The sequence below is a fragment of the Candidatus Limnocylindria bacterium genome (genome assembly GCA_036523395.1).
Lineage (GTDB): Bacteria > Chloroflexota > Limnocylindria > P2-11E > P2-11E > CF-39.
In genome coordinates this window covers 1-57,671 of the sequence record DATDEH010000005.1, presented here as the reverse complement: position 1 = coordinate 57,671, position 57,671 = coordinate 1, and the positions used below count along the sequence as shown (strand labels likewise).

Annotated in this window: 60 protein-coding genes (1 of these 60 running past the window's edge); 50 read left to right on the top strand and 10 right to left on the bottom strand. The window is 69.0% G+C overall.

All coding sequences use genetic code 11. The annotated features are described in order from the left end of the window. The 4 genes from VI056_00810 to VI056_00795 form a co-directional block, all read left to right on the top strand. Positions 1–312: the 3' end of a DUF58 domain-containing protein gene (locus tag VI056_00810; GenBank protein ID HEY6201558.1), read on the top strand. It extends 900 nt beyond the left edge of the window; only the last 312 of its 1,212 coding nucleotides appear in the window; its start codon lies beyond the left edge, outside the window; its stop codon occupies positions 310–312. Continuing rightward, a complete protein-coding gene (locus VI056_00805) occupies positions 302–2,614 on the top strand; it encodes a transglutaminaseTgpA domain-containing protein (protein ID HEY6201557.1) in 2,313 nt (770 codons plus the stop codon). The genes VI056_00810 and VI056_00805 overlap by 11 nt, the downstream gene beginning before the upstream one ends. Positions 2,615–2,799: 185 nt before the next feature. After that, positions 2,800–3,279, top strand: a complete 480-nt coding sequence (locus VI056_00800; GenBank protein ID HEY6201556.1) for a YbaK/EbsC family protein — start codon at positions 2,800–2,802, stop codon at positions 3,277–3,279. Then, complete coding sequence (locus VI056_00795; GenBank protein HEY6201555.1) at positions 3,276–4,214, top strand: NAD-dependent epimerase/dehydratase family protein; 939 nt, start codon at positions 3,276–3,278, stop codon at positions 4,212–4,214. Before VI056_00800 ends, VI056_00795 begins: the two co-directional genes overlap by 4 nt. Here the strand turns inward: VI056_00795 and VI056_00790 are convergent. Both VI056_00790 and VI056_00785 read right to left on the bottom strand, forming a co-directional pair. Next, positions 4,211–4,522 carry a hypothetical protein gene (locus VI056_00790; protein ID HEY6201554.1) on the bottom strand — a complete coding sequence of 104 codons (312 nt, stop codon included), beginning with the start codon at positions 4,520–4,522 and terminating at the stop codon, positions 4,211–4,213. The genes VI056_00795 and VI056_00790 overlap by 4 nt on opposite strands. 16 nt (positions 4,523–4,538) lie before the next feature. Continuing rightward, on the bottom strand, positions 4,539–5,387 hold the full coding sequence (locus VI056_00785; GenBank protein ID HEY6201553.1) for a hypothetical protein: 849 nt from the start codon (positions 5,385–5,387) through the stop codon (positions 4,539–4,541). 471 nt (positions 5,388–5,858) lie between these two features. Between VI056_00785 and VI056_00780 the strand changes: the two genes are divergently transcribed. Then, positions 5,859–6,278 (top strand): hypothetical protein, encoded by a 420-nt coding sequence (locus VI056_00780; protein HEY6201552.1) that lies wholly within the window; start codon positions 5,859–5,861, stop codon positions 6,276–6,278. On the opposite strand, the gene VI056_00775 is transcribed toward VI056_00780, so the two are convergent. The 3 genes from VI056_00775 to VI056_00765 form a co-directional block, all read right to left on the bottom strand. Further along, positions 6,275–7,402 (bottom strand): glycosyltransferase family 2 protein, encoded by a 1,128-nt coding sequence (locus VI056_00775; GenBank protein HEY6201551.1) that lies wholly within the window; start codon positions 7,400–7,402, stop codon positions 6,275–6,277. The two genes, VI056_00780 and VI056_00775, sit on opposite strands and share 4 nt — an antisense overlap. Before the next feature lie 43 nt (positions 7,403–7,445). After that, entirely contained in the window at positions 7,446–9,005 is a 1,560-nt protein-coding gene (serA, locus tag VI056_00770; protein HEY6201550.1) for a phosphoglycerate dehydrogenase, read from the bottom strand. A gap of 76 nt (positions 9,006–9,081) precedes the next feature. Next, on the bottom strand, positions 9,082–10,302 hold the full coding sequence (locus tag VI056_00765) for an alanine--glyoxylate aminotransferase family protein (protein HEY6201549.1): 1,221 nt from the start codon (positions 10,300–10,302) through the stop codon (positions 9,082–9,084). A gap of 87 nt (positions 10,303–10,389) precedes the next feature. Here VI056_00765 and rpe point away from each other — a divergent pair, with 87 nt between their 5' ends. Beyond that, on the top strand, positions 10,390–11,049 hold the full coding sequence (gene rpe / locus VI056_00760; protein HEY6201548.1) for a ribulose-phosphate 3-epimerase: 660 nt from the start codon (positions 10,390–10,392) through the stop codon (positions 11,047–11,049). Then, entirely contained in the window at positions 11,046–11,570 is a 525-nt protein-coding gene (locus tag VI056_00755; GenBank protein ID HEY6201547.1) for a hypothetical protein, read from the top strand. The genes rpe and VI056_00755 overlap by 4 nt, the downstream gene beginning before the upstream one ends. Here the strand turns inward: VI056_00755 and VI056_00750 are convergent. The 3 genes from VI056_00750 to VI056_00740 are packed head-to-tail and all read right to left on the bottom strand — an operon-like array spanning position 11,567 to position 13,476. Beyond that, positions 11,567–12,499 (bottom strand): phosphotransferase, encoded by a 933-nt coding sequence (locus VI056_00750; GenBank protein HEY6201546.1) that lies wholly within the window; start codon positions 12,497–12,499, stop codon positions 11,567–11,569. The two genes, VI056_00755 and VI056_00750, sit on opposite strands and share 4 nt — an antisense overlap. After that, complete coding sequence (locus VI056_00745) at positions 12,483–12,851, bottom strand: metallopeptidase family protein (GenBank protein ID HEY6201545.1); 369 nt, start codon at positions 12,849–12,851, stop codon at positions 12,483–12,485. The genes VI056_00750 and VI056_00745 overlap by 17 nt, the downstream gene beginning before the upstream one ends. A gap of 22 nt (positions 12,852–12,873) precedes the next feature. Further along, entirely contained in the window at positions 12,874–13,476 is a 603-nt protein-coding gene (locus VI056_00740; GenBank protein HEY6201544.1) for a sigma-70 family RNA polymerase sigma factor, read from the bottom strand. Positions 13,477–13,535: 59 nt separating this feature from the next. On the opposite strand from VI056_00740, the gene VI056_00735 reads away from it, so the two are divergent. From VI056_00735 to VI056_00645, 19 genes are all read left to right on the top strand, one after another. Next, positions 13,536–14,069 (top strand): HD domain-containing protein, encoded by a 534-nt coding sequence (locus VI056_00735; GenBank protein ID HEY6201543.1) that lies wholly within the window; start codon positions 13,536–13,538, stop codon positions 14,067–14,069. Further along, complete coding sequence (locus VI056_00730) at positions 14,066–15,283, top strand: M20 family metallo-hydrolase (GenBank protein HEY6201542.1); 1,218 nt, start codon at positions 14,066–14,068, stop codon at positions 15,281–15,283. Before VI056_00735 ends, VI056_00730 begins: the two co-directional genes overlap by 4 nt. 70 nt (positions 15,284–15,353) lie before the next feature. Next, positions 15,354–15,749, top strand: coding sequence for a MerR family transcriptional regulator (locus VI056_00725; GenBank protein HEY6201541.1), 396 nt, complete (start codon positions 15,354–15,356; stop codon positions 15,747–15,749). Beyond that, the gene (locus tag VI056_00720) at positions 15,746–16,921 is read left to right on the top strand and encodes an acetyl-CoA C-acyltransferase (protein HEY6201540.1); all 1,176 of its coding nucleotides are present in this window, start codon (positions 15,746–15,748) and stop codon (positions 16,919–16,921) included. Before VI056_00725 ends, VI056_00720 begins: the two co-directional genes overlap by 4 nt. After that, complete coding sequence (locus VI056_00715; protein ID HEY6201539.1) at positions 16,918–17,301, top strand: VOC family protein; 384 nt, start codon at positions 16,918–16,920, stop codon at positions 17,299–17,301. Before VI056_00720 ends, VI056_00715 begins: the two co-directional genes overlap by 4 nt. Then, positions 17,285–18,493, top strand: coding sequence for an acyl-CoA dehydrogenase (locus VI056_00710; protein HEY6201538.1), 1,209 nt, complete (start codon positions 17,285–17,287; stop codon positions 18,491–18,493). Before VI056_00715 ends, VI056_00710 begins: the two co-directional genes overlap by 17 nt. Before the next feature lie 4 nt (positions 18,494–18,497). Further along, on the top strand, positions 18,498–20,480 hold the full coding sequence (locus VI056_00705) for a (Fe-S)-binding protein (protein ID HEY6201537.1): 1,983 nt from the start codon (positions 18,498–18,500) through the stop codon (positions 20,478–20,480). A gap of 120 nt (positions 20,481–20,600) precedes the next feature. Then, positions 20,601–21,374 (top strand): electron transfer flavoprotein subunit beta/FixA family protein, encoded by a 774-nt coding sequence (locus VI056_00700; protein ID HEY6201536.1) that lies wholly within the window; start codon positions 20,601–20,603, stop codon positions 21,372–21,374. After that, a complete protein-coding gene (locus VI056_00695) occupies positions 21,371–22,261 on the top strand; it encodes an electron transfer flavoprotein subunit alpha/FixB family protein (protein HEY6201535.1) in 891 nt (296 codons plus the stop codon). The genes VI056_00700 and VI056_00695 overlap by 4 nt, the downstream gene beginning before the upstream one ends. After that, a complete protein-coding gene (locus VI056_00690; protein ID HEY6201534.1) occupies positions 22,261–23,415 on the top strand; it encodes an acyl-CoA dehydrogenase family protein in 1,155 nt (384 codons plus the stop codon). Before VI056_00695 ends, VI056_00690 begins: the two co-directional genes overlap by 1 nt. A gap of 77 nt (positions 23,416–23,492) precedes the next feature. Beyond that, complete coding sequence (locus tag VI056_00685; GenBank protein ID HEY6201533.1) at positions 23,493–25,112, top strand: methylmalonyl-CoA mutase family protein; 1,620 nt, start codon at positions 23,493–23,495, stop codon at positions 25,110–25,112. Beyond that, positions 25,084–26,820 carry a maleylpyruvate isomerase N-terminal domain-containing protein gene (locus tag VI056_00680; GenBank protein HEY6201532.1) on the top strand — a complete coding sequence of 579 codons (1,737 nt, stop codon included), beginning with the start codon at positions 25,084–25,086 and terminating at the stop codon, positions 26,818–26,820. The genes VI056_00685 and VI056_00680 overlap by 29 nt, the downstream gene beginning before the upstream one ends. Continuing rightward, positions 26,817–27,236, top strand: coding sequence for a cobalamin B12-binding domain-containing protein (locus VI056_00675; GenBank protein ID HEY6201531.1), 420 nt, complete (start codon positions 26,817–26,819; stop codon positions 27,234–27,236). The genes VI056_00680 and VI056_00675 overlap by 4 nt, the downstream gene beginning before the upstream one ends. Positions 27,237–27,249: 13 nt before the next feature. Beyond that, positions 27,250–27,645, top strand: a complete 396-nt coding sequence (locus VI056_00670; GenBank protein ID HEY6201530.1) for a hypothetical protein — start codon at positions 27,250–27,252, stop codon at positions 27,643–27,645. Beyond that, positions 27,645–28,781 carry an acyl-CoA dehydrogenase family protein gene (locus VI056_00665; GenBank protein HEY6201529.1) on the top strand — a complete coding sequence of 379 codons (1,137 nt, stop codon included), beginning with the start codon at positions 27,645–27,647 and terminating at the stop codon, positions 28,779–28,781. Before VI056_00670 ends, VI056_00665 begins: the two co-directional genes overlap by 1 nt. Next, positions 28,778–29,755, top strand: coding sequence for a methylmalonyl Co-A mutase-associated GTPase MeaB (gene meaB, locus VI056_00660; GenBank protein HEY6201528.1), 978 nt, complete (start codon positions 28,778–28,780; stop codon positions 29,753–29,755). Before VI056_00665 ends, meaB begins: the two co-directional genes overlap by 4 nt. Further along, positions 29,752–30,504 carry an N-acyl homoserine lactonase family protein gene (locus VI056_00655; protein ID HEY6201527.1) on the top strand — a complete coding sequence of 251 codons (753 nt, stop codon included), beginning with the start codon at positions 29,752–29,754 and terminating at the stop codon, positions 30,502–30,504. The genes meaB and VI056_00655 overlap by 4 nt, the downstream gene beginning before the upstream one ends. 15 nt (positions 30,505–30,519) lie before the next feature. Next, positions 30,520–31,374, top strand: a complete 855-nt coding sequence (gene fdhD, locus VI056_00650) for a formate dehydrogenase accessory sulfurtransferase FdhD (protein HEY6201526.1) — start codon at positions 30,520–30,522, stop codon at positions 31,372–31,374. A gap of 8 nt (positions 31,375–31,382) precedes the next feature. After that, entirely contained in the window at positions 31,383–32,327 is a 945-nt protein-coding gene (locus tag VI056_00645; protein ID HEY6201525.1) for a hypothetical protein, read from the top strand. Between the two features lie 186 nt (positions 32,328–32,513). On the opposite strand, the gene VI056_00640 is transcribed toward VI056_00645, so the two are convergent. After that, positions 32,514–32,996 carry a hypothetical protein gene (locus VI056_00640; GenBank protein ID HEY6201524.1) on the bottom strand — a complete coding sequence of 161 codons (483 nt, stop codon included), beginning with the start codon at positions 32,994–32,996 and terminating at the stop codon, positions 32,514–32,516. After that, a complete protein-coding gene (locus tag VI056_00635) occupies positions 32,993–33,283 on the bottom strand; it encodes a DUF6457 domain-containing protein (GenBank protein ID HEY6201523.1) in 291 nt (96 codons plus the stop codon). Before VI056_00635 ends, VI056_00640 begins: the two co-directional genes overlap by 4 nt. A gap of 66 nt (positions 33,284–33,349) precedes the next feature. Between VI056_00635 and VI056_00630 the strand changes: the two genes are divergently transcribed. The 24 genes from VI056_00630 to VI056_00515 form a co-directional block, all read left to right on the top strand. After that, a complete protein-coding gene (locus tag VI056_00630; protein HEY6201522.1) occupies positions 33,350–33,946 on the top strand; it encodes a twin-arginine translocation signal domain-containing protein in 597 nt (198 codons plus the stop codon). Between the two features lie 48 nt (positions 33,947–33,994). Further along, positions 33,995–36,520: a molybdopterin-dependent oxidoreductase gene (locus VI056_00625; protein ID HEY6201521.1), complete on the top strand. Its 2,526-nt coding sequence runs from the start codon at positions 33,995–33,997 to the stop codon at positions 36,518–36,520. Next, positions 36,517–37,341, top strand: coding sequence for a formate dehydrogenase accessory protein FdhE (locus VI056_00620; protein ID HEY6201520.1), 825 nt, complete (start codon positions 36,517–36,519; stop codon positions 37,339–37,341). The genes VI056_00625 and VI056_00620 overlap by 4 nt, the downstream gene beginning before the upstream one ends. Continuing rightward, a complete protein-coding gene (locus tag VI056_00615; protein HEY6201519.1) occupies positions 37,341–38,177 on the top strand; it encodes a 4Fe-4S dicluster domain-containing protein in 837 nt (278 codons plus the stop codon). Before VI056_00620 ends, VI056_00615 begins: the two co-directional genes overlap by 1 nt. Continuing rightward, a complete protein-coding gene (gene nrfD / locus VI056_00610) occupies positions 38,164–39,054 on the top strand; it encodes an NrfD/PsrC family molybdoenzyme membrane anchor subunit (protein ID HEY6201518.1) in 891 nt (296 codons plus the stop codon). Before VI056_00615 ends, nrfD begins: the two co-directional genes overlap by 14 nt. Positions 39,055–39,200: 146 nt before the next feature. Further along, positions 39,201–40,502, top strand: coding sequence for an AAA family ATPase (locus VI056_00605; protein ID HEY6201517.1), 1,302 nt, complete (start codon positions 39,201–39,203; stop codon positions 40,500–40,502). A gap of 118 nt (positions 40,503–40,620) precedes the next feature. After that, entirely contained in the window at positions 40,621–40,929 is a 309-nt protein-coding gene (locus VI056_00600) for a hypothetical protein (GenBank protein ID HEY6201516.1), read from the top strand. Positions 40,930–41,044: 115 nt separating this feature from the next. Continuing rightward, entirely contained in the window at positions 41,045–42,586 is a 1,542-nt protein-coding gene (locus VI056_00595) for an acyl-CoA carboxylase subunit beta (protein ID HEY6201515.1), read from the top strand. 15 nt (positions 42,587–42,601) lie between these two features. Beyond that, the gene (locus tag VI056_00590; GenBank protein HEY6201514.1) at positions 42,602–44,089 is read left to right on the top strand and encodes a biotin carboxylase N-terminal domain-containing protein; all 1,488 of its coding nucleotides are present in this window, start codon (positions 42,602–42,604) and stop codon (positions 44,087–44,089) included. After that, positions 44,086–44,583: a biotin/lipoyl-containing protein gene (locus tag VI056_00585; GenBank protein HEY6201513.1), complete on the top strand. Its 498-nt coding sequence runs from the start codon at positions 44,086–44,088 to the stop codon at positions 44,581–44,583. The genes VI056_00590 and VI056_00585 overlap by 4 nt, the downstream gene beginning before the upstream one ends. Further along, positions 44,580–46,955, top strand: a complete 2,376-nt coding sequence (locus VI056_00580; protein ID HEY6201512.1) for a penicillin acylase family protein — start codon at positions 44,580–44,582, stop codon at positions 46,953–46,955. Before VI056_00585 ends, VI056_00580 begins: the two co-directional genes overlap by 4 nt. 19 nt (positions 46,956–46,974) lie before the next feature. After that, positions 46,975–48,144: a hypothetical protein gene (locus VI056_00575; GenBank protein HEY6201511.1), complete on the top strand. Its 1,170-nt coding sequence runs from the start codon at positions 46,975–46,977 to the stop codon at positions 48,142–48,144. Between the two features lie 20 nt (positions 48,145–48,164). Beyond that, positions 48,165–49,772, top strand: coding sequence for a methylmalonyl-CoA mutase family protein (locus VI056_00570; GenBank protein ID HEY6201510.1), 1,608 nt, complete (start codon positions 48,165–48,167; stop codon positions 49,770–49,772). Next, positions 49,769–50,194 (top strand): methylmalonyl-CoA epimerase, encoded by a 426-nt coding sequence (gene mce, locus VI056_00565; GenBank protein HEY6201509.1) that lies wholly within the window; start codon positions 49,769–49,771, stop codon positions 50,192–50,194. Before VI056_00570 ends, mce begins: the two co-directional genes overlap by 4 nt. Before the next feature lie 40 nt (positions 50,195–50,234). Continuing rightward, positions 50,235–50,954, top strand: coding sequence for a gamma-glutamyl-gamma-aminobutyrate hydrolase family protein (locus VI056_00560; protein HEY6201508.1), 720 nt, complete (start codon positions 50,235–50,237; stop codon positions 50,952–50,954). Next, a complete protein-coding gene (locus VI056_00555) occupies positions 50,951–52,369 on the top strand; it encodes a hypothetical protein (GenBank protein HEY6201507.1) in 1,419 nt (472 codons plus the stop codon). The genes VI056_00560 and VI056_00555 overlap by 4 nt, the downstream gene beginning before the upstream one ends. Further along, complete coding sequence (locus VI056_00550; protein ID HEY6201506.1) at positions 52,369–53,403, top strand: hypothetical protein; 1,035 nt, start codon at positions 52,369–52,371, stop codon at positions 53,401–53,403. The genes VI056_00555 and VI056_00550 overlap by 1 nt, the downstream gene beginning before the upstream one ends. Before the next feature lie 29 nt (positions 53,404–53,432). Next, positions 53,433–53,798, top strand: a complete 366-nt coding sequence (locus VI056_00545) for a hypothetical protein (GenBank protein HEY6201505.1) — start codon at positions 53,433–53,435, stop codon at positions 53,796–53,798. A gap of 13 nt (positions 53,799–53,811) precedes the next feature. Further along, entirely contained in the window at positions 53,812–54,279 is a 468-nt protein-coding gene (gene tsaE, locus VI056_00540) for a tRNA (adenosine(37)-N6)-threonylcarbamoyltransferase complex ATPase subunit type 1 TsaE (protein HEY6201504.1), read from the top strand. Beyond that, positions 54,260–54,997, top strand: coding sequence for a tRNA (adenosine(37)-N6)-threonylcarbamoyltransferase complex dimerization subunit type 1 TsaB (gene tsaB / locus VI056_00535; GenBank protein HEY6201503.1), 738 nt, complete (start codon positions 54,260–54,262; stop codon positions 54,995–54,997). The genes tsaE and tsaB overlap by 20 nt, the downstream gene beginning before the upstream one ends. A gap of 4 nt (positions 54,998–55,001) precedes the next feature. Beyond that, complete coding sequence (rimI, locus tag VI056_00530; protein HEY6201502.1) at positions 55,002–55,517, top strand: ribosomal protein S18-alanine N-acetyltransferase; 516 nt, start codon at positions 55,002–55,004, stop codon at positions 55,515–55,517. A gap of 2 nt (positions 55,518–55,519) precedes the next feature. Beyond that, entirely contained in the window at positions 55,520–56,515 is a 996-nt protein-coding gene (gene tsaD, locus VI056_00525; GenBank protein HEY6201501.1) for a tRNA (adenosine(37)-N6)-threonylcarbamoyltransferase complex transferase subunit TsaD, read from the top strand. After that, positions 56,512–56,931, top strand: a complete 420-nt coding sequence (locus VI056_00520) for a hypothetical protein (protein HEY6201500.1) — start codon at positions 56,512–56,514, stop codon at positions 56,929–56,931. Before tsaD ends, VI056_00520 begins: the two co-directional genes overlap by 4 nt. Positions 56,932–56,933: 2 nt before the next feature. After that, on the top strand, positions 56,934–57,671 hold a 738-nt coding region (locus VI056_00515; GenBank protein HEY6201499.1), incomplete at its 3' end, for a cation:proton antiporter.

The following is a 57,671-nucleotide window of genomic DNA, read 5'->3' as shown; positions in this document are numbered from 1 at the left end:
GCCGGCGGCTCGCGCTCGATCGCCGAGACGCTGGTGGAAACGCTGCCGCGCCTTCGTCGCGGCTCGGCGTGCGTTCTCATCACGCCGTCGCTCGACCGCGGCTGGGTCCGCCCCGCCAGCACGCTGCGCGAGGCCGCGATCGCGACGCAGGCCGTGATCGTGGGTCCGTCCGTGCCCACCGACGAGCGCGACCGCGCGCGCCGGCACGCGCTCCTCGGCGAGCTCGCGATCGCCGGCGTGACCGCGACGTATCTCGCGCCGGGCGCATCGATCTCCGACATCTTCCGTGAGGCGGCCGGCAATGCTGCGTAACGCGACGGTGCCGCCGAGCGCGCTCTCGCTGCAACTCGCCGCCGCGGGCCGGTGGCTCCGCAGGTCGGTTCGCTCGCTGTTCCCGCCGATCGCCTGGCGGAAGCTGCGCTTCCGCGGCGGTTGGTTCGCGCTGCCGATCTACCTGCTCATGATGAGCGTCTACCCGCTCTCGCTGCAGCAGGCCGACTGGGTCGTCACGCAGGAGCACTTCACCTGGCTCGTGTTCAGCGGCATCGCGCTCGCGATCATCATCGGCAACGGCACGATGGCGACGCGGCGCGCGATGATCGTTGGCGGGATCGTCGGGACCATCGCGATCGTGCTCTCGACCGCGTTCGCCTCGGACGAAGGAGCGTTCCGCGAACGCGTCGTGCACCTCGCGGTGAGCGTGAACAACTGGATCACCCAGGTGCTTGCGGGCGAGGCGGCGACCGACCCGACGGTATTCGTCCTGTTCCTTGGCTCGACGGTCTGGACCGCGGCGTACGTCGGCACTTTCGCGCTGTCGCGGTCGCTGCGGCCGTGGGACGCGATCCTCTTCATGGGCTTCTGCCTCGTCGTCAACGTCTCGATGGCGCTGACGAACCTCATCGCCGATCTTGTCGTCTTCTCGCTCTCCGCGCTCGTGCTGCTCGTGCGACTGCACATCGTCCTGCTGCAGGAGCGGTGGACGCGCAACAACATCGTGCCGTCCGGCGAGATGGACTGGCGCCTGCTACGCGGTGGGATGACCTGGACGATGGTCCTCGTGATCATGGCGCTCGTCACGCCGCGTGTCGGTGCGGCCGAGGTGCTGAACCGCGCGTACAGCGTGTTCGAAACGCCTTATCGCTCGGTCGAGGCCGAATGGCAGCGTTTCTTCGCCGGTGTATCGGGTCCGAGCCGCCTTCGTGGCGTTTCCTTCACCGATGCGATCCGCCTGGGGCAATCGCCGAACCTCGCGGACCGCGTCGTCATGACCGTCGACGCGCCACAGGGCCGCTTCTGGCGAGCGATCGCATACGACTTCTACACCGGGAACGGTTGGCGCACGACGGAGACGGACAAGGTCGACAAGCTCAGCCCGACCGTGCTCGGACGCGAGAAGTTCGAGGCGACGTTCGAGATGCTCGTGCCGCAGCAGAACCTCCTGTTCGCCGCGAACGAGCCGGTGAGAGTCAACATCCCCTACCAGTTCCAGACCGGTGCGGACAAGTCCTATTCGTCCGCGCTCCGCGCCGTTCGCAGCGGACAGGCCTCCGAGAATTACACGGTCACGTCGTACGTCTCGGTCGCTGACAAGGCCGCGCTGCGCCGCGCCTCGAATATCTACCCCGACTACATCAAACAGAAGTACCTGCAGCTGCCCTCTACGCTGCCGCAGCGCGTGCGCGACCTCGCGCACAAGGTCGCCGGCGAGCAGACGGATCCGTACGACAGGGCCGAGGTCATCGAGTCGTTCCTGCGCACGACGTACCGCTACGCGCCGACGGTCCGCGCACCTCCCGCGGGGCGCGACCCGGTGGACTTCTTCCTGTTCGACCTGAAGGAAGACTTCTGCGAGTACTTCGCGTCATCGATGGTCGTGATGCTGCGCGAGCTCGGCGTACCGGCGCGCGTGGTCGAGGGCTACACCGCCGGCACGCTCGACCCGTCGACCGGCAAGTTCTTCGTGAAAGAGCTCGACGCGCACGCGTGGGTCGAGGTGTACTTCCCGCTCTACGGGTGGGTCGAGTTCGAGCCCACGCCGTCGCAGGCGCCGGTCTTCCGCGTCGACAGCGAGGCGATCGGCGGCGGCTCGGCGGGCGGCGGCGAGGACAACCCCGCTGGAACGAGCGCGATCGACCGCGGCGAGCGCGACCTGCAGGCTGCCGACAACGCCCCGGACGAGGGTCAGGGCTTCGGCAGCGGCGTCGTCCAGGCGGTGCAGAACTTCGACCCGCGTCCGGTCGCCGCGCTCATGGGGGCGCTCCTGCTCCTGCTCCTGCTCGCGTTCGCGCGCTTCGAGCTCCGCTTCCGCGGGCAACCGTCGGTCGACTCCGCCTGGGGCAAGGCGCGTCTCCTGGCCTCCTATGCGGGCTTCGCCGTGGATCCATCGCAGACGACGTACGAGTACGCGGCGATGCTCGGCGAAGCTGTGCCTGACGCGAAGTCGCCGATCCAGGACATCGCCGAGGCGCGCGTGCACGATCGCTACACGACGGCTGGGGCGACGGATGAAGATGTCGAGCGCGCCGTGTCGGGCTGGCGCAGGCTCGCACGCACGCTCGTCGGGCTGCTTCCCGCACGCCTCGTCTCGGGCATCGCTCATATTTGGCGGTAGCCGCTCGCTCGGTACTCGCAGCTGGCGTCCGCTCCTCTCGCTCGCAGCCGGCTACGCCGGCCCGCCATGCAACTCGCGCGCCCCTTCGGGCCGGCTGGGCGCAGATGCTCGCTCGAGGGGAGCGAACGCCAGCCGCCGTACCGACTCGCTCCGCTGACTAATGACTTGGCGCCACACTTGAGCGCGTGACCGTCGCTGAGCATCCAAATGTCGCGCGCGTGCGCGCTTACGCGGCCGAGCGCGGCGTGCCTATCGAGATACGTCGGTTTCCCGCGAGCACGCGCACCGCGCAAGATGCGGCGCGCGAGATCGGGGTCAGCGTCGGGGAGATCGTGAAGTCGCTTGTGTTCGTCGCCGATGGTCGCGCGATCGTCGTGCTCTGTTGCGGTGACCGCCGTGTGAGCGAGGAGCGGCTGCGGGAGGTCCTCGGCGCGAGCGGCGTGCGGCGCACGACTGCGGATGAGGCGAAGCGCTACACCGGCTACGCCATCGGCGGCGTCCCGCCGTTCGCGCACGAGACGCCGTGCGAGACCGTGATCGACGAAGACATGTCCCGCTTCGAGAAGGTCTGGGCCGCGGCGGGATTGCCGGACGCCGTCTTCGAGATCTTCGTTGCAGATCTGCGCCGTCTCGCGGACGCGAAGACCGCGCGCGTCGCCGAGTGAAGGTCTTCGTCACCGGCGCCACGGGCTTCGTCACCGGCACGGTCACGTTGCAGCTGCTCGCTCGCGGCGACGAGGTGCGCGCTCTCGTCCGCGACGCGTCGCGTGCGCAGACGCTCGCGCGCGCCGGCGTTGACCTGTTCACCGGCGATCTCTCCGATGGCGGCGCGCTGCACCGCGGGATGGAGGGCGTCGACGCCGTCGTGCACGGCGCAGCGATGTACGAGGTCGGCATCCCGCCGTCGCGCCGAGCCGCCATGTTCGCCGCGAACGTGACCGGTACCGAGCACGTGCTCGAGGCGGCCCTCGACGCGGGCGTCCGTCGCGTGGCGTACATCTCGACGGTCGCGGTGTTCGGGAACACGCAAGGGCAGGTCGTCGACGAGACGTACGCGCGCACGGGTCCGTACACGTCCTATTACGAGGAGACGAAGGTCCAGGCGCACGAGATCGCGCTGCAGTTCGCCGGGCGCGGCCTCCCGATCTCGATCGCGCAGCCCGGCGGTGTGTACGGTCCCGGCGACACGTCCGGCATGGGCGGTCTGATGCGCGATTTCGTCCGCGGCAGGCTGCCATTCGTGCCGTTCGCCGACACGGGCCTCAACTTCGTGCATGTCGAGGACGTCGCGCGCGGCATCGTGCTCGTCCTTGACCGCGGACAGATCGGACAGAGCTACGTCCTGGGCGGCGAGATCGCCCGGGTCGCGGATGCGTTCGCCGTCCTTGCGCGCATTGGCGGCCGCGACCTCCCGCGCCTGCGCTTGCCCTACGTCCTGCTCCAACTCGGCGCGCTCGTGCGGCCGGGTCTGCGCGAGGTGGTGACAAGCTCGAAAGGGGTGACCTTCTGGGCAAGCGATGCGCGCGCAAAGAGCGAGCTCGGCTACTCGTCGCGTCCGCTCGAAGCCGGACTCCGGGACGCGTACGGGACGGCTGCCTAGGGTTCCTCGTCCTCGTCGTCGTCTGACTCGAACTCGTCCGAATAGAAGCCCAGCTCCTCCGACTTGAACACGGTCACGAGGAAATCCTCGCGCTCCGGGTCGTGCGTCTGCACGAGCTCCTCGTCGAGCTGATCGATGAGCTGCTGTAGCTCGTCGTCGGTGAGATCGACCTCCAGAAGCAGGGTGCCGTGCACCTCGAAGCGGCCGTAATGGATGTCGACACGACCGATGCGGCGCGCGCCGCCGTAGATCGTGAAGATCTCGCTCGACTCCGTGCGGACGTTGCGTTCGAAACGCGCTGCTTCCATTGGGACGACGACTGTACTAGGTCGCCACTTCCCTCAGCTGCTTGAGCACCCACTCGGCGAGTGGGGGCATCGCGAGGTCGGCGGTCGCCACCGTACTGATCGCCCGCGGCCAGGTCCACACGAGTAGCTCACCGCAGCTCATCGCGGCGGACCGCAACGCTCGGCGGTCGAGACCCGCGACAGTGGCCTCGACGTTCTCCGGCATGGGAGCGTCGGGCGCGTCGAGCACCGCCGTGAGTCCGTACTGCGGATCGGCGATGCGCTCGGCCACCGCCCAAAGTCGCCAGAGCTCGGCGCGCGCGGCGTCGAGCTGCGCGTTCGCTTCCCAGAGGGAGCCACGCGTGAGGTGTTTCGCGCACGCGCTGAGATGCACGAGCGCGATGTGCATCCACTGACGGACCTGTTCCTCTGTGGCGGGGTTCGACTTCGCCTCGCCGACGATCCGCCCGTCCGGGTCGTAGAGGACGATCCAGTCCGGCCGCGGAGCCTGTCGCTCCCGCGCGAGCGCGACGACGAGGTCGAGCTGAACACCGCTCGCGTACTGCGCGAAGGTGTGCTGGTAAGGCGGCAGCTCGCGGTTCGCCGGATCGATGATCTGCTGATGCATGTCGATCACGTCCCCGACGCGGCGCACGACGCCCGCGCTGTCACGGAGCGCGTCGTTCCAGGCGGTGTCGACGACCGCGTACATCGCGTCGACGTCGGAGAGCTCGTCGGCCGCGCCGCGGCCGATGCTGCAGCCGACGACGAGAACGCGGATCCCAGGGTCGCGCTCGGCCTCACGCATCAGCCCGAGCAGTACCTCGCGATGCGGGGCGAGCTCCTTTGGCAACGAACGGAGCCAGCGGTCGGCATCGGCGCGCACGCTCGCATCGTAGTCACGCTAGCCTCCGTGTGGTGGCGCATCCACTTCGCATCGGCCTGAAGCTTTCGCAGCAGGTCCACCCCATCGATGCGCAGCGCGAGGCGTGGCGCATCGCGGACCAGGCGGGCTTCGACCACATCTGGCCGTTCGACCACCTCATCGCCCTCGGGAATGACCCGACGAAGCTCATCTTCGACGGGTGGACGATCCTCGGCGCCGTCGCGGAGAACACCAAGCGCACGCGGATCGGTCTCAATGTGACCGGCAATCCCTATCGTCACCCGGGTCTGCTCGCGAAGATCGCCGTGACCATCGACCATCTGTCGGCGGGGCGGCTCGAGATGGGCATCGGCGCCGCATGGAACGAGCCCGAATTCAAGATGTACGGGATGCCGTTCCCGAGCGCGGCGGACCGCATCCGAATGATGGACGAGGCCTGCTCCGTTCTGAAGGCGCTCTGGACCGAGGAGCGTGCGACCTTCCAAGGTCGCTTCTACCAGCTCGACGCCGCGATCGCGGAGCCGAAGCCTATTCAGAAGCCGTATCCCCCGATCTGGATCGGCGGCGTGGGACCGAAGCTCACCCTTTCGCGTCGTCGCGAAGCACGCCGATGTTTGGAACTCGAACGCCCCCACGCCGCAGGACACCGTCGCGCTCACGAAGCTCCTCGACGAGCACTGCGCGAAGGTCGGCCGCGACCCAACGACGATCCGCCGCTCGAGCCAACTCCGCGCGGACAACGAGGATGCCATCCTGACGATCGCCGAGACCACGGTGCGAGCTGGTTTCACCGAGCTGCTGCTCTTTCCGTTCGCGGGCGGCGGGGACCTGCGCTCCGGTGTCGAGCGCGCGGCGCGTCTGCTGCCGCGGTTGCGCGCGCTCGCGCGCTAGCGGCGGCTCAGACCCAGGACCGAGAGGAAGAAGCTCGCGAAGAAGGTCTGCACGCCGAGCGTGATGGCGAGCGAGGACACGATGACGACACGCAGCGTGCGTGGCACGTCGACGATCGGACCGAAGCCCTGCGTCTGCCAGAGTCCGATCGCCGTGACCGCGAGCACCAGGCCGGCGATCACGAGGACGATCCCCGCCACGATCCCCGTCTCGAGCGTCACGTAGCGGTAGAGCCGCGTCAGGCGCGGGTCTTCCGGAAGCAGGCCCTCGCTGATCGCGAACGTCTTCGTGAACAGCGCGAAGATCACGGACTGGTACCCGAGGACGACCGCCGCCGAGGCGTAGACGAGGGTATGGATGTCGAGGCGGACCGACCCGAGAGCGCGCTCGCCGGGCAGCAGCCAGAGGCCCACGATCGCGCCGACGAGCATGAGCGCCGCTCCCGGATACAGGAACAGCCAGCGCGGGCTGTAGAGGAGGAGGAACCGGAGGTGGCGCCACCCGTCGCGCCAGGTGCGCAGGTGCGGCGGCCGGCCGCGTTTGTCCGGGCCGAGCGTGACGGGCACCTCGGTGATCCGCAGGTCCTGAACCGCCGCCTTCACGACCATCTCCGAGGCGAACTCCATCCCCGTCGTGCGCAGGTCGAGCGCGAGGATCGGCGACCGCCGGAAGCCGCGGAGTCCCGAGTGGAAGTCACCGATGTCGCTGTTGAAGAAGAGGCGACCGAGGAATGAGAGCACCGGATTGCCGAGCCAGCGATGCAGGAACGGCATCGCGCCCTCGGCGACGCCACCTTTGAAGCGGTTGCCCATCACGAGGTCGTACCCCTCGCGCAGCTTCGCGAGGAAGGTGTCGACAGCCATGAAGTCGTACGAGCCGTCCGCGTCGCCCATGACGACATACTCGCCCTGGGCCGAGGCGATCCCCGCGAGCAGCGCGCTCCCATAGCCACGGACGGGGACCGGCACCACGCGCGCGCCCGCCGCGGTCGCCAGTTCGCGCGATCCATCGGTGCTGCCGTTGTCGGCGACGACCACCTCGCCGTTGATGCCGTACTTCGCGAGCGCGTCACGCGCCTGCTTCACGCAGTCGGCGACCGTTGCCGCTTCGTTCAGGCACGGCATGACGATCGACAGCTCGAGGCGTTGGTCCAAGCCGCTGGCGATGCTAGCCCGAGACCCCCAGCCGGGCGGTCCGCACGCGATCGACATCGGCGAACGCGCCGATGCGTGCGCGGACCTCGTCGGGCACCGGATCGTCGAGCGTCAGGATCATGAGCGCCTCGCCGCGGGGGTGAAGTCGTCCGACCTGCATCGACGAGATGTTCACGTCGTGCTCGCCGAGCAGCGTCCCGACGCGGCCGACGAGGCCGGGCTTGTCCTGGTGCTTGGTGAGCAGCAGGTAGCCCTCGACCGGCACGTCGACCCAGAACCCGTCGATGAGCACGATGCGCGGCTCGCCCTGCACGAGCGTCCCCGCCACCTCGGTGTTGCCGACGCGAACGGTGAGGAGCGCGCTGTACCGCGCGGCCTCGGTCTCGCGACGCTCCTCGATCACGAGGCCGCGCGACCGCGCGATCGCAAGGGCGTTCACGAGGTTCACGCGCTCGGCGCTGAACGTCTCGAGCAGTCCCTTCACCACTGCGGCGCGCAGCGGCTCGGCGTCGATCTCGAGCAGCTTGCCGGCGTACGCGATCTGCAGTTTCGCCGGGCGCTCGTCAAGCAGCTGTGCCACCAGCGTGCCGACGCGCTCGCCAAGGCGTAGCCACGCGCTGCCGCCCGCTTCATCCGCTGGCGGCCGAGGCGCATTCACCGCGTTGCGCGCGGGACGCCCGTCGAGCACGTCAAGGATCTGCTGCACGACATCCACGGCGACGTTGACCTGCGCCTCGGCCGTGGAGCCGGCGATGTGTGGGGTCAGGACGGTGTTCCGCGAGCCGCGGATGGGGGAGTCGGCCGGCAACGGTTCGTTCGGGAAGACGTCGAGCGCAGCGCCCGCGATCGTGCCCTTGTCGAGCGCGGCCGCGACAGCCGCGAGATCGACGACCTCACCACGGGCGCAGTTCACGATCACCGTCGTCGGCTTCATCTTCGCGAGGGCGTCGGCATTGATCAGGTTGCGCGTCTTCTCTGTGAGCGGCGTGTGCAGCGAGATGACATCTGCGCTGCGGAGGAGCTCGTCAAGCTCGACGAGCTGCGCGCCAGCGGCGCGCGCGATGGCCTCGGTCGCGAACGGATCGTGCGCGATCACGCGCATCTGGAAGCCTGCGGCGCGGCGTGCCACCTCCGAGCCGACGCGTCCGATACCGATAAGGCCCAGCGTCTTGCCACGCAGCTCGCGACCGATGAACTTCGAACGCGTCCATTCGCCGGCGCGCACGCTTCGGTCGGCCTCGGCGACGCGCCGGAGGAGAGTGAGCGCGAGGGCGATCGCGTGCTCCGCCGCGGACACGATGTTCCCGAGCGGCGCGTTGACGACGTAGACGCCATGCGCGGTCGCCGCGGGAACGTCGATGTTGTCTACGCCGACGCCGGCGCGGCCCACCACAGCCAGGCGCGGCGCCGCGTCGAAGATCTTCGCCGTCACTTTCGTCTCGCTGCGGACGATGAGCGCGTCGACGTCCTGGAGGCGCGATGCGAGGTCGGCCTCGGTGAGCCCGGTCGTCGTGCGTACTTCGCACCGTTCGCGGAGCAGCACGAGGCCGTCCTCGGCGAGAGGATCGGCCACATGCACAACGGGTTTCCTGAGGGGGGTCGCAGGGGGTTCTCCCCTTGCGATGGAGAGGTCTAGCGCCCCCACGCGCCTATCGGCGGGTGCCGACGGTGTCCGCGCGCGTGCCGGACCTGGTACCGGGCCGCGTCGTCTGCGGCGCGCTCTCCGCGTAGGCGCGGAGCGCCGCGGCGATCGCCTGACCGGGCTCGACCGGCTGGTTGAAGTCACGTAGCGCGAGCTCCAAGGCGCTGAAGAAGTTGAGGATGTCCTGCAGCGTCACGAAGCCGAGGTGGCCGACGCGGATGAGCTGGCCCTCGAGCTTTCCCTGGCCGCCCGCGACGATCGTGTCGTAGTCGTCGCGCAGCACGCGGATGAGGTTGCGCGCGTCGACGCGCGTCGGCGGGCGGAACGCGGTGACCGCGGGTGACGCGTGCGCCTCGTCGGCGAACAACGTCAGGTTCAGTGCCTGCAGTCCACGACGGGTCGCGCGCGCGAGATTCTGGTGGCGGCGGAGGATCGCCTCGAGGCCCTCCTCGGCCATGAGACGGAGTGCCTCCTGGAGCGCGATGTACACGGTGACCGCCGGCGTCGCCGGGGTCGCGCCCTTCTCGAGCGCGGCCTTCGCCGCGGCGAGGTCGAAGTAGGCCTTCGGCAGATCGGACTTCTCGTAGAACTTCCACGCGCGCTCGCTCATCGTGACGATCGACACGCCGGGCGGCGCGCCCCACGCCTTCTGCGAGCCGGTGACACACACGTCGATGCCCCACTCGTCGATCTCGAGCTCGGCCGCACCGGCGCCGGAGATGCTGTCGACGATGAGGAGCTTGCCCGACTCGCGGACGACCTCGCTGATCTCTTTCAGCGGATTGAGGACACCGGTCGAGGTCTCGTTGTGCTGGAGCATGACGGCCTTCGCGCCGTCCTTGCCCTTTTCCTTCGCGAGCTCTTCGCGAACGAGCTCGGGGTCGATCGCGCGGCCAAGCGTGATGTCGATACGGCGGGCATCGACGCCGTAGGCCTTGCAGATCGAATAGAAGCGCTCGCCGAACGCGCCGTTGATGAAGACGAGCGCCCGGTCGCCGCGCGACAGCGTGTTCGCGACCGCGGCTTCCATCGCGCCGGAGCCCGACGCGGTGAGGGTGAGCACGTCACCCTGCGTGCGCAGGAAGTCCTGAAGCGCTCGCGTGAGGGCGGCCAGCAACGCGGCGAATTCGGGGCCGCGGTGATTGATCATCGGTCGGGCCGACGCGGCGAGCACGCTCTGCGGCACGACGGTCGGTCCTGGGATCCGGAGGTTCTGGGGGCGGTACATGTTCTCTCCCTCTAACCTGAACGGGCGGAGGTGGGACCCCTCGAATGATGCCAGCCCACCGCGCCTGGAACAAGGAGAGAAGCGAGCATTCCTGAACCGAAATTTGCTCCGTCCATCCTGAACGCCGACTTCGGCCGCCTCGCGGAGGCGGTGGGCGCGCTCGAACGAGGCGGGGCCGACTGGGTCCACGTCGACGTGATGGACGGTCACTTCGTCCCGAATCTCACATTTGGGCCGAAGATGGTGGCCGACCTGCACCGTGCGACCCGCCTGCCGCTGGATGTCCACCTCATGATCGAGCAGCCGGATGACCGGGTGGACCGCTACGTCGATGCCGGCGCCGCGTACGTGGTGGTCCACGTGGAGGCGGCGCGCGAGGTGTCGGCGACGCTCTCTCGGATCCGCACCCGCGGCGCGAAGGCCGGGATCACGCTCAACCCCGATACGCCGGTCCAGGCGATCCTGCCGTATCTCAACGAGGTCGATCTCGCATTGGTGATGAGCGTGAACCCTGGATTCGGCGGCCAGAAGTTCATCGAGAGCGCGATCGGGAAGCTCCAGCGCCTGCGCAAGGAGATCGATACGCGACGACTCCCGGTCGAGCTCGAGGTCGACGGCGGTGTGAAGCTCGACAACGTCCGTCGCGTGATCGAGGCCGGCGCTTCAGTTGTCGTTGCTGGCTCCGCCGTCTTCGAATCGCGCGAAGGCGTCGAGGCAGCCCTGAAGAAGTTCCGCGCGCTGCTGTGATCCGCAGACCCGTCGCCGTCGCCGCCTTCGGCATCGCGATCGCGTCGCTCGTCGCGTGGGCTTTCGTCATCCGTCCGGCGCTCGACACGCCGGAGCGTCGGGTCGCCGCGTATCTCGCGGCGACGAGCTCCGGCTACGAAGGGGCCGCGCTCGATGCTTGGGTGCCGTACCCCGCCAATGTCCTGATGAGCACCGAACTTCGTGCGAGGCGTGAGGATCTCACGCGCGAGCTCGCGACGCTCGGCGTCGGGCGCACGTACGCGATCCGGTCCGTCGATTGGTGGCGAACTTGCTGCGAGCCTGGGATCGTGGACGGCCCGGGGAATGCCGGCCTGGCTCGGATGCACGTGATCGCGACGGATCGATCGGGCAACGAGCATCGCCTGGTCTTTGAGGTGTGGGTGAAGCAGCTCACGTGGTGGGGCGATGCCGCTGGCGAGACCGTGAAGGACTGGACCTTGTATGAAGTCCATCGCGAGGGCGAAGGGTGTCATCTGTCGGGTCCGACGTTCGGCTGCTAGCCGCGGGCGATCTCCAGCGCGCGCCGCGCTCGTAGCTCGACCTCATCCCAGCGTTTGCGGAACGCGCTGTAGGCCACACCGTCGAGAGCGATCCGCAGGCAGTAGCAGGAGAGCCGCTCCGCGAACTGGGGCACCGCGAGTCCGATCGCGTCGTAGTGCGCGCGCGCCTCGGCGGCGAAATCGATGTTCCCCCACGCTGGGAACCACGGTCGATAGAAGACGAGGTTCGCGATGTCGTAGAGAAAGTCGCCGTACTTCGAGCTGCCCCAGTCCAGCACGGCGGTGATGCGATCGCCCTCCACCAGAACGTTGCGGTTGATGAGGTCGTCGTGGAAGAGGGCTCGCTCCTCGGGGCAATGCTCGACCATCTGCACCAGTCGTGCGTAGCCCTCTTCGAACGCCGCAAGGACCTTCGGTACGTCGTGGAGAAGCTCCCGCCACCCAGCTGCCCCCCGCGTCGCCGGCTCGTTGAGAAAGCCGAGCAACCATGCGCGCCAAGTCGGATGACTCGTGCGACCGTCCGCGCGCCATCCGCCGCAGCCCGACGACGCGGACAGGTCGACCTCCCGCATCGCATCCATTGCGGCGAACAACGCAGGAAGAACGCGCCTCATCCGCCTCTCGTCGAGACCGTCGATGTGCTCACCGCGCACCCGCGGGGCGATCGCGTAGAAGCCTCCGAGCGCCGGCCCCCAGTCGATGATCGGTGGTATCGGTAGCGCCGCTGACGCGTAGCGCGCCGCGTATGCGTCTTTCTCGAAGTCTTCGTCGTAGGCGCCGAAGCGCGCGACCAGCTCCGCGTCGGCGGTCAGCACCGAATACACGACGGACCACTCACCTGGTCGCATCACCGTGATCCGCGCGGAGGACCCGAAGCGTTCGCGCAGGAAGTCTCGGTGCGCCGGGTCGGCGTCAGTCCTCGTCGCCAAGACCCAGCTCCCCGAGACGCTCGTCGCTGATGCCGAAGTGATGCGCGATCTCGTGCACCACGGTGTCGCGAACGATCTCCGCCTGGCGCCGCGGAGAGGCGCTGATCCGTTCGATCGGGCCGCGGAAGATGCTGATGCGGTCGGGCAGATAGGGCTCCATCGCGCCGCGGTCCGTCAGAGGCACGCCCTCGTACAGACCGAGGAGCTCGCCGTCGCCGCGCAGCTGCTCGGGCGACGGCTCGTTCTCGACGACGATCTCGATGTTGCGCATCCGATCGCGGAACTCCGCGGGCAGCTCGGCGAGTGCCCGCGCGACCAGTCGAGCGAAGCGGGCCTGCCGCAGTCGTGACACGTTCGCGACTCTAGCCGTCGCGCTAGGCGGCCTCCTGGTCCTCCCCAAGCGCGGACCGCAGCCGTCGCAGCGCTCGCGCGCGGACGCGACACACGCCCGACTCCGAGAGCCCCACTGTCACGCCGATCTCGCGCAGCGTCAGGCCGCGCCCGTAGGAGAGCACGATCACGCGACGCTCCAGCTTCGTGAGTCTGCGGAGCTCGCGCGCGACGCCGTCCCAGCGCGCGTCGCGGCGCGTCGCGGCGGCGGCCGCTTCGGGCGTTGGGATCCCGGCGTCCCCAAGCTCCGCAAGCCGGTCGAGCGAGATCTCGACGTACGGCGGCGGGAGATCCTCCGAGATGCGCTGCGCCTCGCGGTATGCCCTGCGGGCGGAGCGCGTGAGCGGGTCGCGCTCGCGCAGCGCGTCGAGCACCTGGCCGCGCACCCGGCGGGCGGCGTACGCGCCGAACGACGCACCGAGGTCACCCCGGTAGCGCTGCGCCGCCTGCACCAGACCGACGACGCCCCACGCGATCAGATCCTCTCGGTCCGCCCCGCGACAGCGCGGATCGAGTGACCGCGCGGCCACCGCTCGCGCGAAGGCAAGGTGCGCGATGATGCGCTCGCCGCTCGCCGGTCCGTCCAACCCGAGTCACGCTCCCCGGCGGCACCGTATTCATCCGACGACGGGGTGTCAATAGCGAGTTGACTAAGATATCCACAGAAGCCGAGCAGTTTTTCGACCGATACGCGTATCCGGCCTGGCTGCGTACGCACAGCCTGCTCGTCGGACGGATCGCGGAGACGATCGTTTCGGCCCGCGCGGACGTGAAGACGCAGGCTCGCGACATCGCGCTGGCCGGGTATCTCCACGACATCGGGCGCAGCCCGCTCGTCGCTGACGACAGGCGGGAGCACAACGAGCTGTCGGCGCTGATCCTCGCCGCCGAAGGGCTGGCGGGCTCGGTCGAGCCGGCTCGCCGGCACGCGATCTACACGGTGCTCGATCCCGCGACGGCGCCCGCCACACTCGCGGACAAGATCGTCTACGTCGCGGACCGCCGCGGAGGGATGAGGGTGGAAACGATCGACGCGCGCGCACGGGACACCGCGCATCGCCACCCACGTTTCGCCGCCGACATCGAACGCGCCATCCCGGCCGCGAAGGCGCTCGAGCGCGAAGTGTTCGGCGGTCTACCGTTTGCGCCGGGAGAGCTGGAGGCGCATCTCATCACATGAGCGACTTCTTCCGGCTACAGAAGCACATCGACGAGCTGTCCGCGATCGGCGCGCGCGACGGCGCGGTCACGCGTCTCGGGCTCAGCGCCGAGGAGCAGGCCGCGCGCGATCTCGTTGGGTCGTGGTGCGCAGCGCGCGGCGCGGTGCTCCGCCGCGATGCGGCGGCGAATCTGTTCGCGCGATTCCCCGGCGAGCGCGACAACGATCCCGTGCTGCTCGTCGGCTCGCACCTTGACTCCGTGCCGGAGGGCGGCCGCTTCGACGGCGCGCTCGGCGTGATCTGCGCGATCGAGGCGGTCGAGTCGCTCCTGGACGTTGGCACTCGCTTCCAACGCCCCATCGAGGTCGTGGCCTGGGCGGACGAAGAGGGCGCGCGTTTCGGGATCGGCCTCTTCGGATCGGCGGCCGCGTTCGGCCGCCTCCCCGCACGTGCGGCCGAGCGGACCGATCGGAACGGGATCAGGGTCGTCGACGCGCTGCGCGCCTTGGGCGAGCAGGGCGACCCCGCGCTCGCCGCGCGGGATCCGCGGGAGATCGCGGCCTACCTCGAGCTCCACATCGAGCAGGGGCCGCGTCTTGCGGAAGCGAATCGTCCGCTTGGCGTCGTGAGCGACATCGTCGGGATCGTGCACGGGCGCGTGACCGTGAAGGGGCGTGCCGATCACGCCGGTGCGACCGTCATGACCGCGCGGTCCGATGCGCTCCTCGGCGCTGCGGAGATGGCTCTCGCGCTGGAGACCGCGGCGCGCTCGCGCGAGAACACCGTCGGCACGGTGGGCGAGATCGCCGTGCGTCCGGGCGCGAAGAATGTCGTGCCGGGCGAGTGCATCTTCTCGATCGACGTGCGGGCACCGGATCAGATGCGCATCGACGCCGTGATGGCGGATCTCCGCGAGGCGGTGAGACGCGTCTCGGAGGCGCGCGGACTCGAGACCTCGATCGACGTGTTCAATGCCGTGCCGCCGACGCCGCTGGACCTCACGATGCGCGACATGTTCGCGAGGGCGGCGTCGAGCGTTGGCGTCGAGGCGCCTCTCCTGTCGAGCGGTGCGGGGCACGACGCGCAGAACCCAGCGCTCGCCGGTGTCCCGACCGGGATGCTGTTCATCCGCTCGACCGGGGGCAGCCACACACCGCGGGAGTCGGCCGCGACCGTCGACGCGGCACTCGCATCGGACGCGCTCGCGTTCGCGCTCCGCCGCATCGCCGGCTGACTGCGACCACCGGAGGTATGCTCTGGCTGCCAGTTGACGTGAACTGGCAAAGTGCTTTCGGGGAGAGCGCGTGGCGACGACGGTCGGCCAATACCGCATCGGGGAGCTTGCCGCGAAGGTCGGACTGACCGAGCGGACCATCCGCTACTACGAGGAGCTCGGCCTTCTCGAATCCGTGAAGCGCCTCGACGGCGGCGTGCGCGTCTACACCGACGACGACGTGCGCCGTCTCAAGTACATCGGCAAGCTGAAGATGCTCGGGCTCACGCTTCAGGAGATGCTCGAGCTCGAGCGGATGTTCCAGCGGCACCGATCGAACCGCAACGTCCTGCCTCGCTTGGTCGAGCTGCTCGACGCGCACCTCGCCACACTGAGTGACCGCATGAGCGAGCTCGCCGCGCTACGCGACGAGATCCGCTCGTACCGGGAGCACGTGACGCAGCGGCTGCTCGAGGAGGACAAATGAGCGAGGTCGTCATCGTCGGGGCGGCGCGCACTCCGATCGGCGCGTTCCTCGGCGGTCTCGCGCCCCTCGCGGCGCCAAAGCTCGGCGCGATCGCGATCCGCGCCGCGATCGAACGCTCCGGGATGGCCGACGACAAGATCGACGAGGTCTACATGGGCAACGTCGTCCAGGCCGGCGTCGGTCAAGCGCCGGCGCGACAGGCCGCGCTTGGAGCGGGCTTGCCGCAGAGCGTTCCATGCACGACGGTCAACAAGGTCTGCGGCTCGGGCCTGAAGAGCGTGATGCTCGCCTCATCGCAGATCCTCGCCGGTGAAGCGCGCTGCATCGTCGCCGGCGGGATGGAGTCGATGTCGAACGCGCCATACCTCGCTCGCGGTCTGCGCACCGGACTGTCGCTCGGCGATCACCACATCGAAGACGCGAATCTGGTGGACGGTCTCGTGGATGCGTACGGCGGCGGGCACATGGGCCTCGGCGGCGAGAAGGCCGCGGAGTGCTGCGCGCTCACGCGCGAGGATCAGGACCGCTTCGCGCTGCACAGCTACGAGAAGGCGCTCCGGGCGCAGAAGGAGGGCGCGTTCGACGCGGAGATCGTCACCGTCGATGTTCCGGGAAGAAAGGGTGCGGTCACGACGATCGCGAAGGACGAGTCGCCGCGCGAGACGAGCCTCGAAGCACTCGCGAAGCTCGCGCCAGCCTTCAAGCCAGGCGGGACCGTTACCGCGGGCAACGCCTCGAAGCTGAACGACGGCGCGGCCGCGCTGGTCGTCGCTTCCGCTGATCGCGCCCGCGAGCTGCACGCCGCACCGATCGCACGCATCATCGCGCAGGCGCAGTACGCGCGCGAGCCCGACCTCTTCCTCCTCGCGCCGAGCGGCGCGATCGCGCGCGTGCTCGAGCGAGCGGGCTGGACCGTCGATGGGGTCGACCTGTTCGAGGTGAACGAGGCGTTCAGCGGCATCGAGGGCGTGCGCCGCGAGCTCGGGATCCCCGATGACAAGTTCAACGTGAACGGCGGCGCCGTCGCGCTCGGGCATCCGATCGGTGCGTCCGGCGCGCGTCTTCTCGTCACGCTCCTTTACGCCCTTCGCGCGCGGGGCAAGCGGCGCGGCATCGTGTCGCTCTGCCTCGGCGGCGGCGAGGCGGTCGCGCTCGCGGTGGAGGCGGCGTGAGCGACGACCACGTGCCCAGCGTCGGTCCGGTCATGGCCTTCACGTCGCGGCGCGAGGAGGTCGTGCGCTTCTACACCGAGATCGCCGGGCTCAAGGCGGAGCTACAGGGCGGCGCGACCTGGCTCGAGACCGAGAACGCGCAGGTCGTGATCCACGACCCCGACGATCGGCAGACCGAGGCCGAGGTGCGCGCGCAGCGCGGCTTCGTCGTCTGGTTCGGCATCGACGACGTCGCGAGCGCGTACGCACGCGCGAAGGAGGCCGGCTGCGCGGTCGGCGCGTTCCAGGGCGACTACTTCTACGCTCGCGACCCCGACGGTCGGTACGTCGGCTTCCACGCGAACGAGGAGCATGGACACGGACATGGCCACGACCACTGAGACGGTGACCGGCTTCGACCTCTCGCTCACAGAAGAGCAGGAGCTCGTCCAGCGGACGGCGCGCGACTTCGCGCGCGAGAAGGTGCTCCCGCGCGCTCGCGAGATCGACGAGAAGGGCAAGATCCCACCGGAGCTGCTCGCCGAGATGGCATCGCTGGGCTTCCTCGGGATCTACGTCCCAGAGGCGTACGGTGGCGCCGGTCTCGATGCGCTGAGCTACGCCCTCGTGACCGAGGAGATCAACCGCGCCTGCGCATCGACGGGCGTCGTCATGTCGTCGCACGTGTCGCTCGTGGTCGACCCGCTCCTGCATCACGGCAGCGACGCCCAGAAGGACCGCTTCCTGCGGCCGCTCGCAAGTGGCGCGAAGCTCGGGTGCTTCGCTTTGTCGGAGCCGGCGTCGGGCAGCGACGCCGCGGCGATGCGAACGTCCGCCCGCCGCGACGGCGATGCATGGGTGCTGAACGGAACGAAGAACTTCATCACGAACGGCGCGAGCGCCGACATCACGCTGGTCTTCGCGCAGACGCAGGTCGGCGATGCGTCCAAGTCGGCCGGCAGCGAGGCTGCGAAGGCCCGACATCGCGGCATCGCGGCGTTCATCGTCGAGAAGGACACGCCGGGCTTCAGTGTCGGCAAGATCGAGCACAAGCTCGGCATCCGCGGGTCGGACACCGCGCAGCTCGTGTTCCAAGACTGCCGCGTGCCGGCGGCGAATCTCCTCGGCGGGGTGGGTGAGGGCTTCAAGATCGCGCTCTCGACGCTCGACGGAGGCCGCATCAGCATCGCGGCGCAGGCGGTCGGCATCGCGCGCGCGTGCCTCGAGGACTCGCTCGCGTACGCGAAGGAGCGCGAGGCATTCGGCAAGAAGATCGTCGAGTTCCAGGCGATCCAGTGGAAGCTCGCGGACATGGCGACCGAGATCGACGCGGCCCGTCTCCTCGTGTGGCGCGCCGCGACGCTCAAGGACCGCGGCGAGGATCACATCCTCGCGGCCGCCCAGGCGAAGCTGTTCGCGAGCGACGTCGCGGTGCGCGCGGCGCGCGAATGCGTGCAGATCTTCGGCGGCTACGGCTACCTCACCGACTTCCCGGCCGAGCGCCACTACCGCGACGCGAAGATCACCGAGATCTACGAGGGGACGAGCGAGATCATGAATCTCGTCATCGCCCAGGAGATCTTGAAAGAGTGATCGCGTGATCGCGCCGACGCAGGGCCTCGTGCTGGTGCTGCTCGCGCTGATCGTGCTCGGGTTCGGCGGATTCTTCTGGCGCGCATCGCTCCTGTACCGGCTGCTGCGTCTGGGGCGCAACGAGGACCGCAGCGACAGCCCGGCGCGCCGGCTGCGTGACGAGATCGTGATCTACCTCGGGCAACGCAAGCTCCTGAAGCGGCCGTACTACGTGCGGGGGATCGGACACGCGCTGATCTTCTGGGGCTTCCTCGTCATCACCTACGGGAGCGCCGATCTGCTCCTCGCGGGTGTGTTCGGTCGGCACCTGCCGCTCACCGACACCGGCCTCTACGCGTGGACGCTCGACATCTTCGCCGTCGCGGTGCTCGCGTCGGTCATCGTCGCCGTCGCGCGCCGCGCGTTCGTGAAGCCTCCGCGGATGCACATCGCGCCCGAGGGCTACGTGATCCTCGGGCTCATCTCCTTCCTGATGCTCACGCTGCTCGTCTTCGAGAGCGCCGGCATCGCCGCCGGCCAGCTGGAGGCCGGTGTGACGCCGCCGCCGCTTGCGGGTCTCGTGAATCTCTTCTCCCGCGAGAGCTCTTCGGCCGTGTTCGCGGGCGCGTGGTGGGCGCACGTCGTGACGATCCTCGCCTTCGCGGTCTACCTCCCGCGCACGAAGCACCTTCACATCGTCACCACGCTGCCGAACGTGTACTTCCGCTCGTCGCGGCCGCGTGGCGCGCTCCAGCTCATCGAGGACATCGAGAACAAGGAGACGTTCGGCGCCGCGAACATCCGCGACTTCTCGTGGAAGCAGCTCCTCGACGGGTACACCTGCACCGAATGCGGGCGCTGCTCCGACAACTGCCCGGCGCTCGCCACCGGCAAGATGCTCGATCCGCAGAAGATCGTCCTCGACATCCGCGACCAGCTGCTGCGCGAAGGACCGAAGCTGCTCGCCGACGCGAAGGCCGAGACGACGGCGCCCGCGCACTGGGTCGAGACGAAGCCCGATGAGCTGTGGGCCTGCACCACCTGCGCGGCGTGTGTCGAAGCGTGCCCGGTGACGATCGAGCACATCGACAAGATCGTCGACATGCGACGCTCGCTCACGCTCATGGAGGGCGCGGCTCCGGCCGAGGCGCAGCGCGCCATGACGAACATCGAGCGCGCCGGGAACCCGTGGGGCGAGCCGCGCGAGACGCGCGGCGACTGGTCCCGGGACCTTGGGATCCCGACCTTCGCGGAGAAGCCCGACGCCGAGTACCTGTACTTCGTCGGGTGCGCGGCGTCGTACGACCGTCGCAACCAGCGCGTCGCTCGCGCCCTCGCGACGATCCTGAGGTCCGCGAACGTCTCGTTCGCGATCCTCGGCGCGGCCGAGACGTGCAACGGTGACCCGGCCCGGCGCATGGGTAACGAGTACCTCTATCAGCTGCAGGCGCAGCAGAACATCGAGACGCTGAACGCGGCCGCGGTAAAGAAGGTGATCACGTCCTGCCCGCACTGCTTCAACACGATCGCGAACGAGTACCCGCAGCTCGGGGGTAACTACGAGGTCACGCACGCGCTGCCGCTGGTGAAGAAGCTGCTCGACGACAGGAAGATCACGATGACCGACACGCATGTCTCCGAGGTCGTCGCCTACCACGACCCGTGCTACCTCGGCCGGCACAACGGCATCTACGACGCGCCGCGCGACGTGCTCGACGCGGTGCCCGGCGTCACGCGAGCGGAGATCGCTCCACACAACCGCGAGCGCGGGTTCTGCTGTGGCGCGGGGGGCGGCCGGATGTGGATGGAAGAGAAGATGGGACAGCGCGTGAATCACCGCCGCGTCGATCAGCTGCTCGCGACGAAGTCGGGCGCGACCAAGGTGGCGAGCGGTTGCCCGTACTGCCTGATCATGCTCGAGGAGGGCGTCGGGGCCAAAGGCGTGCAAGAGTCCATCAAGCCGGTCGATGTGCTCGAGCTCGTCGCCGCGCGCTTGGAGACGAACTGATGGACCTCACTGACGGCGGGACGATCGCGTGGATCGTCGGGGCGCTCTTCGCGATCGTGGTCGCGGTGTTCGCGATCTGGGTCGGCCTGCGCTACGCGAACGACGAGGAGATCGTCTGAGATGAAGTTCCTCGTGTGCCTGAAACAGGTGCCTGACTCGACCGTGCGCGTGAAGGTCGCAGCCGATGGCAGGTCGGTCGCGACCGAGGGCATCACCTGGTCGATCTCGCCGTACGACGAGTACGCGATCGAGCTGGCGCTCGAGCACAAGGACGGTGATCCCTCGACGACGGTGAGCGTCGTCACGGTCGGCCCGGCGCGATCGCGCGATGCCCTGCGGCAGGCGCTCGCGATGGGCTGCGACGACGCCACGCTGGTGACCGCGGACGACAAGGTCGGCGGGCTCGATGTCGCGAAGGCGCTCGCCGCTATCGTGAAGGACGCGAAGCCGGACGTGGTCCTGTGCGGGAAGCAGGCGTCGGACGACGACCAGGGTCTCGTCGGACCCGCGCTCGCCGAGGCGCTCGGCTGGCCACACGTCGGGATGCTCACGAAGATCGCCGCGGGCGCCGACGGCGTCGAGCTATGGCGAGAGATCGAGGGCGGCCACGAGGTGTGGACCACGCCGCTGCCGGTCGTGGGGCTGGTGCATAAGAGCGCGAAGGAGCCGCGCTACCCGAGCCTGCCCGGGATCATGAAGGCGAAGAAGAAGGAGATCCCGGAGAAGGATCTCGCCGCGCTCGGCGTGACGCCGGGCGCGCCGCGGGCCGAGGTCGTGGCGATGGAGCCGCCGCAGCAGCGCGGTGGCGGAAAGATCCTCAAGGCCGACGGCGACGTGAAGGCGCTCGCTGTGGAGCTCGCGCGCCTGCTGCACGAAGAGGCGAAGGTCCTGTGAAGATCCTGATCGTCGCGGAACGGAACGACGGCAAGCTCCGCCGCGTGAGCGCGGAGATCGCGGCGAAGGCGAAGTCGTTCGGCGACACCGAGGTCGTCGAGGTCAGCGGGACCGACCGCTATCACCCCGTCGCGCACGCGAACGCCGTCGCGGCGCACGCGAAGTCGGGCGGCGCCGACGTGGTGCTGACCGGCGCGACGCTCAACGGACGCGATCTCGCCGCGCGCGTCGCCGCGAAGCTCGGGTGGGCATACGCCGCGGACTGCACCGACGCGTCGGCGAAGGACGGAGCGTTCGAAGCGAAGCGGCCCATGTACGCCGGGAAGGTGCGCGCGACCTTGCGCGTTCCGACGCCGGCGGTGCTGTCGATCCGTCCCGGCGCGTGGACGCTGCCGGCCGGCGCGGGCGACGTCGCGGTGACGGCGCTCACGGCGGACGCCAGCGCAGGGGGGAGGCTGAAGTTCGTGCGGTTCGAGCCGACGGCGACGTCGAGCAAGCGCGTCTCGCTCAGCGAGGCACGCGTGATCGTCTCCGGCGGACGCGGCCTGAAAGGGCCCGAGAACTGGAAGATGCTGGAGGACCTGGCCGACGCGCTCGGCGCCGCGACCGGCGCATCGCGCGCGGTGACCGACGCAGGGTGGCGGCCGAACGAGGAGCAGGTCGGGCAGACGGGGAAGACCGTCACGCCAGACCTGTACATCGCGCTCGGTATCTCAGGCGCGATCCAGCACCTCGCAGGTATGACGTCGAGCAAGGTCATCGTCGCGGTGAACAAGGATCCCGACGCGGATATCTTCAAGATCGCGGACTACGGTGTCGTGGGCGACCTGTTCGAGTTCCTGCCCGCCTTCACGGAGGCCGTGAAGAAGACGAAAGCCGCGGCTTGATGCGGCCCGAGACGGGACAGACGGAGCGCGAGTTGGCAGCCGCGGTGCGTGACTGGGCATCGAGCGCGCTTCTCGCGCCGCGGATCGCCGGGGCGGAGCAAGACGGCGCGCTGCCCGCCGACGTCATCAGCGACCTGGGCGAGCTCGGCGTGCTCGGCATGGGCGTGCCTGAACAGAATGGCGGCCTCGGTGCATCCACGGTCGTGTTCGCGCTGGTCCTCGAGGAGCTCGCGGCGGCGTGGCCGTCGCTCGCGGTCGGTGTGTCGGTCAACAGCGGCATCGTCGCGGGCTCGATCGTCCGGTACGGCACGCCCGATCAGCGCGCGCGCTGGCTGCCCCGACTCATCGACGGATCTGGTCTGGGCGCGTTCGCGCTCACGGAGGCCACGAGCGGGAGCGACGCGGCTTCGCTGCGCGCGACCGCACGCCGCGATGGCGACGGTTGGGTCCTGAATGGCAGCAAGCAGTTCATCACCAACGCGAAGTACGCGCCGCTGGTCATCACCTTCGCGCGCGTTGGGGAGGCCGAGGAAGGACGACCTCACTCCGGCATCACCGCCTTCATCGTTCCGACCGATGGGCCCGGCGTGAGCCTTGGTCCATCCGAGCTCAAGATGGGGCTGCTCGCCTCCGACACCAGTGCGCTCGTACTCGAAGACGCTCGCGTGGGCAGCGACGCGGTGCTCGGCGAGATCGGCCGAGGCTTCGGTATCGCCCTCGCGGGACTCGATGGCGGGCGCATCGGGATCGCCGCGCAGTCGATCGGGATCGCGCGTGCGGTGATCGACCGCGCGATCGCCTATGGCCGCGAGCGGCGGCAGTTCGGCACGCCGCTCGTCGAATTCGAAGCGATCCGCTTCTCGCTCGCGCGCGCTCGCACCGACCTCGATGCGGCCCGGATGCTCGCGCTCCGCGCGGCGTGGCTGCGCGACCGTGGGTGCGCGTTCACCCGGGAAGCGTCCATGGCCAAGCTCTACGCCAGCGAAGCGGCGCAGCGGATCACGTACCAGGCGCTGCAGGTCTTCGGGGGCTACGGCTACATGCGCGAGTACGAGGTCGAGCGCTACGCACGTGATGCGCGCGCGACGACGATCTACGAAGGAACGAGCGAAGTACAGCGCATGGTCATCGCCCGATCGCTGGTGGCCGCGTGACGCTGCAGAAGTCGCGCGGCGAGGCCAAGGGCCGAGCCGACACGAACAAGACGGCCAAGCAGCGGTGGCTCGACGAGGTGTACGGCCCGGCGGTGAAGAAGCGCGCGGAGCGCAAGGACCACTTCACGACGCTCTCCGAGGTCCCGATCGAGCCCCTCTACACGCCGGACGACCTCGAGGGATTCGATGCGGCGACGCAGCTTGCTGCGCCGGGCGAGTTCCCGTACACGCGCGGCATCCACCCGACGATGTACCGCTCGCGCCTGTGGACAATGCGGCAGTTCGCGGGCTTCGGCTCGGCCGAGGACACCAACGAGCGCTTCCACTACCTGCTCGCGCACGGCGTGACCGGACTCTCCACCGCGTTCGACATGCCGACGCTGATGGGTCGCGATTCCGACGATCCGCTTTCGCGCGGCGAGGTCGGACGTGAGGGCGTCGCGGTCGACACGATCCGTGACGTGGAGATCCTGTTCGACAAGATCCCGGTCGACCAGGTCACGACGTCGATGACGATCAACGGCCCCGCCTCGATCGTGTGGGCGATGTATCTCGCGGCCGCGGAGAAGCGTGGCTATCCGCTCACCGCTCTGGGCGGCACGATCCAGAACGATTGCCTCAAGGAATACATCGCGCAGCGCGAGTGGATCGTGCCCGAGCGACCGGCGATGGACCTCGTCATCGACACATTCCGCTTCGGCTCGCGCGACGTGCCGAAATGGAACACCATCTCGGTGTCCGGCTACCACATCCGCGAGGCCGGCTCGACGGCGATACAGGAGCTCGCGTTCACGCTCATCGACGGCCTCGAGTACGTGAAGTGGGGCGTCGCCGCCGGGCTCGACGTGAACGACTTCGTGCCGCGGATGTCCTTCTTCCTGGACGTGCACAACGACTTCTTCGAGGAGATCGCGAAGTTCCGCGCGGCGCGGCGCATCTGGGCCCGCGAGATCGAGCGCCGTTACCACCCGACGAACCCGCGGGCGCTGCAGCTGCGGACGCACGCGCAGACCGCGGGCGTGTCGCTGACCGCGCAGCAGCCGTACAACAACGTCGTCCGCGTCGCGCTGCAGGCGCTCGCGGCGGTCCTTGGCGGCACGCAGTCGCTCCACACGAACTCGCTCGACGAGACGTACGCGCTCCCGACGAAGGAGGCGGTGACGCTCGCGCTGCGAACGCAGCAGGTCATCGCGCACGAGTCGGGTGTCGCCGACACCGCCGACCCGCTCGCCGGTTCTTACTACCTGGAGCACCTCACGAACGTCATGGAAGAGGGTTTCGACAAATACCTCGCCGAGATCGAGAAGATGGGCGGCATGGTCGAGGCGGTCGAGCGCGGCTACCCGCAGCGCGAGATCACCGAGGCGTCGTTCCGCTTCCAGGAAGAGGTCGACAAGGGCGAGCGGACGATCGTCGGCATCAACAAGTACGCGACCGGGGCCGAGCCTTCGATCCCCACGCTCGAGCTCGATCCCGACGTCGAGCGGAAGCAGGTCGAGCGTCTGCTGGACACGCGCAAGAAGCGCGACGCCGGCCGGTGGCGCGAGGCGATGGACCGGCTGCGCGCCGCGGCCAAGGCCCGCGAGGAGCTCATGCCCGCGTTCCTCGAATGCGCTCGCGCGAACGCCAGCGTTGGCGAGCAGGTACAGGTGCTCAAGGAGGTATTTGGTGTCTATCACGACCCCGGTTACTTCTAAGAGGGACCTGCTCGCGCAGATCGACCATGGCTACGTCGCCTCGCGGGCGGTGATCGACGCGTTGCCGCCGGAGCGATTCGATGAGCGGCTGCCATCCGGCTGGACGCTTAAAGAGGTCGTCGCCCACAACGCGGCATGGGAGGGGACGGTCCCGTCGCGGATCGAGCGCGTGCTCGACGGTGACGGCGTCGACCCGAAGTGGGAAGGCAGTGTCGATGATTTCAACCGCCGGGCTGCCGCCGACGTGAAGGACATGAGCGTGGCGGATGTGCTCGCACGCTGGACGGCCGCTCACGCGAAGGTCGTGGAGATCGTTCACTCCTTCGACGGTCGCGACGTCCCGAAGCTCGCGACCGACATCGTCGAGTGGAACACCCTCGGCCACTACCCCGATCACTTCGCCGACCTCGGAGCCGCGATCAAGACCGCGAAAGACCTGGCGATGGCGGTGAACATGGGCTGGGTCAACTTCCGGCTGGCGCTCATGTCGCTCGGTGCCGGCGGCCTCGACGCGCCCACATCGACCGGGTGGACGTACAAAGCACTGGCGCAGCACGTCGCCGGTTGGGAGGAGCTCACGGTCAAGCGCCTGGCGGGCCTTCGCGAGACCGGTGAGCGCCAGTCGAGCGGCGTCGAGACAGACGAGTTCAATGCCGAGATGGCCGAGCGTGCCGGCGAACGATCGGTAGCCGACGTGCTCGCGGATCTCGATGCCGCGCACACGAAACTGGTCGCTGAGATCGAGAAGCTCACGCCCGAGCAGATCCACGCGAATGACGATTGGGCCATCGCGGTCATCGCCGGCAACAGCTACGGGCACTACGCGGAGCATCACACCGAGCTCTTTGCCGCGGTGCCGACGCGTCCGGCCCAGCTGCTCGAGCGGATGCGCGAGGGCTGGCGTCCCTTCCGCCGCGCGCTGTCGCGCGTCGGCCTACGCCCGCTGAGCGACAAGACAAAGGCTGGGTGGACAGGCAAGGCGCTCATGTCGCATCTCGCGTTCTGGCTCGAGACGCTCGAGGAGGTACTGCCCGAGCGACTCGCTGGTCGTCGCGGGCCGATCCGGAACGTACAGGCGGAGAACGATCGCGAGGCGGCGGCGGCCGACACGCGCTCCGCCCACGAGGTCGTGAAGCGCTTCGACGACGCCTATAAGAAGGTCGTCGACATCGTGTCCGCGCTCCCGCCTGACGAGGATGTCCATTTCATGGCCGTCCGCCTCATCGCCGGCGAGAGCTACGGCCACTTCTCGGAGCACCTGCCCGAGATCGAAGGCTGGGTCCCCGCGTCGCAAGACTTGACGCTTCTCCGCCTCGACGAGGGCTGGGCCGCGTTCCGTACGGCAGTCCGCGATCGTGGTCGCGCGGGTCTCATGGCTGCGACGCCGTCCGGCTGGTCGTTCCGCGACATGTGCGCCCATGTCGCGAACTGGATGCAGGTGGCGACGAACGAGGTCGAGGCTGGCACGTTCGGCAGGTGGAGCGCGCAAACGATCCAGGCGGAGAACGAGCGCGCGGTGGAGGCGCATCGGCTGGTCGGTCCCGAGGCGATGCTCGACGAGCTCGACACTTCACTCCGCCGGCTGCGTGAGGCCGTCGTGGCCAGCGCCGATCGCTCACCAGATCTCAAGGTCGCCGATGTCATCGGCTTCTACACGTACCTCCATTGGGAAGAGCATCTCAGCGAGGATCTCGGAGTCACGATCTGAAGCGCCCGATCCGCGTCGTCGTCGCAAAGGCCGGGCTCGACGGCCATGACCGCGGCGCGAAGGTCGTGGCACGCGCCCTGCGCGACGCTGGGATGGAGGTGATCTACACGGGGGTGCATCAGACGCCCGAGCAGGTCGTCGAGACCGCGCTCCAGGAGGACGCCGACGTCATCGGGCTATCGCTCCTCTCCGGCGCGCACAACTATCTCTTCCCGCGCATCGCGGAGCTCATGCGCGAGAAGGGCATGGACGATGTGCTGCTCTTCGGCGGCGGGATCATCCCCGAGGACGACGTGCCCGGTCTGCAGAAGCACGGGGTGGGACGCATCTTCCCGCCGGGCGCGTCGCTCGACGAGATCGCGAAGTACGTCCGAGAAACGGTAAGCGCGAAACACAACAGCGTGAGAAGTCTTTAGAAGGAGTCCAGAGATGGCAGGTCTATTCGGCAGCAAGAAGGACACGCGGCCCATCGACGTCGGTCTGGCCTCGCTCGTCGGTAGCGACGAGAACACGGCGATCGAGTTCTGGAAGAAGCGTTTCGAGATGACCGCGGCGGTCCCGAACGACATCGCGCGCGTGGGCGCGCTGACGCCGCAGATGCGCGAGCTCACGCGCATCGACAATCTCGACGAACGCAGGCGCCTGACCCGCGCGCGGCTCATCGCGTTCACCAAGCTTCCGCAGGAGCAACGGCAGCTGATCACGGCCGCCCGCCGCAAGGCGTTCGAGGTGGACCGAACGGTGATGGAGGCGGACCAGAAGCTCGTTGACGAGATCCTGCCGACCCTTGACGCCTCCGTGCGCTCGGCCTACCCGCAGGCCTAGTGCGGTTCGACTACCGCGACGATCAGATCGCGGTCCGGGGCGCCGTGCGCGACTTCGCGCGCGAACGCATCGTGCCGAACGCCGAGAAGTGGAGCGAGTCCGGCGAGTTCCCGCTCGAGCTGCTGCCCGAGCTCGCGCGGCTCGGTCTCACAGGGCTCGCCGTCCCCGCGGACCTCGGTGGCGCCGGGCTCGACACGGTCACGATCGCGATGGTCATGGAGGAGATGGGCGCGGCGGATGGATCCATCGCGCTGACCCTCGCCGCGCACAACAGCCTCTGCATCGGACATCTTCTCGTCGGTGCGAGCGAGGAGCAGAAGCGCCGCTGGCTTCCGCCGCTCGCGCGCGGTGAGTATCTCGGCGCGTGGGCGCTCACCGAGCCATCGTCCGGCTCCGATGCGATCGCGGTGCAGAGCCGCGTCGTTCGGAAGGGTGACGGCTATGTCATCAATGGGACGAAGCAGTTCATCACGAACGGTGGGGTCGCCGGCTTCGCGGTCGTGATCGCCGGCGCGGGCGAGCGCAAGCTGTCGGCGTTCGGTGTCATGCGCGGGACGCCCGGCTTCCGCGCCGGCAAGCGTGAGAAGAAGATGGGCCTTCACGCCTCGGACACCTCGCAGCTCGTGCTCGTGGACTGCCGCGTCCCGGAGGGCGATCGCATCGGCGCCGACGGTCTGGCGTTCGAGGACGTGAAGAAGGTGCTCGACAAGGGTCGCATCGGCATCGGAGCGCTCGCGCTCGGGCTCGGGCGCGCCGCGCTCGAGACCGCGATCGCCTACGCGAAGGAGCGCAAGCAGTTCGGCCGGCCGATCGCCGAATTCGAGATGACGCAGTGGAAGATCGTGCGCGCGCGGACGCAGCTCGACGCCGGGCGTCTCCTGGTCCACCGCGCCGCGGCGCTCGCCGACTGCGGCAAGCCGTTCACCGTCGCTGCGTCGAAGGCGAAGCTCTACGCGACCGAAGCAGCGAGCCGCGCCGCAAATGACGCCCTCCAGATCCTGGGCGGCTACGGCTACCTGCGCGACTATCCGGTCGAGCGCATCGTGCGCGACGCGCGCCTCATGGAGATCGGCGAGGGGACCAGCGAGGTACAGCGCATCGTCATCGCGAAGGACCTGGCGCGACAGGCCTCGTGACCAACCGCCGGGGGGCCTCGCCCCCCGAAGACCCCCCGCGCGCCGCGTCCGACCTGCTGGAGCGCGCTCGGGCCGGCGACAAACGTTCGACGGCGCGTCTGCTCTCCGTCGTCGAGAACGACGAGCCGGGTGCCGCGGAGGCGCTGCGCACGCTCTATCCATTGACCGGTCACGCGGAGATCGTCGGCATCACCGGCCCGCCCGGCGGTGGCAAGAGCACGCTCGTCAACCGGCTCGCGGGCGCGTACCGCGCGACGACCGACCGCGTCGCGGTCGTCGCCGTCGATCCGTCGTCGCCGTTCACCGGTGGAGCGATCCTCGGCGACCGCATCCGCATGCGCGAGCGATTCCTCGACGAGGGCCTGTTCATCCGCAGCATGGCGAGCCGCGGCCACTCCGGCGGTCTCGCGCGCGCCACCTCGCGCATCGTCAACGTGCTCGATGCGCTCGGGTACGGCGTGGTGCTGGTCGAGACGGTCGGCGTCGGGCAGGAAGAGGTCGAGGTCGTTCGCGTCGCCGACACGGTCTGCCTCGTCACCGTGCCGGGGCTCGGGGATGACATCCAGGCCATCAAAGCCGGCGTGCTTGAGATCGCCGACGTGCTCGTGGTGAACAAGGCCGATCGTCCCGGCGCCGACGAGACCGTGCGCGATCTCGCGCAGATGCTGACGCTGGGCGCGCCGCGCACGGCGTGGAAGGCGCCGATCGTCCGCACGGTCGCCGCGACGGGCGAGGGCACCGATCAGCTCGTCGCCGCGATCGCGAAACATCGAGCGTGGGTCGCCGAGAGCGGCGAGCGCGACGAGCGGCGGCGGGCATCGGCACGCGCGGAGGTCGAGGAGCTGCTGCGTGATTCGCTGGTGCGGCGCCTCCGTGACCGTCTCGGTGAGGACCGCGTAGAGAACGCCATCGCGCGCGTGGCCAAGCGTGCGATCGATCCCTACGCCGCGGTGGACGAGCTGCTGCGCGAATGATCGAGCTCATGCTCTTCCGCACCGGCGCGGTCGAGATCGCGCGCTCGGCGTTCCAGCCGTGGACCCTGGGTGCCGCGCGTGATGAGCGCGTCGTCGCGCCGGTATGGTCGGCCCTGCTGCGGACGAACGAGGGCAACGTCGTGTTCGACACCGGCCTTCATCCCGTTCACGTCGAACGTCCCGACGCCACGTTCGGTCCGCAGAGCGGGCTCAAGGTGATGATGGCGTCGGAGGACGCGATCGTCGCTCGTCTGGCGGCGCTCGGCGTGACGCCGGACGACGTCGCGATCGTCGTGAACAGCCATCTCCATTTCGACCACGCCGGCAACAACGGCGCGTTCCCGCACGCGACGTTCGTCGTGCAGGCCGAGCACCTCGCCTTCGCCAAGGGGAAGCCGAACTTCCCCGGCGTGTACTGGGACATCGCGGAGCTGCGCTACCTCCCGGTGACCGGTCGCACGCGCGTCGCGACCGGTGTCGAGGTCGTGCCGACTCCCGGTCATGCACCCGGGCACCAATCATTGGTCGTCGATCTCGCGCAGACCGGACGCGTCGTCCTCACCGGCGATGCCGCGTTCACGCGTGAGAACATCGAGCGCGGCGAGATTCCCGCCATAGATCAGGTCGCCGCGAAGGAGTCTCTCGCGCTGATCCGCTCGCTCGCCGGCGACGACCTCACGCGCGTGTTCACCAGCCACGACGCGGACAACTGGGCGACGTGGCGTCACGCGCCCGCCGTCTACCGCTGACGGTACGATCGGCGCATGGCGCGTCCCCAGGCGCCCCGCATTCCGATCTCACGCTGGCGCGGCCGAGCGTGGGAGCACGTCGACGACGCGGTCGCGGCGGAGGAGCCGCTGCAGCTTCTTCTGAACGGCGTGCCTCTCAGCATCGTGATGCGCACGCCGGGGCACGACATCGAGCTCGCGCTCGGTCTCCTCTCGGCCGAGCACGTCATCGGCTCGCTCGCGGACGTGACCGGTGTGCGCATCAGCGCGGAATCCGGCGAGCGCGAGGTCCGCGTTCCGCTCACCGACGACATCGTCGAGTCGAACCAGATCGACATCCGCGTTCGTGAGGGCACGGGACGGCGGCCCGAGCGCTCGTTCCTCGCGACCTCAGCGTGCGGCGTCTGTGGCGCCACGACGGTCGAGTCGCTCGCGCACGATCACGCGCCGCTCGCTCAGGGTCCGCGCGTCGAAGCCGCGACGCTGCCGCCGCTGGCGCAACAGCTGCGGGGCGGGCAGCGCGTTTTCGATGCGACCGGCGGCCTTCACGCCGCCGGGCTCTTCACGGCCGCCGGCGAGCTCGTGACGCTGCGTGAGGACATCGGCCGGCACAATGCGGTGGACAAGGTCGCGGGACGCGCGCTGCTCGACGGCCGGTTGCCTCTCGCGATGTCGGTCCTCGCGGTGAGCGGCCGCGCGGGTTACGAGGTCGTGCAGAAGGCGGTCGCCGCGGGGATCCCGATCCTCGTCGCCGTCGGCGCGCCGTCCAGCCTCGCAGTCGCGACCGCGCTGCGCTTCGGGCTCACGCTCGTCGGGTTCCTGCGCGACGACCGCTTCAACGTCTATTCGGGGCAGGAGCGCCTCGTCGGTCTTCAAGCGCCTGTGGCATAACGGCGGGCGTGCTCAGCTCACCGCTTGGTCACGTCAAATGGTTCACCGATCCGTCTCAGCACCCGACCGACTACTCGCTGCTCCTGACGTTCCCGGTCATCGCCGCGTTCACCATCGCGGCGTTCGCGATCGCCGCGGCGGCGTTCATACAGCGGACGGCGCGCGAGCCGCGCATCTTCCGCTCGCTGGAGCGGTTCGCGTGGCTCGGACCGCTCGTGCTCGGCGTGCACGTGGGCCTCGCCCTCATCGCCGCAGCCGTTCTCGGGATGCTGTTCGTGCCATCGCTCCACGTCGGGGGGGACGCATTCGGATTCGCGCTGCTCATCACAGAAGGCGTGTGTGGCGTCCTGTTCCTCGTCGGATTTGCGACGCGTCCGGCGGCGATCGCGCTCGCGCTGCTCGGCGTCGTCGCGATGGCGCCGTTCAATTTCGAGTCGATCCTCGAGCAGGTCCACATCCTCGGGATCGCGATCTTCCTGTTCATCACCGGACGCGGCGCGATCTCGATCGACCGCGTGTTCCGGCAACAGAAGGCGCTGCCGGTACCCGAGGCGCCGGCCATCGCGCTGACGCTGCTGCGTGTATGCATGGGCGTTGGTATCGCGTTCGGCGCGCTCACCGAGAAGCTGCTCGATCCGGGACTGGCCGGTGCGCTGCTCGCCGATCGTCCGTATCTCAACTTCGTCGCGGGCCTCGGCGTGTCAGACGGACAATTCGCCTACGTCGCGGGCCTGACCGAGCTCGTGATCGGCCTGGTCATCGTCTCCGGCCGGCTCACGAGGCCGGTCATGGCCGTCGGCGCCGTGCTCTTCACCGCGACGCTGCCGATCTTCGGCTGGCTCGAGCTGCTCGGCCACCTGCCCTACTACGGGATCATGCTGACGCTGTTCGTAGCGCCGAGCGCGGACCCGCGTGGGGTGCGTGAACAGCTGCGCGAAGGAAAGGCCGCATGAGGCGCCATATCGAGGGCACGACGACTGCAGGCAGGAGCGGTATGAGAACGCACACGCGGCGGTGGCGCGCACTCGTGCTTGCCCTGGTCATGGCGCTCGGCGTTGCCGGAATACCGACGTCGTGCGGTGGTCCATCCGATGGGCCAAAGCCCTCCGGCGGAGTGCCGAGCTACTGAGCCGCCGCGGCTACCCGAACGACAGCTTCAGGTCGTCGCGGGCTTCGATGATGTCGGGGTTGCGCAGCAGATCGATCAGCCGCGGGTCGTTCGGGAGCACGACGCCGGTCAGGCCCGCCACGCTGCTCGCGTTACGAAGCTCATCCCATGCCGCGCGGCTTGCCGGGAACGCCGACTCCGTCCAGCGCTCCTCCGATTCCTCCGCCACGACGAGACGCCCGCGCGCGAGATTCGCGCAGGTCTCGCGCGCCGCGAGATCTGTCGGTGCGCCTCGCGCAAAGAGCCGCACACGCCACGTCACGGCGGCAAGCGCAGCGAGCGCGACGTAGGGATCGCCGTCGGCGGCGTCGATCCACAGCGAGTCCGCTCCGGCGGCCTCGACGGCCCTGGCGTCGGCGAACAGCTCACCGGCAGCGCCGGTCGCGGACAGCCGGACTCCGATGAGGAGGGCGGCTCGCGTTGGCTCGGTCGCGTCCGGTGTCGCCTCGGTCATGGTGATGGGGCCTCGCGCTCCAGCGCCTCTCGCACCTCGCGGATGTACGAGGCCGCGGCGCCCGGGTCGAGCGCGCCTTTCGAAGCGCGCAAACGTTCCGCCGCAACGCCGGCGGTGAACGTCGCGAGCGGAGCGAAGCGGCGCTCCTTCGTGTGCGAGACCACGCGCGCGAGCTCGAGGATCTCCTCGGCGACGCCGGCGTCGAGCATGGGCTCGTCGATGGTCGCGCCGCGGCTGTGCGCCGCGTCGCTCCAGCGCTTGGCGAGGGCAGAGAAGAAGTCGTTCATCCGGCCGACGATAGCGCGCGTACGACTTGACGCAGACCGATGCCAGGAATAGAACGCGGGTAGGCAGTGAGCGACCTCACCCGTCGTCAGCTCCTTAAGCTCGGCGCCGCTGGCGCCGGTGCGACCGCACTCACCCCCCTTGCCAACCCGCTCGGCTTCGACCTGCGCCTGGCGAAAAAGCGGCAGCTGGAGTTCCGCATAGCGGGCGCGAAGGAAGTCCACTCGCTGTGTCCGTACTGCGCCGTCGGCTGCGCACTGATCGCGTACACGAAGCAGGGAGCCGACGGCAAGACGCAACTCCTACAGATCGAGGGCGATCCCGATAGCCCGGTCAACGAGGGCCGCCTGTGCCCGAAGGGCGCGACCGCCATGCAGCTCGCGACGAGCTCGCGGCGCGTCGAGAAGCCGCTCTATCGCGCGCCGGGCAGCGCGAAATGGGAAGAGAAGTCCTGGGACTTCATGCTCGACAAGCTCGCGCAGAACATCAAGGCATCGCGGGACAACACGTTCGTCGCGCAGGACGCGAACGGCAACATCGTGAATCGCACCGAGGGAGTCGCCTTCGCCGGCGGCGCCGCATTCAGCAGCGAAGAGGGTTACTTCGCCGCGAAGATGATGCGGACGCTCGGCGTCGTGCACATAGAACAACAGGCTCGGGTCTGACACGGCCCAACGGTGGTCAGTTTGGCCGCCACATTCGGACGAGGAGCGATGACGAACCACTGGCGTGACATCAAGCACGCCGACGTCATCCTCATCAACGGCGCGAACCCCGCTGAGGCGCACCCCGTTGGGTTCCAGTGGTTCGTGAAGGCGAAGCTCGATACGACGAAGGGACCCGGCCAGGGCGGCGGCGCGAAGATCATCCATGCCGACCCGCGCTACACGCGCACGTCGGCACTCGCAGACAGGTATCTGCGCATCCGGACGGGGACCGACGTCGCCTACTTCGGCGGGCTCATCAACTACGTGCTGCAGAACAAGCTCTATCACGAGGAATACGTCAAGAACTACACGAACGCCTCGTTCGTCGTGAAAGATGCCTTCGATTTCAAGGACGGGCTGTTCACCGGCTACAACCCGCAGACGCGCTCGTACGACACCTCGTCATGGGCCTACGAGCAGACGGCGCCACCCGCCGCAACGCCGGGCAGCGGTCCGACGCAGCCGGGCGCGGCCGCGGTCGAGGGTCCGCCAACGACGAGCACCGGTTTCGCGAAACGCGACATGACGCTGCAGGACCCCAAGAGCGTGTTCCAGCTCATGAAGAAGCACTACTCGCGCTACACGCCGGAGATGGTCTCGAGCATCACCGGCATCCCCGCAGACCAATTCCTCGAGGTCGCGAAGATCGTCGGCGAGATGGGACGGCCGGACAAGGTCATGACCATCGTGTATGCCGTCGGCCTCACGCATCACACCACCGGTGGCCAGCTCATCCGCTCGGGCGCGCTGCTGCAATTGCTCCTTGGCAACATGGGCCGACCGGGCGGCGGCATGAACGCGGAGCGTGGCCACGCGAACATCCAGGGCAACACGGACCACGCGATCTCGTGGGAGATCCTCCCTGGCTACCTGCGCATACCCGCGCCCGGCCAGAGGAACCTCGACCAGTACGTCGATCAAAGTGCCGCGAAGAAGAGCGACCCGAACTCGTGGAACTTCTTCGGCACGAACTACCGCAACTTCATGGTCAGCTTGCTCAAAGGCTGGTACGGAGCGGCGGCGACGAAGGACAACGAGTTCGCGTTCAACTTCCTCCCCAAGCCGGCCACGAACTCGTCATGGATGTCGATCTACGACCAGGCCCTCAAGGGCAAGATGGAGGGGGTCATCCTCTCCGGCATGACGGCCACGTCCATCGGGCCCGATTCGAACCAGGTGATGAAGGCGCTTGCGAACCTCAAGTGGCTCGTCGTGATGGATCCACTGCCGACGACGAGCTCCGAGTTCTGGAAGGCGCCCGGCGCGGATCCGGCCTCGATCAAGACCGAGGTCTTCATGCTACCGACGACGCACTGGATCGAGAAGGACGGCTCGTTCGTCAACAGCGGCCGCTGGATGCAGTGGAAGGAGCAGGTCCTCCCGCCAGAAGGGGAGGCGCGCCACGATCACTGGATCATGGCCGAGCTTTTCGACCGCGTGAAGACGCTCTATCGCCAGAACGGCGGGAAGTTCCCCGACGCGATCAACGCCATGACGCTGGACTGGTACAAGGATCCGAAGAAGCCGGAGCTCGGCGAGATCGCCAAGGAGATCAACGGAAAAGATCTCGCGACCGGCAAGCAGATGGCGAGCTTCGCGCTGCTGAAAGCGGACGGGACGACCACCGCGGGCGACTGGATCTACACCGGCAGCTACACCGAAGACGGCAACCTGTCGAAGCGGCGCAACGGCGTACAGGACATCGCGAAGAACGACCCGACGGGTATGGGCTTCTTCCCGACGTGGGCCTGGAGCTGGCCCCTGAATCGCCGCGTCATGTACAACCGCGCGTCCGCGGACCTCGATGGCAAGCCGTGGGATCCCAAGCGTCCGGGGATCCAGTGGAACGGATCGGCGTGGACGGGGGACGTGCCGGACTACCCGGCGACCATGAACCCGAAGGATCCGGCCGCGTGGCTGCCATTCATCATGAACGGCGAAGGCGTCGGCCGCCTGTTCTCGAACTCGATGCTCGACGGTCCGTTCCCCGAGCACTACGAGCCGATGGAAGCGCCGATCCCCAACCCTCTGCATCCCAACCAGTCCGAGGACCCGGTGGCCTTCCTCTACGACCAGGCCGCCGGCAGGCCGAACCGTTTCGGGAAGGTCGACAAGTACCCGTACGTTGCGACGAGCTACCGGCTCACGGAGCACGAGCACTACGTGACGCAACACGTGCCGCTGCTCGTCGGTCTGCAGCCACAGGCGTTCGTCGAGGTGCCCGAGGAGCTCGCGAAGGAGAAGGGCATCGCGAACGGCGACCGCGTTCGCGTGTGGAGCGAGCGCGGCAAGATCGAGGTCGCGGCGGCCGTGACGAAGCGCCTCGGCCCGATCAAGCTGGCCGGGAGCGACAAGCCCGTGTACCACATCGGCATCCCGATCCACTGGGGATTCGTCGGGGTCTCGGCCGACCAGAACCCCGATAAGAGCAAGTTCTGGCTCGCGAACGCTCTGACGCCGTTCGTCGGCGATGTAGGGGCGAGGACCCCCGAGTTCAAGGCGTTCCTCGTCAACATCGAGAAGATCGATTGAGCGCCGTCGCTGAGCGCGTCACCAGCTACTCGGAGCGCCGACGCCGCGCGGCAGAGCTTGCCGAGCGCTTCGATTTCGCGCGCGAGCCGCTCGCCCTCTACGGCGCGGTCGCGGAAGCGCAGGAGCGCGCGTTCGATCGCGCGGCCGCGGATCATCCCAGCCTCGATGACCTCCCGGCATACGTCGTGCGCGCGGCGCTACCTGACGTGATGAGCGCGGTCATGACCGCCGGAACGGAAACGCTGCGCGAAGCGGTGCTCCTGCGCTTCCACGAGGGTGATCTCGAGCGCATGGTCACGTCCTGGCTGCGCGGCGAAGCGCAGGATGGGACCGACGTTTTCCTGGCGCGCGCGGCGACCGGCCCGGTGTTGGAAGCTCTTCCCGATGTTGCGAGCGCGCTGCCGAGGGCCCATTCATCGCAGGGGGAGAACCCCCTGCAATCCCCCCAAGCGCGATTCTGTCCGACGTGCGGCGGATCGCCGCAGGTGAGCGTGTTCGCCGACAGCGGCGAGGCGCTCGTCACGGGTCAGCGGCGCCTCGTATGCGCGCGTTGCGCGAACGAATGGGTCTACCCGCGCATGACATGCGTGGCCTGCGGCGAGACGGAGTCGAGCAGGCTCGTCGTGCTGGCGGACCCGCAGCAGCTCCCGTACCTGCGCGTCGACGCCTGCGAGCGCTGCAAGCGGTACATCGTCAGCGTGGACGCGCGCCTAGAAGGACACGCGGTGCCGGTCGTTGATGAGATCGCCGCGATACCGCTCGACATCGCGGCCGCGGAGCGTGGCTTCACGAAGCTCACGCCGAACCTGATGGGGTTCTGATGGCCGCCTTCCAGGAGCGCCCGATGGGGTTCTTCACCGACACGTCGATCTGCATCGGCTGCAAGGCCTGCGAGGTCGCGTGCAAGGAGTGGAATCAGCTCGAGGGGAACAAGCCCGAGCTCCTCCTCGACAGCTTCGACAACACGGGGCAGCTCGACGCACAGAACTGGCGTCATGTCGAGTTCATCGAGCAGATCCCAGACAACAACGGCGTCGTCATGACACCGACACCGATCGCCGGCGGCCAGGCCTGGCTGATGATGAGCGACGTCTGCAAGCACTGCCAGAACGCGAGCTGTCTCGAGGTCTGCCCCACGAACGCGATCGTGCGCACCGAATACGACTCGGTGCTCATCCAGCAGGACGTGTGCAACGGTTGCCGCGACTGCATCTCGGCCTGCCCGTACGGCGTCATCGGCTTCAACGAAAAGACCGGCACCGCGCACAAGTGCACGCTCTGCTACGACCGTCTGCAGAACGGGATGCAGCCTGCGTGCGCGAAGGCGTGCCCGACCGAGTCGATCAAGTTCGGCTACCTCGATGACCTTCAGGCGGCCGCCGACAAGCGGCTCACCGCGCTGCAGACGGCCGGGTACAAGAAGGCGCAGCTCTACGGACGCGACGCGACGGTCTACGGCGGACTCAACGCCTTCTTCCTGCTCATGGACAAGCCCGAGGTGTACAAGCTGCCGAACGCGCAGAACGCGACGCTGCCGAGCCGCAATAACTTCGCCGGGTATGCCGGCGGCTTCGTCACCGCGGTCGTCGGTCTCGTCGCCGGCGTGCTCGCCTTCCGCTCGAACCGCATGAACGAGAAGTCCGATGCCGCCCGCTGAACACTTCGCGGCGCCGCCCTACTGGGAGTGGTGGATCCTCGGCTATTTCTTCTTCGGCGGCCTATCCGGCGGCTCGTACGCGATCGGAACTCTGATCCGTCTCGTCGGCACCGCCGCGGATCAACGTGCGGCGCGCATCGCGTTCATCGTCAGCTTCCTCGCGCTGCTTCCATGCCCGATCTTCCTCATCGCCGACCTGGGCCAGCCTCTTCGCTTCATCAACATGCTGTTCGATGCGTCGAACGGCGGGCTCGCGTTCAAGCCGTGGTCGCCGATGTCGCTCGGCTCGTGGGCGCTGCTGGGCTTCGGTCTGTTCTCGTTCGTGTCGTTCCTCGGCGCGGTGGCCGACAGCGGATGGCATGCGGCCGACCCGATCGCGCGCATCCTCCGCGGAACGGTCGGCGCGGTATGGAACGTCATCGGCACCGGGCTGGGGTTCTTTGTCAGCGGCTACACCGGCGTGCTCCTCTCGGTCTCCAACCAGCCCATATGGAGCGATGGATGGCCGCTGGGTGGCGTCTTCCTCGCGTCCTCGCTGACCGGCGCGGTCGCGCTGCTGCTCCTGCTGGCGAACTCGCGCCGCGACATCGACGCCGGCACAACGGTGCGCCTCGCGCTCGCGGACCGGAACTTTGCGCTGCTCGAGATCGTCCTCATCGCGGTCTTTATCGCTACGGTCGCCCTGGCCGGGACGATCGGGAAGATGGCGGGCGTGTGGCTGCTGCTGTGGCTGGTCGTGATCGTCGGTCTGGCGGCGCCGTTCACCATCTCGCGTCTGGGCGCCGCCCGTCGTTGGGCGCCGGTCACCGCGCCGATCCTCGCGCTGCTGGGTGTCCTAGCCCTGCGCGCCCTCGTGATCTTCTCCGCCCAAATTTGAGCTGAGCGGGACAGCCGGGGACGCGGTTTCGCCCGTGGAGAGGGTTTCGGTGCCGCGTCGCCGTGTGTTGCAACCCGGTTCCCTCTCTAAGGGGAGTCCAGCACCCCTAAACTCGCAGCACTCGCGTTCCGGAGGATAGGGAGCACATGGCAAGCGCAGCACCATCGGCGACATCGCACGCGCCCGCTTCTGCGGCCCCACGGCCGGCCGAAGCATCGGCGCCGCTCGCACCGGCGACGATCGAGGAGACCGGCCTCACGTCGGCATTCGTTGCCGACCTCACGCTGAAGCTCCTCTACCAGCGCGCGACGACGGCCGCCGAGCTGACGCAGATCCTCTGCCTGCCCCTCAAGATCCTCCAGCCCGTCCTCGACTTCTGTAAGACCGAGCACCTCGTTGAGGTGAAGGGCGGCGCCGGCGTGACCGCGTCGACGTACGTCTACATGATCACGGAGAAGGGCTCGATCCGCGCGAAAGAAGCGATGGCGCGCAACGGCTACGTCGGCGCCGCGCCGGTTCCGCTCGCGGCGTACGTCACACGGGTGCGCGCGCAGTCGGTCGGCGCGGTGCAGGTCACCTGGGATGGACTGAAGAAGGCGCTCGCGCATCTCGTGCTGCCGGAGCTGACGCTCCGTCAGCTCGGGCCGGCGATCAACAGCGCGCAGTCGATCTTCCTCTTCGGCCCACCCGGCACCGGCAAGTCGACGATCTCGAAGGCGCTCGCGACGATGCTCCAAGGCAGCATCGTCGTGCCGTACGCGATCCTCGTCGGCCAGCAGGTCATCCGCGTGTACGACCCATCGCGTCACCGCCCGCTCGTCGAGCTCGACGCGCGATTCGACCGCCGCTGGGTCCCGGTCTCACGCCCGTTCGTTGAGGTCGGTGGTGAGCTGACGCTCGAGGACCTCGATCTCGTCTACGACCAGAACTCGAAGGTCCACGAAGCGCCGTTCCAGATGAAGGCGAGCGGCGGCGTTCTCCTCATCGACGACTTCGGCCGCCAGCGTGCCTCGCCCGACCAGCTCCTCAACCGCTGGATCGTCCCGCTCGACCGTGACGTCGACTTCCTGACGACGGCCGACGGTCGCAAGATCGAAGTGCCGTTCGACGTCCTGCTCGTCTTCGCGACGAACCGCACGCCCTCATCGCTGGTCGATGAAGCGTTCCTGCGGCGCATCCAGTACAAGATCGAGATCAAGCCGCCGACGCCTGAGGAATTCTCCGAGATCCTTCGTCGGGTCTGCGAGAACCAGAAGATCACCTTCTATCCGAAGGCGGCGGAGTGGATCGCGAAGTATTGCCTCGAGCGGAACATCTCGCTGCGCTCATGCCACCCGCGTGACCTCATGCAGCACCTCGGTGCCGCGGCGCGCTTCCTCGGGAAACCGGCGGAGCTCACGCCGGAGCTGGTGCAACTCGCCTGCGAGACGTACTTCGTAGCGATCTAGCGACTCTTCCCGGCACGAATGGGCAGTCAGGTCTCACGACGCCGCTGATGGCGCTTGCGGATGCGCTCCGCGAATAGATTCCTACCGCGCCTCACAGCGCATAGGAGTGACGTCATGAATGGGCTTCGTCAGATCAAGTGCGTCCCGCCACTTCACGGCCCAGCAGGTCGGCAGTCCTGATTTCGCCAAGACGATGATCGACGGGCTACTCGCTGGCTACGTAGCCGCTCGCATGGCGGGGAGTGCTCCGCTACTTCACGGGACGCTGTCGTCGGCCGCGTGCCTGGCCACTCACGCCGTGCCGCTCCCCGTGCTGGTGACGTATCCACTCTGGATCGCCGCCGCCGGGATCATCGTGGCCCCGCTGGCTGGTTTCGCCGGCGGGTGGCTAGCCTCAGAGCCGCAGCGCCGTCTCCTGCCTGCCTGATCCCTATCGCGCGCGCGTCGCTGCGCGTGCTGTTTTCTCGGGCGCGCCGTCAAGAGCCCGGCATCGGAACTTGTCGGCGCAGTGCCACGAACTGACCGCGCCCTATCCTCACGGCGTGGGTCCGAGCGAACGACTGAGCGGTCTGCGGCAGCGCGCCGCCGTCGGTGGTGGTGAAGCGCGCACCCAGCAACAGCACGCAAAGGGCAAGCTGACGGCGCGCGAGCGCGTGGACCTCCTCGTCGACGACGGATCCTTCACCGAGCTCGATGCGTTCGTGATGGCGCGCCCCACGGAGCTCATACCGGACGACGAGCGCGTGATGGGTGACGGTGTCGTGACGGGCTTCGGCCATGTCGACGGTCGACTCGTCTACGTCTTCTCGCAGGACTTCACGGTGTTCGGCGGTTCTCTCGCGGAGGCGCACGCCGCGAAGATCTGCAAGGTCATGGATCTGGCCGTGCGCAACGGCGCGCCGGTCATCGGGCTCAACGACTCGGGCGGCGCGCGCATCCAGGAGGGCGTCGTGTCGCTCGGCGGCTATGCCGACATCTTCCTGCGCAACGTGCTCGCGTCCGGCGTGGTCCCGCAGCTGTCGGCGATCCTCGGACCTTGCGCGGGCGGTGCCGTGTACTCGCCGGCGATCACCGACTTCATCGCGATGGTGCGCGACACCTCGTACATGTTCGTGACCGGGCCGAACGTGGTGAAGACCGTGACGCACGAGGACGTCACGCTCGACGAGCTCGGCGGCGCGGACGTCCACGCGCGGCGCTCGGGCGTCGCGCACTTCGAGTGCGACGACGAGGTCTCCTGCCTGCAGCTGCTCCGCCGTCTCGTCGGCTACCTGCCGTCGAACAATCTCGATCCCGCGCCGGTCGTTCCGACGGACGATCCGATCGATCGCCAGGACCGCGAGCTCGACGCGCTCGTGCCCGACGCCGCGAGCAAGCCGTACGACATGAAAGAACTGGTCCGGCGCGTCTGCGACGACGGAGAGTTCCTCGAGGTGCACGAGGGCTGGGCACGCAACATCATCTGCGCCTTCGCGCGTCTCGACGGCCGCAGCGTCGGTGTCGTCGCGCAGCAGCCGACGGTCCTCGCCGGCGTGCTCGACATCGACGCGTCGATCAAGGCCGCGCGTTTCGTCCGCTTCTGCGACGCCTTCAACATCCCGCTCGTGACCTTCGTCGACGTGCCGGGCTTCCTACCGGGCACCGCGCAGGAGCATGGCGGCATCATCCGGAGCGGCGCGAAGCTTCTCTACGCATACGCCGAGGCGACGGTCCCGAAGCTCACCGTCATCACGCGCAAGGCCTACGGCGGCGCGTACGACGTCATGTCGAGCAAGCACATCCGTGGGGACTACAACGTCGCGTGGCCGAGCGCGGAGATCGCGGTCATGGGACCCGAGGGCGCGGTGAACATCGTCTACCGCGAGGAGATCGAGCGCGCGAAGGATCAGGACGCGAAGCGGAAGGAGCTCGTCGCGAGCTACGTCGAGCGCTTCGCGAACCCGTACGTCGCGGCCGAACGCGGTTACCTCGACGACGTCATCGAGCCGCGCGAGACCCGACCGCGGCTCATCGCGGCGCTCCGTTCCCTCGCGGGCAAACGGGACACGAACCCCAAGCGCAAGCACGGGAACATCCCGCTGTGACGCCCTAGGACGGCGGTGCTCAAGCGGGTCCTCGTCGCCAACCGCGGCGAGATCGCCGTGCGCGTGATCCGCGCCTGCCACGAGCTCGGGATCCGCGCCGTAGCCATATACAGCGACGTCGATCGGGACGCCCTTCACGTCCGTCTCGCGGATGAGGCGTATCCGATCGGACCGGCGTCGCCGAGCGAGAGCTACCTCGTGGCCTCAAAGCTCATAGGGGTCGCGCGCCGCGCGAAGTGCGACGCGGTCCATCCCGGCTACGGGTTCCTGTCGGAGAACGAGGAGTTTGCCGACGCAGTGCGCAGTGCCGGTCTCGTGTTCGTCGGTCCACCCGGCGACGTGCAGCGGAAGCTCGGCGAGAAGACGCAGGCCCGCCGGCTTGCGCGCGACGCGGGCGTCCCCGTCGCGGAGGGCACGCTCGAACCGCTGCGCGACCTGGATCACGCGCGTCGAGAAGGGGAGCGCATCGGGTACCCGGTGATGCTCAAGGCAGCCGGCGGCGGTGGCGGGAAGGGCATGCGCGCGGTCGCGTCGGCCGGGGAGCTCGATGCCGCGTGGCGTCTCGCGTCAGGGGAAGCCGCCGGCGCGTTCGGCTCGTCGGCGCTGTTCGTGGAGAAGCTCATCGAGAACGCGCGGCACATCGAGATGCAGATCCTCGCGGACGCTCACGGCGGCATCGTCTGGCTCGGCGAGCGCGACTGCTCGGTCCAGCGCCGTCATCAGAAGCTCATCGAGGAGTCCCCCGCGCCATCGGTGGGCGATGCGCTCCGCGAGCGCCTCGGCGACGCCGCGGTGCGGATCGCGCGCGCGGCGGGCTATCAGAACGCCGGCACCGTCGAATTCCTCGTCGATGCGCGCGGCGCCTTCTCATTTCTCGAGGTGAACACTCGCCTGCAGGTCGAGCACCCGGTGACCGAGGTCGTGACCGGGCTCGATCTCGTCGCGCTTCAGCTGCGCATCGCGTCCGGCGAGCCGCTGCCCTTCGCGCAGAAAGACGTGCGCGGCCGCGGCGCGGCGATCGAGTGCCGCATCACCGCCGAGGACGTGCGGCGCGGCTTCATACCCGCGACCGGCCGCGTCGCGTTGCTGCGCGAGCCCGCCGGCCCGGGCGTCCGGGTCGACTCAGGTCTCTTCGAAGGTCTCACGGTCACGAGCGACTATGACCCTCTGCTCATGAAGCTCATCGCCCATGGCGCCGATCGCGCCGAGGCCCTCGCGCGAGCGCGCGGCGCGCTGCGCGAGACGATCGTTGCGGGGCTCCCGACGAGCCTCGCGTTCCACTCCTACGTCCTCGACGAGCCCGACTTCGTCGGCGGACGCTACGACACGGGGTATGTCGCAACCCACTGGCCGCCTCGCACCCCGACCGTGCTCGACGAGAGCGCGGTCACCGCGGCCGCGCTCGTCGCGGTGCTCGCCACGCGCGGCCGCGCGGCACGCCGACCGGTCGCGTCTCCGAATGGCACCTGGGCGCGCGCGGGGCGCGAGGAGGCGCTGCGGTGATCTACGAGGTCAGCGTCGGCGATCGGCATCTGCGCGTCGACCTCACCGCGGACGGCCGCTTCCTCATCGACGCCGCGGTGGTAGCGGCGGAGACGGCGGAGATCGTGCGCGGCCGGCAGTGGTCGGTACGCATCGCGGGTCGCAGTCACGAGGTCACGCTGCTGACGACCGGTCCGATGCGGCTCCTCGTCGACGGACACGAAACGGAAGTGAGCGCGCTCGACGAGCGCGCGGCGGCCGCGGCGCGCGGCGCGACCGCTGCGCGCGGCGGGCGCCACGAGGTACGAGCACCGATGCCCGGGCTGCTCAAGAAGGTGCACGTCGCGGAGGGCGACCTCGTCGAGCGTGACGCCCCGCTCATGACACTCGAGGCGATGAAGATGGAGAACGAGCTGCTCGCGCCGGCGCGCGGCCGCGTCGTACGCCTCGCCGTCGGACCCGGGACGAAGGTCGAGGGCGGCGCGATGCTGGCCGTGCTCGAGGAGGCGGAGTGAGGAAGCTGGTCGTCGTCGCGGTCGTGCTGCTCGTCGTGCTCGGCGCGATCTCGACGACGTTTGGCCTGCTCGTCCTACGACCGCTGCCGACGCTCGATGCCGACGAGCGTCTCCTCGGTTTGCACCAGCGCGTCGAGGTCCTGCGCGACGCGTACGGCGTGCCGCACGTCTTCGCCGGCGATCTGCACGACGCCTTGTTCGCGCAGGGGTACGTGACCGCGCAGGACCGTCTCTGGCAGATGGACATCTACCGGCGCGCCGCGGAGGGCATGCTCGCCGAAGTGCTCGGCGAGCCCGGCGTCGAGTCCGACCGCTTCACGCGCACACTCGGCCTCGGACGCGCTGCGCAGCTCGACCGGTCGGTGATCTCGGACGAGGCCCGCGGCTTCGTCGAGGCGTACACGGAGGGTGTGAACAAGTTCATCCAGCAGCACGGCGAGAGCCTGCCGATCGAGTTCACGATCCTCGGCTATCGGCCAGAGCCATGGACGGTGCTCGACACGCTCGCGATCGCGAAGCTGCAGCTCTACGACGCCGCGGGGAACTACACGCAGGAGCTGCTGCGCGCGAGCATCGCTGCGCGCCTTGGCCCCGAGGCGCTGGCGACGCTTCTCCCCGACGCGTCGACGAACGCCGTCGCCCACGACACGCGCGCCTGGGCACTCGTGGCACCGGAGATCTCACCCGGATCCGCGGGCCACGGACCAGCTGCGCTCGCCACCGTTCTCGGCGGCGCGGGCCAGGGCCTCGGCTCGAACTGCTGGGCGCTGAGCGGCTCGCGCACCGCGTCAGGAAAGCCGCTGCTCGCGGGCGATCCGCATCTGCCGGTGCGCAATCCGAGCATCTGGTACGAGGTCGCGCTCGACGCGGACGATCTGCACCTCATCGGGTTCTCGATCCCGGGCGTGCCGGGCGTCGTCATCGGGCACAACGACCGCGTCGCATGGAGCTTCACCTACGCGTACGCAGACACCCAGGACCTCTTCGTCGAGCGCCAGGATCCCGCGGACCTGCGCCGCTACGAGTACGAGGGGCGCATGGAGAACGCGACCTTCACTCGCGAGGTGATCAAGGTGAAGGGCCGCGCCGATCCCGTCGTGATCGACGTCGCGGTCACGCGGCACGGGCCGATCCTCACGCCGGTCCTCAAAGAGCAGAACGCGCAGCTCGCGCTGCGCTGGAGCGCGCTCGACGGATCGCGAACCGTCGAGGCGGTCTTCGGGATGGGACGCGCGCGCAACTTCAGCGAGTTCCGCGCAGCGGCCGCGCTCTTCGTTGGCGCGACGCTGTCCGCGTGCTATGCGGACGTTGACGGGCACATCGGCTACCAGCTCGTAGGTCGCCTGCCGGATCGCAAGGCAGGGGACGGCCGGCTGCCGGTGCCGGGCTGGAGCGGCGACTACGAGTGGCGCGGCCTTCGCCTCGCGGACGACAACCCGTTCCTCTTCGACCCGCCCGGTGGCCTCGTCGTCAACGCGAACAACCGACCTGTGGACCGCGCGACCGAGACGGGCTGGGAGGGGGAGTGGGATCCTGGATTCCGCTACGCATTCCTGCGTGGGGCGCTCACGAACACCACCGGCGCGGACGTCGCGCGCTTCCGGTCGCTGCAGAACGACGTGACGTCGCTGCCAGTGCAGCGCTTCCGCGCCACGATCCTCGCGGCGCGCGCGGCGAGCCCGCTCGCGGTCGAGGCGCAGAGTCTCGTGCGGAGCTGGGACGGCGCCCTCAGCGTTGACTCGGCGGCCGCCGCTGTCTATGAAGCGTGGCTCGTTCACATGTGCGAGCGCACGTTCCGTGACAAGCTCGGCCCGACGCTCTACGAGCAATACCTCACCGACGGCCGTCCGACGTTCGCTCTCTACGACCTCATCGAATCGCCGTCGAGCACATGGTTCGCCGATCTCGCGAGCGGTGAAGGGGGCGACCGCGACGCGATCGCGTCACAAGCGCTTGAGGATGCGGTACGCGACCTCACCACGCGTCTCGGCGCGACGCCCGCATCGTGGCGCTGGGGCGATCTGCACAAGGTGTCGTTCGAGCATCCGCTCTCCGCTGCGACGCCGCTCGATCTCATCCTGACCATCGGACCGGTGAGCCGCGCAGGCGACGGGTACTCGCCGAATAACGGCGCGTATTCGTTGATGAGACCGTTCGCGCTACGGAGCCACTCCTCGGAGCGGCAGATCGTCGATCTCGGGGACATCGATGCGTCGATCTCGATCATCCCCACCGGCCAGAGCGGGCAGCCGCTCTCGCCGCACTGGGGCGATCAAACAAACATGTGGGCCAACGGCCAATACAAACCGATGGCGCTCTCGCGGGAGCGGATCGGGAAGATCGAAGGAAGGCTCGTCCTTCGAGCGCGCTGACGTGGATTAGGGTTTCCTCGTGCAGGGCCGCGTCCTTGTGCTCGTATCCGTGATGCTCGCGACCGCGTGCGCGACGCAACCGCAGAGCAGCGCGTCTCCCACTCCGGCCGAGAGCGCAACAGTTCCGGCGGCGTCGATCGCCGCGTCGCCGACGCTCGCGGCATCGACCCCCACGCAGACTCCGACAGCGGCGCCCACCGCGACCGTCGCGCGCACGATCAGCGGCAAGGCGACGATGAGCGCGACAGGCGCCGGCGTCGCGGGTGTACGCGTTCGCGCGATGCCGTCCCCATTGAACGACGGACGCATATCCGGCCCCGACTTGACCGCCGTGACGGACGATCGCGGCGCGTACACCGTTAGCGTCGTCCTCTGGACAGCGGCAGCCTTGGGAGGATCGAGCAGCGTCCAGCTGATGGTCCAGGTGACGCCGCCACCGGGTCTGCTCGTGCTCGCCGTCTCATCGGCGATCGGTGGACCGCCTGGTAGCGCCTCCGGGAATCTCACCAGCCCCCTGATGGTCGGGGACCTGAACGCGCCCATCGACATCACGCTGGGGTCAGGCCACATCGTCGAGGGGCGGATCACCGACGGCAACACTGGGACTCCGCAAGCCGACACCCGCGTGGTGGCCCTCGGGATGAATTCGATGCTCATCTACGGCGGTCAGGGTGATGCGTTCGAGATCGTGGCGACGGCCACGACTGATGCGGCCGGTCGGTACAAGCTCACCGTTCCGCCCGGGACGTACGTGGTGCAGACGACCGGGCACACCATTAGCGGTGTGCGGTTCTGGAGCGACGACCCGGCGGTCTTCCAGGCAACGCCGCTCAAGGTCGAGCGAGACGTGACCGGCATCGACATCGCGGTCGTCGTGGTGACCCAGCTATCGGGCCAGGTCCGTACCGGCCCATCGTTCGGTGACGGATTGCAGGGAGCTCGCGTCGCGGCATACCTCGCGGGCGGTGCGGCCTGCTGCCGGCTCGTCGGTGTGGCCATGACCAGCGTCGCCGGCATGTTCCTTATGCACGTGCCTCCTGGGAGCTATCGACTCGTCATCGATCCGCCTGCGGGATCGCCATACGCGGCCCAGTGGTGGCGCGCGGCGAGCGGGTTCGCAAGCGCGACCGACGTGAACGCGTTCGCGGGCCCGATGGACCTCGAGGTCGAGCTGACTCGGCGCCCGTAGCTCGCGGATACCATCGCGATATGGCCGAGACGCGCCGCGTTCCTGAGCGGGCACGCTTCGAGACGACGTATGGCGGTCCGCTGCCGGCTTCGTTCACCGACGACGACGGGTACCGCGAAGCCGCCCTGCGACTCGGTGTTCCCGGCGAGCCTCCGTACACGCGCGGCGTGCAGCCGACGATGTATCGCGGCCGCCTCTGGACGATGCGGCAGTACGCGGGCTTCGGCGCGGCCGAGGAAACGAATGCGCGCTTCCGCTATCTCCTCGAACACGGACAGACGGGGCTCTCGGTCGCCTTCGACCTCCCAACGCAGATGGGGTACGACGCGGACGATCCGCAGGTCGCGGGCGAGGTGGGGAAGGTCGGCGTCTCGATCTCGAGCCTCGACGATCTCGAGCACCTGTTCGCCGGGATCCCACTCGACAAGGTCACGACATCGATGACGATCAACGCGACCGCCGCGATCCTGCTCGCGATGTACGCGGCGGTCGCGAAGAAGCAGGGCGTTCCGCTCGCGCGCGTCGGCGGCACGACGCAGAACGACATCCTCAAGGAGTACATCGCTCGCGGCACGTACATCTTCCCGCCGCGACCGTCGCTCCGCCTCGTGACCGATCTCATCGCGTACTGCGCCACGGAGCTTCCGCGCTGGAACCCGATCTCGATCAGCGGGTACCACATCCGCGAGGCGGGCTCGGACTCGGTCCAGGAGCTCGCGTTCACGTTCGCCGACGCCATCGAGTACGTAGCCGGCGCGGTGAAGGCCGGCCTCAGCGTCGACGCATTCGCGCCGCAGCTGTCGTTCTTCTTCGCAGCCCACTCGACGCTGCTCGAGGAGGTCGCGAAGTTCCGCGCGGCGAGACGCGTGTGGACCGACGTCATGCGTGACCGCTTCGGCGCGAAGACGGCGGACGCGCTCGCGCTCCGCTTCCACACGCAAACGATGGGCTCGACCCTCACGGCGCAGCAGCCGCTCAACAACATCGTGCGGACCGCCATCGAGGCCCTCGCAGCCGTGCTCGGTGGGACACAGTCGCTGCACACGAACGCGTACGACGAAGCGCTCGCACTTCCCAGCGAGGACTCGGCGCGCCTCGCGCTCCGGACGCAACAGATCATCGCGGAGGAGACGGGCGTCGCCGACACGATCGATCCATTGGGCGGCGCGTACGCGATCGAGTCGCTCACCGCGGACATCGAGCGCCGCGTCCACGCCGAGCTGGACAAGATCACGGGTATGGGCGGCGCGCTCGCGGCGATCGAGAAGGGCTACCAGATGCGCGCGATCGAGGACTCCGCGTACGCGCAACAGAAGGCGGTCGAGAGCGGCGAGAAGGTGACCGTCGGCGTCAATGCCTACCGCTCCGAGGGCGACGACGCTGTGCCGCCGCTGCAGCGCGTCGATGACGCGGTCGTCCGCGGCCGCGCCGAGCGTCTGCGGTCGCTGCGGGCGAAGCGGGACGCTGCCGCGGTGGAGCGCGCACGCGCGGACCTCCTGACCGCTGCGCGCGGGTCCGCGAATCTCGTGCCGCCGATCGTGGCCGCGGTCGAGGCGAGCGTGACGCTCGGCGAGATCTGCGCCGACCTGCGCACCGTGTTCGGCGTCTACCACCCGCCGCGCGCATGAAGGGCATCGCCGCCGGAGAGCTCCATCACGTCGCCGTCGCGGTGCCCTCGCTATCCGAGACGATCCCCTTCTATCGCGACGTGCTGGGCTACCGGGTCGATGAGCCGCGCGTCATCGCCGACCAGCGCGTGCGCGTCGCAATCGCCACGCGCGACGGGTCGCGCGTCGAGCTGCTCGAGCCGACCGACACCGAGTCCGGCGTCGCGCGCTTCGTCGCCGAGCGCGGACGGCCCACGCTGCATCACCTCTGCTTCGTCGTCGACGACCTGGCGAGCACGCTCGTTCGCCTGGCGAGCGAAGGTGTCGAGCTCGTGGATCACACGCCGCGTCGCGGCGTCGAGGGTCTCGTTGCGTTCCTTCATCCACGCGCAGCGAACGGTGTGCTCGTGGAGCTGATCGATCGCGAGAGCGTGCGCGGCTAGACCACCGCACGACGCACTAAACCGAATACCATGGACGTGGATGGGACCCCGCATCGCAGTCACCCTGTGCGGCCACGACGCGCCCCGCTGCGTCGTCGCGCGCGACCAGTATCTCGAGGCGATCCGGCGCGCCGGCGCCGAGCCGATCGCGGTCCGCCCGACCGATGCCATGCCCGATGAGTTCGATGGGCTGTGCCTCACCGGCGGCGGCGACATCGACCCGCAGCGCTACGGCGCCGACAACATCGCCTCGACCGATATCGACGAAGCCCGCGACGCCATCGAGCTCGCGCTCCTCGGGCGTGCCCTCGAGCGGGACATCCCCGTCCTCGGCGTGTGCCGCGGCTTCCAGCTGATCAACGTCCGCTTCGGCGGGTCGCTGGAGCAGCACCACCTCGGCCATTCGCCGAAGTACCCACCCCTCGGCGCGCCCGTCGCGGATGATCCGGCCGGCGCGGAGACGGTGCGCCACGTCGTCACCGCGGAGCCCGGATCCAAGCTGGCCGCGGCCTGCGGAGGCGAGCCCTTCATCGTCAACTCGAGTCACCATCAGGTCGTGACGTCCGACCGCCTCGCGTCGGACCTCGTGGCCACCGCGCACGTCGGCGAGCTCATCGAGGCGCTCGAAGCGCCCGCGCACCGCTGGGTCGTCGCGGTGCAGTGGCATCCCGAGCGCACCGCGCAGGTAGCCGCCGCCGCCATCAGGATCTTCGACGCCTTCATCGCCGCGGTGAAACGCACACCGGTCACCGCAGCGTGACCACCTCGACCGAGCTCGTCGCTTCGGTCGAGATCGCGCACGAGGCGCGGACAGAGCGCATCCCTCCCGGCGCCGCTGACGGTACGGTCCTTCGCGTGATCCCGGGCGACGCCGTGCGCGTCGCGGCGCTCCTGGGCCGCGATCCGCAGCTCGCGCGCGCCATGGCATTCGGCGCGCTCGCCGGCAATGCGTCGCTCGTCGCGCTCGTAGGAACGCACGACGGACGCACCTTCGTCGAACGCGGCGAGTTCCTCCGCGACGCGCACCCCGACCTCGTCGTCGCTCTCGCGACCGACCGCCGCGACGCCGACGGCCTGGTGGAGCTTGCCGAAGCATTGCGCTTCGGTTGCGCGCAGCAGCGCCCGGTGCCGCACATGCTCGTCTCGGCCGACGAACGGATCCGGGAGCGGATCGCCGCGTCGTGTCCGGCGAACACGATCGAGTCGCTGCCCGACGTGCGCACGCCCGCGGGACGCGAGGCCTTGGTGGCGCGCCTCCGCGCGCTGCGTCGCCGCGCGCAGGGCGATGTCGTGCTGCGCGACGAGGCGCTCGAAGCCGCGGCGCGCGCGATGGCCGTCGAGGCCAAGGCCGACGTCGTTCTCCTCGACGTGACCGGCGGCGCGACCTCGGTCATCCACGCGCGACCGGACGGTGCGGTCGTCGGCATTCACGAGCGCCTCGGCGTCGGCGCCGCCGCGGACCGCGTCGTCGCGCGCGCCGGTCTCGATCGCGTGCGCCGGTGGATCCCGCGCGCGGTCGAGGCACCCGCGCTCCTCGAGCGCGTGTTCAACCGTGCGCGCTGGCCCGACGCGATACCCGCGTCGGTACTGGCGCTCTCGCTCGAGATGGCGCTCGCACGCGAAGCCATCGCACACGTGCTTGCGGATGCCGAGCACGCTGGCTTGTCGCTCGAGGCGGCGTGGGCCGCGCCGCTGGTCGTGCTGACCGGTCGCCTCGCGCAGCTCCCGCGCGCTGCGCAGTCGCTCATGGTCGCGATGGACGTTTTCGGCGCGACCGGACCGATGCTCGTGTCGCGCGCGCCGGGCGACGCGCTCGTCGCCGCGGGCGCTCTCGCCGCGCGCGGCAGGGTCGCAACGCTCCCGACGATCGATCCCATCGCGATCGTTGCCGAGATGTGGCCGCGGCGCTCCGCCGTCGTGCGCATCACGGATTCGAATGGCGTCGTCGAGGAGCGCGTCGCGCGCGGCTCGTTCATCCTCGTTCCGACCAAGGGCGTAGTGGAGATCGTCATGCCGGGCACGACCGTGCGTCCGCGCGCGGAGCATTTGGAGCTGGGCGTGGTCATCGACGCGCGCGGCCGCCCGCTCTCGCTCCCGCCGCGCGATGCGGAACGGATCCCGACCCTCGCGCGCTGGAACTCGGCGCTCGATGTCCTTCCGGCCGAGGCGCGCTGATGCCGTGGAAGTACTGGCGCTGGTCCGCTGACCATCCGCTGCCGCTCGGCGCGAGCGAGCGCGCAGCCGAGGGGCAGGAGGTGCGCGCCGGCGACATCCTCGCCGCGGGTACGACCTACGGAACACCGGTGCGCGTTTCCGGTGCGCGCCGTCTCGGCGTCACGCCCGAAGATCTGACGCGCGTCATGCGCGTGCCTGTGGGCGGTGATGTGGAGCGGCACACGGTCATCGCGCGCACCGGCCGCCGCTTCGCGCGCGCGGTCTCGTCCCCGATCGCGGGCCGCCTGATCCATCAGCGCGCCGACGGGGATCTCCACATCGCGCCGGTCGTCGGGCGCTGGGTCGTGCGGTCCACGCTCGACGGAGCGATCGCGCGCTCGGACGACGGCTGCGTCACCGTCGAGGGCTCGGCGTGGGCGCTGCAGGGCGTCGCTGGGTACGGCCCCGATGCGGTCGGCGAGATCGCGCTCGCGGTCGATGGGCCCGCCGCCGAGCTGCACCCGTCGCGGATCGACGTCCGGATGCAGGGCCGCATCCTCATCGGCGGCGCTCGCGCGACGGCGGAGTCGATCACGCGCGCGCATGCCTGCGGCGTCGCGGCGGTCGTGGCCGGCGCGGCGCCCGCCGGTGGCCTGCGCGTCGTGTACGGCGAGGAGGCGACGGCGTCGGGCGCTACTACCGGTCCCGAGGCGCCGACGGTGCTCTGCCTCATCGGCTTCGGCGTCGCTCCGCTCCCGCGCGAGGTCTTCGCACCGCTCGTCGCGCTCGTCGGTGCCCGCGCCGCCGTGCACACGGCGTCCGCGCGGCTCTTCGTGTTCGCGCCCGAGAACGCGGGCGACTTCGCGCAGGGCGCGCCCTCGCTCGCGCTCTCCGACGACTGGCTCGGCGCGCGGCCGATGGACGAGCATCTTGTGATGGCCGGCGTGACCCGCTTCGCGAGCGAGATCGAGGCCGACGCCGTGAGCACGGACGGGGGTCCGGTGCCGGTCGCCAACGTGCTCGCGTTCGACGCACCCCGCACGCCCCAGACCTAGTGCAGCAGGCGGGACACTAGTCTTCCGCGGTGGGGAGAAAGCGCCGGCGCGAACGCCGCGCCGATCGTGGCGCGCATACACCTGTTCGGACCGAGACGGCGGCAGTGCCGAAGCGCGTCGTCAAAGAGGAAGAGCGTCGACGCACGAAGTACGCCGAGGATCGGAGGCGGCTCGAACGGCGGCGCACGATCGCCGGACTTCTCGCCGCGATCCCGCTCGCGGCGTGGGCATTGCAGCTGCCGTTCGGTCCGCTCGACTTCCTCGGCATCCCGCCGCGAGATGGCTGGCTGCTCGTGTGGGCGGCGCTCTTTGGATCGTTCCTCGGGCTTACCATTCGCCTCGTTCTTGAGCGCCGTAAATTCGAGCGCGGAGCGACCGACGGGCGTCCCGCGTAGCGATGCTCCGGCAGTGGAGCTCGTGAGCCACTCATCTCTTCACACCGAGCGCGTCGGCGAGCGACTCGCGCGCCTCGCGCGTCCGGGCGATGTCGTCGCGCTGTGGGGCGAGCTCGGGGCGGGTAAGACCGTCCTCGCGAAGGGGATCGCGACCGGGCTCGGGCTGGACGCGTCCGAGGTCTCGAGTCCGACGTTCGTGATCCTGCACGAACACTTCGGCGGCCGACTTCCACTCTTCCATCTCGATCTGTACCGGCTCGAGGGCAAGGATCTCGGGACGACCGGCTGGGAGGAGACGCTCGACGCCGGTGGCATGACCGTCATCGAGTGGCCGGACCGCGCGGGCGAAGCGCTTCCGCTCGATCGTCTCGACGTCCATCTCGGGCACATCGCCGATACGAAGCGGTCGGTCGCGCTGCGTGCCACCGGTCCGCGGTCGGCCGAGCTCCTGGAGGGCTTCCGTGACTCTCTTGGCGCTTGATACGTCGACCGAGTGGGCCTCGGTCGCACTCTATGACGGCCGCGACGTCCTGGCCGAGGAGACCTGGCACGCACAGCGCCGGCATGCGGACGAGCTCTTTCCGACCATCGAGCGCCTGCTCGCACGCACGCGCATCACGCTCGCGTCGATCGACAAGGTCGCCGTCGCGACGGGACCGGGCTCGTTCACCGGACTGCGCATCGCGATCGCGGCGGCGCAGGGCATCGCCCGTGGCGCGGGCGCGGCGATGGTCGGCATCTCGACCCTCGACGTGCTGGCGTACCCGCATGCCGCGTCGAAGCAGCGCACCTGCCCGCTCCTGCCTGCCGGACGCGGCGAGTTCTACGCCGCGTTCTATCAGGAGCGGAATCGCAAGTGGCAGCGCCGGTCGCCGTTCATCGCCGCCGCGCTGCCCGAGCTGTGCCGCCAGATCGGCACCCATACGCTCTTCGTCGGGGAGATCGACGGCGAGGCCGAGCAGACGCTGCGCGACCTGCTCGGCCCGAAGGCGTTGTTCGCGTCGCCGGCGTCGCGGATGCGCCGCGCCGGTTACCTGGCCGAGCTTGGTTGGCTCGCCCTCGAAACGACGGGGCAGGCGAAGCTCGGCGAGATCGAGCCGATCTACGTGAAGCAGCCGTCGATCCGCACCTCGTTCGACCAGCCGTTCGCGCCGCCGCCGACCGACGATGTCGCTCTCGGCCTTCCCAAGCGACACTAGAGAGATGGTCGCCACCTTCCCGATCGTCATCGAGGACATGACCGCCGACGACATCCCGGCGGTGCAGCTGGTCGAGAACGCGTCGTTCCCGGTCCCGTGGCCGGCGAACGCGTTCAAGCACGAGCTCACGCAGAACAAGAACGCGCACTACATCGTCGCGCGTGAGGGCGATCGCATCATCGCCTACGCCGGTCTCTGGCTCGCGCTCGACGAGGCGCACATCACGACCTTCGCCGTGATCCCCGAGCGACGTCGGCGCAAGATCGGCGAGCGGATGCTCGTACGTCTCTTCGAGATGGCCACCGACCTGAAGGCCGAGTGGCTGACGCTCGAGGTGCGCGCATCGAACTTCCCGGCGCAGCGCCTTTACGAGAAGTACGGTTTCCATGCCGCCGGGATCCGCCGTCGCTACTACAGCGACAACAACGAGGACGCGATCATCATGTGGACCGAGCGACTGCGCGACCGCTCGGTGCGCGATCGCCTCGCGAAGCTGCGCTCCGAACTAGAAGAGAAGTAGTCATGCGCATCCTCGCGATCGAGACGTCGTGCGACGAGACCGGCGTCGCGGTCGTCGACGACGGCCGGCACATCATCTCGAACATCGTCGCGTCGCAGCTCGCCCACCAGGACACCGGCGGCATCGTCCCCGAGGTCGCGGCGCGCGAGCATCTGCGCGCGCTCGACGGCATCACGCAGCAGGCGCTGAACGAGGCGGGCATCGAGCTCCGCGCGGTCGATGCGGTGGCGGCGACGGTGGGGCCGGGACTCGTCGGCTGCCTGCTTGTCGGCGCGAACTACGGGCGCGGTCTTGCGCTCGCGGCGGGCCTGCCGTTCATCGGCGTGAATCATCTCGAGGGCCACGTCTACGCGAACTGGCTGTACGAGGGTGACTCGCCGACGCCGGAGCCGGAGATCCCGGCGGTCGTGCTCATCGTGAGCGGCGCGCACAGCGACCTCGTGCTGATGGAAGGACACCGCCGCTTCCGGCCGCTGGGCCGAACGATCGACGACGCCGCTGGCGAGGCGTTCGACAAGGTCGCGCGCCTCCTCGGTCTCGGCTTCCCCGGTGGACCCCTGGTCGAGCGCGCAGCGCGTGAGGGCGACCCGAACGCGTTCCCGCTGCCGCGCGCCGCGCTCTCCGGCTACGACTTCTCGTTCTCCGGGCTCAAGACCGCGGTGCTCCGGCTGGTGCGCTCGCTCGAAGCGAAGGGCGCCCTGCCGGTCGCCGACGTGGCGGCATCCTTCCAGAAGGCGATCACCGAGATCCTGGCCGAGAAGACAGCGCGCGCCGCCGCGGAGCACGCGGTCGAAACGGTGCTCCTGGGCGGTGGCGTCGCGGCGAACCTCGCGCTGCGCGCCGAGATCCAGAAGCGCATCGGTCATCCGCTGCGCGTGCCGCCGCCGCGGCTCTGCACCGACAACGGCGCCATGATCGGCGCCGCCGCGTTCTTTGTTCTTCGCGATCGCGGCACGGAGGTCCCGGTGAGCGTGCGCAGCGACATGAAGCTCGCGTGACGAAGCTCGAGGAGGCGATCCAGGCGGCGCGCGTCGCGTCGACGTCGCCGCCGAACCCGCTCAACGTGCGCGACGCGGTGCTCGCGATCCTCGCCGCGGCCGCCGAGGACGAGCGTGTCATCGCGAACCTCAAGGACGTGCGCGCCGGCCGCGCGCTGCTGCGCTTCACCGACACGCAGGAGGCGATCGAGTTCCAGGCGGGCGACGGACGTCTGCACGCGGAGGCGGCCGACATCAAGGGCAAGGGTCCGAAGGTCGACGCGACGAGCGCGACATGGCTCGGCCTCGTCGCCGGAACCCTGAAGCCGTGGCTGGCGTTCACGCGTGGCATGGTCGTCGCGCGGGCCGGCCTCACGGAGCTCCGCTGGCTGCAGCAGGTCGCTGAGCGACTGCAGAAGGCGTACGAGCACCAGTAGCGATGCGCGACATCGAGCTCGTCCTCCTGCTGCTCGTCCTCGTCACCGCGCTCACGGTCGTCGCGCGCCGACTCACGGTCCCGTATCCGATCGTGATGGTCCTCGGCGGGCTCGTGCTGAGCGCCATCCCGAGTCTCCCTGGCTTCGAGCTGCCGCCGGATCTTGTCTTCTTCGTCTTCCTACCGCCGCTGTTGTTCGCCGGTGGGTACTTCACGTCGATCCGCGAGTTCAAGGCGAATCTCCGGCCGATCTTGACCCTCGCGTTCGGTCTGGTCATCTTCACCGCGGCGGTCGTCGCGGTGGTCGCGCACTGGCTGGTCCCGTCGCTCGGCTGGGCGGGCGCGTTCGCGCTCGGCGCGATCGTCTCGCCACCGGACGCCGTAGCCGCGACCGCGATCTTCCAACGCGTCGGCGTGCCGCGGCGCATCGTGACGATCCTCGAGGGCGAGAGCCTGGTGAATGACGCGACCGCGCTGGTCATCTACCGATTCGCGGTCGTGGCCGTCGCCGCCGGGACGTTCTCACTTCTCGACGCCGGTCTGTCATTCGTCGTGGTCCTCATCGGTGGCATCGCAGTTGGCCTCGTCGTTGGATTCGCAGGCGAGTGGCTGCTCGCCAACATCCGCGACACCGCGATCGCGGTCACGATCACGCTGCTCGCGCCATACGCGGCCTACCTTGGGGCGGAGAGCATCGGCGTGTCGGGCGTGCTCGCAACGGTCGTCGCTGGTCTTCTCGCG

What these genes read in the sequence shown, in the direction of transcription:
- VI056_00700 (HEY6201536.1), top strand. Translation starts at nt 20,601, where the DNA reads ATGAAGTTCCTCGTGTGCCTGAAACAGGTGCCTGACTCGACCGTGCGC.
- VI056_00790 (HEY6201554.1), bottom strand. Translation starts at nt 4,522, where the DNA reads ATGGAAGCAGCGCGTTTCGAACGCAACGTCCGCACGGAGTCGAGCGAG.
- VI056_00710 (HEY6201538.1), top strand. Translation starts at nt 17,285, where the DNA reads ATGGCCACGACCACTGAGACGGTGACCGGCTTCGACCTCTCGCTCACA.
- mce (HEY6201509.1), top strand. Translation starts at nt 49,769, where the DNA reads ATGAAGGGCATCGCCGCCGGAGAGCTCCATCACGTCGCCGTCGCGGTG.
- VI056_00625 (HEY6201521.1), top strand. Translation starts at nt 33,995, where the DNA reads ATGACGAACCACTGGCGTGACATCAAGCACGCCGACGTCATCCTCATC.
- VI056_00720 (HEY6201540.1), top strand. Translation starts at nt 15,746, where the DNA reads ATGAGCGAGGTCGTCATCGTCGGGGCGGCGCGCACTCCGATCGGCGCG.
- VI056_00615 (HEY6201519.1), top strand. Translation starts at nt 37,341, where the DNA reads ATGGCCGCCTTCCAGGAGCGCCCGATGGGGTTCTTCACCGACACGTCG.
- fdhD (HEY6201526.1), top strand. Translation starts at nt 30,520, where the DNA reads ATGGCGCGTCCCCAGGCGCCCCGCATTCCGATCTCACGCTGGCGCGGC.
- VI056_00765 (HEY6201549.1), bottom strand. Translation starts at nt 10,302, where the DNA reads ATGTACCGCCCCCAGAACCTCCGGATCCCAGGACCGACCGTCGTGCCG.
- nrfD (HEY6201518.1), top strand. Translation starts at nt 38,164, where the DNA reads ATGCCGCCCGCTGAACACTTCGCGGCGCCGCCCTACTGGGAGTGGTGG.
- VI056_00640 (HEY6201524.1), bottom strand. Translation starts at nt 32,996, where the DNA reads ATGACCGAGGCGACACCGGACGCGACCGAGCCAACGCGAGCCGCCCTC.
- VI056_00560 (HEY6201508.1), top strand. Translation starts at nt 50,235, where the DNA reads ATGGGACCCCGCATCGCAGTCACCCTGTGCGGCCACGACGCGCCCCGC.
- VI056_00655 (HEY6201527.1), top strand. Translation starts at nt 29,752, where the DNA reads ATGATCGAGCTCATGCTCTTCCGCACCGGCGCGGTCGAGATCGCGCGC.
- VI056_00570 (HEY6201510.1), top strand. Translation starts at nt 48,165, where the DNA reads ATGGCCGAGACGCGCCGCGTTCCTGAGCGGGCACGCTTCGAGACGACG.
- VI056_00775 (HEY6201551.1), bottom strand. Translation starts at nt 7,402, where the DNA reads ATGCCGTGCCTGAACGAAGCGGCAACGGTCGCCGACTGCGTGAAGCAG.
- VI056_00805 (HEY6201557.1), top strand. Translation starts at nt 302, where the DNA reads ATGCTGCGTAACGCGACGGTGCCGCCGAGCGCGCTCTCGCTGCAACTC.
- VI056_00635 (HEY6201523.1), bottom strand. Translation starts at nt 33,283, where the DNA reads ATGAACGACTTCTTCTCTGCCCTCGCCAAGCGCTGGAGCGACGCGGCG.
- VI056_00550 (HEY6201506.1), top strand. Translation starts at nt 52,369, where the DNA reads ATGCCGTGGAAGTACTGGCGCTGGTCCGCTGACCATCCGCTGCCGCTC.
- VI056_00730 (HEY6201542.1), top strand. Translation starts at nt 14,066, where the DNA reads ATGAGCGACTTCTTCCGGCTACAGAAGCACATCGACGAGCTGTCCGCG.
- rimI (HEY6201502.1), top strand. Translation starts at nt 55,002, where the DNA reads ATGGTCGCCACCTTCCCGATCGTCATCGAGGACATGACCGCCGACGAC.
- tsaD (HEY6201501.1), top strand. Translation starts at nt 55,520, where the DNA reads ATGCGCATCCTCGCGATCGAGACGTCGTGCGACGAGACCGGCGTCGCG.
- VI056_00605 (HEY6201517.1), top strand. Translation starts at nt 39,201, where the DNA reads ATGGCAAGCGCAGCACCATCGGCGACATCGCACGCGCCCGCTTCTGCG.
- VI056_00600 (HEY6201516.1), top strand. Translation starts at nt 40,621, where the DNA reads ATGGGCTTCGTCAGATCAAGTGCGTCCCGCCACTTCACGGCCCAGCAG.
- VI056_00670 (HEY6201530.1), top strand. Translation starts at nt 27,250, where the DNA reads ATGGCAGGTCTATTCGGCAGCAAGAAGGACACGCGGCCCATCGACGTC.
- VI056_00690 (HEY6201534.1), top strand. Translation starts at nt 22,261, where the DNA reads ATGCGGCCCGAGACGGGACAGACGGAGCGCGAGTTGGCAGCCGCGGTG.